Annotated in this window: 51 protein-coding genes and 1 pseudogene (2 of these 52 running past the window's edge); 16 read left to right on the forward strand and 36 right to left on the reverse strand. The window is 71.6% G+C overall.

Annotated features, from left to right (window positions below; all coding sequences use genetic code 11):
• Positions 1–643, reverse strand: the 5' portion of a protein-coding gene (locus AC1MLT_RS17270) for a TetR/AcrR family transcriptional regulator (protein WP_481035285.1). The gene continues 11 nt to the left of window position 1, outside the view; only the first 643 of its 654 coding nucleotides appear in the window; its start codon is at positions 641–643; its stop codon lies beyond the left edge, outside the window.
• Positions 644–841: 198 nt separating this feature from the next.
• Between AC1MLT_RS17270 and AC1MLT_RS17275 the strand changes: the two genes are divergently transcribed.
• The 4 genes from AC1MLT_RS17275 (at position 842) to AC1MLT_RS17290 (ending at position 5,607) form a co-directional block, all read left to right on the forward strand.
• Positions 842–1,822 carry a Bug family tripartite tricarboxylate transporter substrate binding protein gene (locus tag AC1MLT_RS17275; RefSeq protein ID WP_481035287.1) on the forward strand — a complete coding sequence of 327 codons (981 nt, stop codon included), beginning with the start codon at positions 842–844 and terminating at the stop codon, positions 1,820–1,822.
• Positions 1,823–1,975: 153 nt separating this feature from the next.
• Entirely contained in the window at positions 1,976–2,770 is a 795-nt protein-coding gene (locus AC1MLT_RS17280; RefSeq protein ID WP_481035289.1) for an enoyl-CoA hydratase/isomerase family protein, read from the forward strand.
• Between the two features lie 37 nt (positions 2,771–2,807).
• Entirely contained in the window at positions 2,808–3,701 is an 894-nt protein-coding gene (locus tag AC1MLT_RS17285) for an HpcH/HpaI aldolase/citrate lyase family protein (protein WP_481035290.1), read from the forward strand.
• 1 nt (position 3,702) lies between these two features.
• Positions 3,703–5,607: an AMP-binding protein gene (locus tag AC1MLT_RS17290; protein ID WP_481035291.1), complete on the forward strand. Its 1,905-nt coding sequence runs from the start codon at positions 3,703–3,705 to the stop codon at positions 5,605–5,607.
• A 22-nt stretch (positions 5,608–5,629) separates the two neighbouring features.
• On the opposite strand, the gene AC1MLT_RS17295 is transcribed toward AC1MLT_RS17290, so the two are convergent.
• From AC1MLT_RS17295 to AC1MLT_RS17325, 7 genes are all read right to left on the reverse strand, one after another.
• Positions 5,630–5,962 (reverse strand): hypothetical protein, encoded by a 333-nt coding sequence (locus AC1MLT_RS17295; protein ID WP_481035292.1) that lies wholly within the window; start codon positions 5,960–5,962, stop codon positions 5,630–5,632.
• Entirely contained in the window at positions 5,959–6,543 is a 585-nt protein-coding gene (locus tag AC1MLT_RS17300) for a T6SS effector amidase Tae4 family protein (protein WP_481035294.1), read from the reverse strand. Before AC1MLT_RS17300 ends, AC1MLT_RS17295 begins: the two co-directional genes overlap by 4 nt.
• On the reverse strand, positions 6,536–6,889 hold the full coding sequence (locus AC1MLT_RS17305; RefSeq protein ID WP_481035295.1) for a hypothetical protein: 354 nt from the start codon (positions 6,887–6,889) through the stop codon (positions 6,536–6,538). The genes AC1MLT_RS17300 and AC1MLT_RS17305 overlap by 8 nt, the downstream gene beginning before the upstream one ends.
• 553 nt (positions 6,890–7,442) lie before the next feature.
• Positions 7,443–7,841 (reverse strand): cupin domain-containing protein, encoded by a 399-nt coding sequence (locus AC1MLT_RS17310; RefSeq protein ID WP_481035296.1) that lies wholly within the window; start codon positions 7,839–7,841, stop codon positions 7,443–7,445.
• Between the two features lie 33 nt (positions 7,842–7,874).
• Positions 7,875–9,245, reverse strand: a complete 1,371-nt coding sequence (locus tag AC1MLT_RS17315) for an NAD-dependent succinate-semialdehyde dehydrogenase (protein ID WP_481035298.1) — start codon at positions 9,243–9,245, stop codon at positions 7,875–7,877.
• 46 nt (positions 9,246–9,291) lie between these two features.
• Positions 9,292–10,320, reverse strand: a complete 1,029-nt coding sequence (locus tag AC1MLT_RS17320; RefSeq protein ID WP_481035300.1) for a Bug family tripartite tricarboxylate transporter substrate binding protein — start codon at positions 10,318–10,320, stop codon at positions 9,292–9,294.
• A gap of 47 nt (positions 10,321–10,367) precedes the next feature.
• A complete protein-coding gene (locus tag AC1MLT_RS17325) occupies positions 10,368–11,441 on the reverse strand; it encodes an Ldh family oxidoreductase (protein ID WP_481035301.1) in 1,074 nt (357 codons plus the stop codon).
• Positions 11,442–11,593: 152 nt separating this feature from the next.
• Between AC1MLT_RS17325 and AC1MLT_RS17330 the strand changes: the two genes are divergently transcribed.
• Genes AC1MLT_RS17330 through AC1MLT_RS17340 form a run of 3 tightly spaced genes read left to right on the forward strand, consistent with a single transcriptional unit; the run spans position 11,594 to position 13,175 of the window.
• A complete protein-coding gene (locus tag AC1MLT_RS17330) occupies positions 11,594–12,598 on the forward strand; it encodes a LysR family transcriptional regulator (protein WP_481035302.1) in 1,005 nt (334 codons plus the stop codon).
• Positions 12,595–12,798, forward strand: coding sequence for a type II toxin-antitoxin system VapB family antitoxin (locus AC1MLT_RS17335; RefSeq protein WP_481035303.1), 204 nt, complete (start codon positions 12,595–12,597; stop codon positions 12,796–12,798). The genes AC1MLT_RS17330 and AC1MLT_RS17335 overlap by 4 nt, the downstream gene beginning before the upstream one ends.
• Positions 12,795–13,175 (forward strand): type II toxin-antitoxin system VapC family toxin, encoded by a 381-nt coding sequence (locus AC1MLT_RS17340; protein ID WP_481035305.1) that lies wholly within the window; start codon positions 12,795–12,797, stop codon positions 13,173–13,175. The genes AC1MLT_RS17335 and AC1MLT_RS17340 overlap by 4 nt, the downstream gene beginning before the upstream one ends.
• Positions 13,176–13,412: 237 nt before the next feature.
• Here the strand turns inward: AC1MLT_RS17340 and AC1MLT_RS17345 are convergent, their stop codons facing one another.
• The 4 genes and pseudogenes from AC1MLT_RS17345 to AC1MLT_RS17360 all read right to left on the reverse strand — a co-directional run bounded on the left by AC1MLT_RS17345 (position 13,413) and on the right by AC1MLT_RS17360 (position 20,155).
• Entirely contained in the window at positions 13,413–16,667 is a 3,255-nt protein-coding gene (locus AC1MLT_RS17345; RefSeq protein ID WP_481035306.1) for a CusA/CzcA family heavy metal efflux RND transporter, read from the reverse strand.
• A gap of 13 nt (positions 16,668–16,680) precedes the next feature.
• Positions 16,681–18,265, reverse strand: a pseudogene (locus tag AC1MLT_RS17350) (efflux RND transporter periplasmic adaptor subunit).
• A gap of 10 nt (positions 18,266–18,275) precedes the next feature.
• Positions 18,276–19,538: a TolC family protein gene (locus AC1MLT_RS17355; RefSeq protein ID WP_481035307.1), complete on the reverse strand. Its 1,263-nt coding sequence runs from the start codon at positions 19,536–19,538 to the stop codon at positions 18,276–18,278.
• Positions 19,539–19,639: 101 nt separating this feature from the next.
• Positions 19,640–20,155: a hypothetical protein gene (locus AC1MLT_RS17360; RefSeq protein ID WP_481035308.1), complete on the reverse strand. Its 516-nt coding sequence runs from the start codon at positions 20,153–20,155 to the stop codon at positions 19,640–19,642.
• 216 nt (positions 20,156–20,371) lie between these two features.
• Between AC1MLT_RS17360 and AC1MLT_RS17365 the strand changes: the two genes are divergently transcribed.
• The 4 genes from AC1MLT_RS17365 (at position 20,372) to AC1MLT_RS17380 (ending at position 23,505) form a co-directional block, all read left to right on the forward strand.
• The gene (locus AC1MLT_RS17365) at positions 20,372–20,692 is read left to right on the forward strand and encodes a hypothetical protein (protein ID WP_481035309.1); all 321 of its coding nucleotides are present in this window, start codon (positions 20,372–20,374) and stop codon (positions 20,690–20,692) included.
• Complete coding sequence (locus AC1MLT_RS17370; protein ID WP_481035310.1) at positions 20,689–21,390, forward strand: VIT1/CCC1 transporter family protein; 702 nt, start codon at positions 20,689–20,691, stop codon at positions 21,388–21,390. Before AC1MLT_RS17365 ends, AC1MLT_RS17370 begins: the two co-directional genes overlap by 4 nt.
• Before the next feature lie 61 nt (positions 21,391–21,451).
• Positions 21,452–22,129, forward strand: coding sequence for a response regulator (locus AC1MLT_RS17375; RefSeq protein WP_481035311.1), 678 nt, complete (start codon positions 21,452–21,454; stop codon positions 22,127–22,129).
• A complete protein-coding gene (locus AC1MLT_RS17380) occupies positions 22,126–23,505 on the forward strand; it encodes an ATP-binding protein (RefSeq protein WP_481035312.1) in 1,380 nt (459 codons plus the stop codon). Before AC1MLT_RS17375 ends, AC1MLT_RS17380 begins: the two co-directional genes overlap by 4 nt.
• Here AC1MLT_RS17380 and AC1MLT_RS17385 read toward each other — a convergent pair.
• The 12 genes from AC1MLT_RS17385 to AC1MLT_RS17440 form a co-directional block, all read right to left on the reverse strand.
• On the reverse strand, positions 23,502–24,206 hold the full coding sequence (locus tag AC1MLT_RS17385) for a tetratricopeptide repeat protein (protein ID WP_481035313.1): 705 nt from the start codon (positions 24,204–24,206) through the stop codon (positions 23,502–23,504). The genes AC1MLT_RS17380 and AC1MLT_RS17385 overlap by 4 nt on opposite strands.
• 49 nt (positions 24,207–24,255) lie before the next feature.
• On the reverse strand, positions 24,256–25,140 hold the full coding sequence (locus AC1MLT_RS17390; RefSeq protein ID WP_481035315.1) for an SDR family oxidoreductase: 885 nt from the start codon (positions 25,138–25,140) through the stop codon (positions 24,256–24,258).
• The gene (locus AC1MLT_RS17395; protein WP_481035316.1) at positions 25,137–25,859 is read right to left on the reverse strand and encodes an iron-containing redox enzyme family protein; all 723 of its coding nucleotides are present in this window, start codon (positions 25,857–25,859) and stop codon (positions 25,137–25,139) included. The genes AC1MLT_RS17390 and AC1MLT_RS17395 overlap by 4 nt, the downstream gene beginning before the upstream one ends.
• Positions 25,856–27,388 carry an AMP-binding protein gene (locus tag AC1MLT_RS17400; protein ID WP_481035317.1) on the reverse strand — a complete coding sequence of 511 codons (1,533 nt, stop codon included), beginning with the start codon at positions 27,386–27,388 and terminating at the stop codon, positions 25,856–25,858. The genes AC1MLT_RS17395 and AC1MLT_RS17400 overlap by 4 nt, the downstream gene beginning before the upstream one ends.
• Complete coding sequence (locus AC1MLT_RS17405) at positions 27,385–28,014, reverse strand: thermostable hemolysin (protein WP_481035319.1); 630 nt, start codon at positions 28,012–28,014, stop codon at positions 27,385–27,387. The genes AC1MLT_RS17400 and AC1MLT_RS17405 overlap by 4 nt, the downstream gene beginning before the upstream one ends.
• A gap of 110 nt (positions 28,015–28,124) precedes the next feature.
• A complete protein-coding gene (locus tag AC1MLT_RS17410) occupies positions 28,125–28,538 on the reverse strand; it encodes a hypothetical protein (RefSeq protein ID WP_481035320.1) in 414 nt (137 codons plus the stop codon).
• A 10-nt stretch (positions 28,539–28,548) separates the two neighbouring features.
• On the reverse strand, positions 28,549–28,989 hold the full coding sequence (gene mrtJ, locus AC1MLT_RS17415; protein WP_481035322.1) for a JDVT-CTERM system glutamic-type intramembrane protease MrtJ: 441 nt from the start codon (positions 28,987–28,989) through the stop codon (positions 28,549–28,551).
• 23 nt (positions 28,990–29,012) lie between these two features.
• Entirely contained in the window at positions 29,013–30,383 is a 1,371-nt protein-coding gene (locus AC1MLT_RS17420) for an MBL fold metallo-hydrolase (RefSeq protein ID WP_481035323.1), read from the reverse strand.
• Positions 30,384–30,447: 64 nt separating this feature from the next.
• The gene (locus tag AC1MLT_RS17425; RefSeq protein WP_481035324.1) at positions 30,448–31,425 is read right to left on the reverse strand and encodes a tripartite tricarboxylate transporter substrate binding protein; all 978 of its coding nucleotides are present in this window, start codon (positions 31,423–31,425) and stop codon (positions 30,448–30,450) included.
• Positions 31,426–31,453: 28 nt separating this feature from the next.
• Positions 31,454–32,548: a tartrate dehydrogenase gene (locus tag AC1MLT_RS17430; RefSeq protein ID WP_481035325.1), complete on the reverse strand. Its 1,095-nt coding sequence runs from the start codon at positions 32,546–32,548 to the stop codon at positions 31,454–31,456.
• 217 nt (positions 32,549–32,765) lie between these two features.
• Positions 32,766–34,184, reverse strand: a complete 1,419-nt coding sequence (gene pyk, locus AC1MLT_RS17435; protein ID WP_481035327.1) for a pyruvate kinase — start codon at positions 34,182–34,184, stop codon at positions 32,766–32,768.
• Between the two features lie 112 nt (positions 34,185–34,296).
• Positions 34,297–35,391, reverse strand: coding sequence for a tartrate dehydrogenase (locus AC1MLT_RS17440; protein ID WP_481035328.1), 1,095 nt, complete (start codon positions 35,389–35,391; stop codon positions 34,297–34,299).
• 138 nt (positions 35,392–35,529) lie between these two features.
• Here AC1MLT_RS17440 and AC1MLT_RS17445 point away from each other — a divergent pair, with 138 nt between their 5' ends.
• Positions 35,530–36,477: a LysR family transcriptional regulator gene (locus AC1MLT_RS17445; protein ID WP_481035329.1), complete on the forward strand. Its 948-nt coding sequence runs from the start codon at positions 35,530–35,532 to the stop codon at positions 36,475–36,477.
• Between the two features lie 47 nt (positions 36,478–36,524).
• On the opposite strand, the gene AC1MLT_RS17450 is transcribed toward AC1MLT_RS17445, so the two are convergent.
• The 4 genes from AC1MLT_RS17450 to AC1MLT_RS17465 form a co-directional block, all read right to left on the reverse strand.
• Positions 36,525–38,018 carry an efflux transporter outer membrane subunit gene (locus AC1MLT_RS17450; protein ID WP_481035330.1) on the reverse strand — a complete coding sequence of 498 codons (1,494 nt, stop codon included), beginning with the start codon at positions 38,016–38,018 and terminating at the stop codon, positions 36,525–36,527.
• Positions 38,019–38,020: 2 nt separating this feature from the next.
• Positions 38,021–41,278, reverse strand: a complete 3,258-nt coding sequence (locus tag AC1MLT_RS17455; RefSeq protein ID WP_481035331.1) for an efflux RND transporter permease subunit — start codon at positions 41,276–41,278, stop codon at positions 38,021–38,023.
• Between the two features lie 35 nt (positions 41,279–41,313).
• On the reverse strand, positions 41,314–42,558 hold the full coding sequence (locus AC1MLT_RS17460) for an efflux RND transporter periplasmic adaptor subunit (protein ID WP_481035332.1): 1,245 nt from the start codon (positions 42,556–42,558) through the stop codon (positions 41,314–41,316).
• Positions 42,559–42,772: 214 nt separating this feature from the next.
• Positions 42,773–43,678, reverse strand: coding sequence for an alpha/beta hydrolase (locus AC1MLT_RS17465; RefSeq protein ID WP_481035333.1), 906 nt, complete (start codon positions 43,676–43,678; stop codon positions 42,773–42,775).
• A 192-nt stretch (positions 43,679–43,870) separates the two neighbouring features.
• Between AC1MLT_RS17465 and AC1MLT_RS17470 the strand changes: the two genes are divergently transcribed.
• Positions 43,871–44,788 (forward strand): LysR family transcriptional regulator, encoded by a 918-nt coding sequence (locus AC1MLT_RS17470; RefSeq protein ID WP_481035334.1) that lies wholly within the window; start codon positions 43,871–43,873, stop codon positions 44,786–44,788.
• 14 nt (positions 44,789–44,802) lie between these two features.
• On the opposite strand, the gene AC1MLT_RS17475 is transcribed toward AC1MLT_RS17470, so the two are convergent.
• The gene (locus tag AC1MLT_RS17475) at positions 44,803–46,614 is read right to left on the reverse strand and encodes a glycoside hydrolase family 15 protein (RefSeq protein WP_481035335.1); all 1,812 of its coding nucleotides are present in this window, start codon (positions 46,612–46,614) and stop codon (positions 44,803–44,805) included.
• A 79-nt stretch (positions 46,615–46,693) separates the two neighbouring features.
• Entirely contained in the window at positions 46,694–47,848 is a 1,155-nt protein-coding gene (locus tag AC1MLT_RS17480; RefSeq protein ID WP_481035337.1) for an epoxide hydrolase family protein, read from the reverse strand.
• 120 nt (positions 47,849–47,968) lie between these two features.
• On the opposite strand from AC1MLT_RS17480, the gene AC1MLT_RS17485 reads away from it, so the two are divergent.
• Positions 47,969–49,129, forward strand: a complete 1,161-nt coding sequence (locus AC1MLT_RS17485) for a CaiB/BaiF CoA transferase family protein (protein ID WP_481035338.1) — start codon at positions 47,969–47,971, stop codon at positions 49,127–49,129.
• A gap of 22 nt (positions 49,130–49,151) precedes the next feature.
• Here AC1MLT_RS17485 and AC1MLT_RS17490 read toward each other — a convergent pair whose 3' ends face one another.
• Both AC1MLT_RS17490 and AC1MLT_RS17495 read right to left on the reverse strand, forming a co-directional pair.
• Positions 49,152–50,246 (reverse strand): TauD/TfdA family dioxygenase, encoded by a 1,095-nt coding sequence (locus AC1MLT_RS17490; protein ID WP_481035340.1) that lies wholly within the window; start codon positions 50,244–50,246, stop codon positions 49,152–49,154.
• Between the two features lie 17 nt (positions 50,247–50,263).
• Entirely contained in the window at positions 50,264–51,538 is a 1,275-nt protein-coding gene (locus tag AC1MLT_RS17495) for a CaiB/BaiF CoA transferase family protein (RefSeq protein ID WP_481035341.1), read from the reverse strand.
• A 103-nt stretch (positions 51,539–51,641) separates the two neighbouring features.
• Between AC1MLT_RS17495 and AC1MLT_RS17500 the strand changes: the two genes are divergently transcribed.
• The gene (locus AC1MLT_RS17500; protein ID WP_481035343.1) at positions 51,642–52,412 is read left to right on the forward strand and encodes an IclR family transcriptional regulator; all 771 of its coding nucleotides are present in this window, start codon (positions 51,642–51,644) and stop codon (positions 52,410–52,412) included.
• Positions 52,413–52,449: 37 nt separating this feature from the next.
• Here AC1MLT_RS17500 and AC1MLT_RS17505 read toward each other — a convergent pair whose 3' ends face one another.
• Together AC1MLT_RS17505 and AC1MLT_RS17510 are read right to left on the reverse strand one after the other, a co-directional pair.
• Positions 52,450–53,358, reverse strand: coding sequence for an HpcH/HpaI aldolase/citrate lyase family protein (locus tag AC1MLT_RS17505; RefSeq protein WP_481035344.1), 909 nt, complete (start codon positions 53,356–53,358; stop codon positions 52,450–52,452).
• Positions 53,355–54,320 (reverse strand): tripartite tricarboxylate transporter substrate-binding protein, encoded by a 966-nt coding sequence (locus tag AC1MLT_RS17510; RefSeq protein ID WP_481035345.1) that lies wholly within the window; start codon positions 54,318–54,320, stop codon positions 53,355–53,357. The genes AC1MLT_RS17505 and AC1MLT_RS17510 overlap by 4 nt, the downstream gene beginning before the upstream one ends.
• A 291-nt stretch (positions 54,321–54,611) precedes the next feature.
• Between AC1MLT_RS17510 and AC1MLT_RS17515 the strand changes: the two genes are divergently transcribed.
• The gene (locus AC1MLT_RS17515) at positions 54,612–55,034 is read left to right on the forward strand and encodes a BLUF domain-containing protein (protein ID WP_481035346.1); all 423 of its coding nucleotides are present in this window, start codon (positions 54,612–54,614) and stop codon (positions 55,032–55,034) included.
• 119 nt (positions 55,035–55,153) lie between these two features.
• On the opposite strand, the gene AC1MLT_RS17520 is transcribed toward AC1MLT_RS17515, so the two are convergent.
• Positions 55,154–55,402 (reverse strand): CsbD family protein, encoded by a 249-nt coding sequence (locus AC1MLT_RS17520; RefSeq protein ID WP_481035347.1) that lies wholly within the window; start codon positions 55,400–55,402, stop codon positions 55,154–55,156.
• A 184-nt stretch (positions 55,403–55,586) separates the two neighbouring features.
• Positions 55,587–55,724: the 3' portion of an MFS transporter gene (locus AC1MLT_RS17525; protein ID WP_481035348.1), read on the reverse strand. The gene runs 1,098 nt beyond the window's last position; only the last 138 of its 1,236 coding nucleotides appear in the window; its start codon lies off the right edge, out of view; its stop codon occupies positions 55,587–55,589.

Here is a 55,724-nt window from a genome sequence, read left to right on the forward strand (position 1 = left end):
GCAGGCCGGCGGCGGCGAAGCGCACCAGTTGCTCCAGCGCGGAGCGGGCATCGGTGGTGTCGATGCCACCGCGCGTGATCGATTCGATGCGCCCCGGCACGGCCATGGTGTAGACCATCGAGCCCAGCACGAAGTGGAAGCGCCAGTACAGGTCCTCGCGCGAGAGCCTGGGCAGCGCCTTGGCGAGCGCCTTCAGCGCCATCTCGCTGGAGTGGTCGAAGGCCTTGCCCAGGGCCTCGCGCTTGACCTCCTCGCGCTCGAACACCATGCGCGCGCGCAGCAGCGTGAAGGCGATGCCGTCGGGCGTGTTGAGGGCATCGAGCGCCGGCTCCAGGAAGGCCCGCAGCACGTCCTCCAGCACCGGCCGGCCCTGGCGGTCGAGCGCCAGCTGGCCCAGCAGCTGCTCGCGCCGGTCGGCGATCGGCCGGGCCCGGCGGGCGAACAGTTCCTCCAGCACCGCTTCCTTGGAGCCGAAGTGATAGTGCGCGGCGGCGCTGTTGACCCCGGCGGCGGCGGTGATCTCGCGCAGGCTGACGCCATCGATGCCGCGCTGGCTGAACAGCCGTTCGGCGGCCTGAAGAATCCGTTCCGGCGTGCTCGTCGTCGACTCCGCCACCGCTCCTGCGTCCGTTGCCCCTGCCATCGTCTGCCCTCTGATTGGAAAGATTCATTCTAGGGCTTGTCATGATTCAATCAAGCGCTTGATTGAGATACTGTCCGGCGCAGGTGCCGTCGGGCACGCGGGCCCGGTGCCCGCGCATCCGGCGGTGTGGGGCTCACGCTGGACAACGGCGGCACCGCCAGCACGGGAGACATCCCGGCCGCTCTGGAAGGAAGACACATGCATCGCATCGGACGTTTCGGACGCGCGCTGGCCACCGGCGTGGCACTGGCCGCCTCGGCCCTGGCCAGCGGGGCCCAGGCCCAGGACTACCCGTACAAGCCCATCCGGGTCGTCGTGCCGAGTTCGCCGGGGGGCAGCCCCGACACGCTGGCGCGCCTGATCGCGGTGCCGCTGGGCGAGGAGCTCGGCCAGCCGCTGGTGGTGGACACGGTGCCCGGCGCCGCCGGCATCATCGGCACCGACAAGGTCGCCAAGGCGCCGGCCGACGGCTACACGCTGCTCTATGGCTTCAACCAGATCGCGACGATGAATCCGTCGCTCTACAAGAAGCTGCCCTACCAGCCCGAACGCGACCTGATGCCGCTCGGTCTGACGCTCAACCTCAGCTACATGTGGATCGCCAACCTCGACTTTCCGCCGACCAGCATCGGCGAGCTGGTGCGGCTCAATCGCGCCAGGCCGGGCAGCGTGAACTACGCCTCGACCGGTCCGGGATCGGCGGCGCACCTGGGCGGCGTGCTGCTCGAGCGCATGACGCAGACGCAGATGACGCACGTGCCCTATCGCAGCAATACCAACCCCGACCTGCTGGCGGGCATCGTGCAGCTCAAGCTCGATCCGGTGGCGGCGTCGATCGGCCTCGCCCGCTCCGGCAAGGTCAAGGTGCTGGCGGTCAGCTCGCCCCGGCGGCTGGCGGTGCTGCCGGACGTGCCGACCGTGGCCGAGAGCGTGCCCGGCTACGAGATGACCGGCTGGCAGGGCTTCTGGGCCCCGGTCGGCACGCCACCGGCCATCGCCCGGCGGCTCAACGAGGCGATCGTGAAGGTGATCCATCGGCCGGACATGCAGAAGCGCATCCAGGAGCTGGGCTACGAGCCGCTGGGCTCCAGCCCCAAGGAGATGGCCGACCGCATCCACGACGAGCTGGCCGAGTGGAGCGGCATCCTGCGCCAGGCGCAGATCACCCTCGAGCCCTGAGCCGGGCACGAGCCAAGCACGAGCCGGGCACGAGCCGGGCATGGGCCGGGCATGGGCTGGGCCGGCGATTGACGCGCCCTCGCGGCGAGGCCCATAATTCAATCAATCGTTTGAATCAACTGATTGACCGGCTCGCGGGCCGTCGATGGCTCCATGACCGAAACCACCTACCAGACCCTCGGCGTGACGCGGCAGGACCGCGTGGCGGTGCTGACCCTGCAGCGGCCCGAGGCCATGAACGCGATCAGCATGCGGATGCGCGCCGAGCTGCGCGACGCGCTGGACGCGCTGCGCCGGGACCCCGGCATCGGCGCGGCGGTCCTGACCGGTGGCGGCGACAAGGCCTTCTGCGCCGGCATGGACCTGCGCGAGTTCGCCCGCGCCAATGCCGAGCTGCCGGTCGCCGAGCTCAAGCGCTTCCGCTGGGACCAGGGCGAGGGCATCGCCGCCTTCGACAAGCCGATCCTGGCGGCGGTCAACGGCCTGGCCATCGGCGGCGGCGTGGAGCTGGCGCTGCTGTGCGACCTGGTGTTCGCGGCCGAGGAAGCCAGCTTCGCCTTCGGCGAGATCCAGCGCGGCCTGATGCCCGGCAATGGCGGCACCCAGCGCCTGGCGCGCCGCATCGGCCAGCCGCGCGCGCTGGAGCTGATCCTCACCGGCCGCGCGGTCGGGGCGCTGGAAGCGCTGGCCATCGGGCTGGTCGAGCATGTGGTGCCCCGCGCCGAGCTGCTCGACCGTGCCGTGGCCCTGGCCGCCCGCATGGCGGCCCAGGCGCCGGTGGCGGTGCGCACCGCGCGCGAGGCCATCCGGCGCGGCGCCGAATTGCCACTGGCCGATGGCCTGCGCCTGGAGCAGGACCTGGCGTCCTTCCTCTACACGACCGAGGACGCGCGCGAAGGTCCGCGCGCGTTCCTGGAGAAGCGCCCGCCGGTCTGGCGCGGCCGCTGACGGACCACCACCCACCCGCCACCAGAAAGCACCCGCCATGGGATCCCCACCCCGCATGTTCCGCACCCTGATGTTCGCCCCGGGCAGCCGGCCGGAGCTGCTCGCCAAGGCCCAGGCCGGCGATGCCGACGCCCTGATCTTCGACCTCGAGGACTCGGTGCCGGCCCAGGCCAAGGACGAGGCGCGCCGCCACGTGGCGCAGGCACTGGCCGCCGGGCTGCGCAAGCCGGTCTACCTGCGCGTCAACAACCCGCGCGCCGGCGACTTCCACGGCGACCTGGCGGTGCTCGACCACGCGGCGGGCCTGGACCGGGTGATGGGCGTGATCCTGCCGAAGGCCGACGACGCCGACGACGTGCGGGTGGTCGCCGCCGGACTCGACGCCCTGGAGGCCCGGACCGGCGCCACTCCCGGGACGCTGGGCATCCTGCCGCTGATCGAGACCTGCCTCGGCCTGCGCAACACCTTCGACATCGCGCGCGCCTCGCCGCGCGTGGCCGGCATGGCGCTGGCCAGCGCCGAGGAGGGCGATTTCATGGTCGACCTGGGCGGCCACTGGACGCCACACAGCCGCGCGCTGGCCTATCCGCGCGGCAAGCTGGTGGTCGACGCCCGCGCCGCCGGGCTGGACTGGATCGTCGACGGCGTGTTCATGAACCTGCGCGATGCGGACGCCCTGCGGGCCGAATGCGCGCTCGCGCGCGAGCTCGGCTTCGTCGGCAAGATGGCCATCCATCCGGCGCAGGTGGCGACCATGCACGAGGTCTTCACGCCCGGCGCCGAGGAGGTCGCGCATGCCGAGGGCCTGATGGCCGCGTATCGCGAGGGCGCGGAGCACGGCATCGGCGCGGTCAAGTACCGCGGCATGATGGTCGACCTCGCCAACGTGCGGATGGCCGAGCGCACGTTGGCGCTGGCGAGGGGGCGCTGAGATGGCTGATCTCCCCGACAACGCGGGCGAGGGCGGCGTGCCACCCCGCCATCACGCGCCGCTGCGCGATCTGGCCGACATCGAGGCCATCGAACGCGTCCCGCTCGAACAGCGCATCACGCGCTGGGACTTCGCCCGGAACCTGCTCGACGGCTGCCGCCACGCGCCGGACAAGGCGGCCCTGCACGTGACCGACAACGGCGATCTCGATGGCCGGCTGCTGACCTGGAGCTTCGCCGAGCTGGAGCGCCAGTCGCTGCGCATCGCCAACCTGCTGCGCGCCAGCGGCGTCGGGCCGCGGGACGCGGTGGCCATCGTCAGCCCGACCGTGCCGGCGCTCTTCGCGACCCTGATCGGCGGCCTGCTGGCCGCCCGGCCGTTCCCGATCAACTGGATGCTGGACGCCACCGCGCTGGGCGACCTGATCGAGCGCAGTGGCGCCCGGGTGGTGATCGCGCTGGGCCCGACGCCCGGCTTCCCGATCTGGGACAACGTGCGTGGCGCGCTGGCCGCGATGGCGCGGCCGCCGCTGCTCTTCACGCTGCACGACCCGTTCGGCCCGGCGCACGCGCACGACCTGCTCGCCGCCGCCGCCGTCCACCCGCACGACCGGCTGGCCTTCGAGCGACCGATCGCGCGACGCGCCGACGTCGCCTGCTACGTGCATTCCGGCGGCACCACCGGCCATCCGAAGATCGTCCGGATCCTGCATGGCGGCATGGTCTACCGGCAGTGGGCCGCCAACATCGGCCTGGCCTTCACGCCCGACGACGTGGTGCTGTCGGACACGCCGCTGTTCCACATCGGCGGCCTGCTGGTGCGCGGGCTGGTCTCCACCGCCGATGGCCAGACCACCATCGTGCCGAGCATGCATGGCGCGCGCGACAAGGCCTACCTCGGCAGCTACTGGCGCTATGTGGAGCGCTTCGGCGTGACGCAGATCTCGGGCGTGCCGACCACGCTGTCGGTGCTGGCGAAGAACCCGCCGACGACCGAGGACATCTCCTCGCTGCGGCCGTACTTCGCCACCGGCTCGACCGCCATGGCGCCGGCGGTGCAGGAACGCATCGGCGCCATGACCGGCGCCCGCGCGCTGCAGAGCTATGGCCTGACCGAGAACACCAGCCACGTGGCGCTCGACCCGCGCGACGGCGAGATCCGGCGTGGCTGCTCGGGCATCCGGGTGCCCTACATGCGGGTGCGCATCGTGCGCATGGGCGAGGATGGCGCGGTGCTGCGCGACTGCGCGAGCGGCGAGGACGGCATGGTGCTGGTCGGTGGGCCAGGCGTGGCCGGCGGCTATCTCGATGCCGCCCAGGACATCGGCACCTTCCTGCCCGATGGCTTCCTGGTCACCGGCGACCTCGGCAGCATCGACGCCGACGGCTACATCCGCATCAGCGGGCGGCAGAAGGACCTGATCATCCGCAGCGGGCACAACATCGAGCCGCGCCTGATCGAGGATGCGCTGCTGCAGTCGCCCTGGGTCGCCCAGGCGGCGGCGGTGGGGCGGCCCGACACCCACGCCGGCGAGCTGCCCATCGCCTATGTCGAGCTGCATCCCGGCGCGCGGGTGACGGCCGAGGAACTGCTGAGCTATGCCGCCGAGCGCATCCCCGAGCGCCCGGCGGTGCCCAAGGAGATCATCTTCCTGGACAAGCTGCCGCTGACCGCCGTGGGCAAGCCGATCAAGCACCTGCTGCAGGTCGATGCGGCCCGGCGCGTCTTTGACGCCGCCCTGCGGCCGGTGCCGGGCACCTGGACGCTGGAGGTAGTCAACACCGGCGGCAGCGGCCTGCGTACCACGCTGCGCCTGCGCGGCGACGCGCCGGGCGCGCGGCAGGCGGCGGAAGAGATCCTGTCGGCCTACTCGACGCCCTACCGGATCGAGGACGCGGCGGACTGAGCCGTCCGGCCGCTGGGCGGTGCTACGGCCAGACGAAGGCGTAGTAGCCGACGTGGAACAGCGCCGTCAAGACCACGAGCATCGTCGCGATCGCGAGGAACCGGGACGGGGTGAGCGCGTGAGCCTGCCGATGGCCGACCATGACCCACGCGACGGGTGGCCCCAGTACGAACAGCCCGATCATCGCGTGGCCCCACCAGGACACGCTGCAATGCTCGAGGTCCCAGCAACCATGCCAGCGGCCCACCAGCGGCCACGACAGGCGTTGCGCCAGTTGGCTCGCGAACAGGGCGCAGAGCCAGGAGGCGAGCACGCCCGCCACCAGGAAGACCGTGACCCCGGTGGCTCGTCTCACTTGAGCTCCCATAGCAAGATCTTCCGTGCCTGGCCAAGATCCGAGTACCACGCCGCACCGAGGCCGACCGTGAAGCGCAGAAAATTGTTGATTCGCCCTTGCACCGACGCGGCCGTCAACGAGTGACCATTCCAGAGGTCAATGTGATCCCCTGATGCAATCTGCTCCTTGTCACGCAACCAGTAATCTTTGAAGAAAATGACTCCCTGCCTCTGTTTGGCAGTGGTCCGCCAATCTCGCCCGGTGATGTCCAACGGTCTTGGGCACCCTGCGAACGGGCGCAGGAGAAGCCAGTCGGCCACTTCCTCCGCGCGCAGCATGTGAGCGCTCGAATGGCCTCGATACCAACAACAAGCACCCTTGAAGGACTTGTTTGTGATTCCTGCGTTGGCAAAGCATGTACCGACGCGGATGGCGCATTCGTCAGAAAACGCCGCCTTGCCCGTAGCTGGGTCTCTGCAAGGAGCTGCGTCTGCGGGGTAGGCCTCCCACAACTCGGAGAACGTGATCGTCTTGAGTTGAATTTCTGCTGTCGAATCCCGCTTCGCGTTGGTCGGCAGCCGTCGCATCGTATTAGGCATTGCGCTCTCTCCAATGCCTCACCAAGGCTTCGTCCCCCCAATAAACCGTCAGTGAGCCGGCGACAAGCGTAGTGACACGTGGAAGATTTCCCCGCGCATCCGTATAGCCAAACAGACCGCGACCATCGGAGGTTTCCACGAAGTACGGGTAGTCGGTGACGGGTCCGTCCGTGCTCACTGCAACCACCATCTCGTCGAAGCTGTCCGGCTGGTCGGTCGCTCCGTGGCCCGCGTCCATGTCGTCAAACCAGACGTCGCCCGCCAGATTCGCCACGATACGTGGAGGTCGTGCACACTTGCACAGGACCACATCGCCATCCAACGCAACCTCGCCCATGAAGTTCATGCGGCATGGTCCGCCCGTCTTTGCAATGGTGCCTGTGTTCTTGCACGTTTCGCATTAGGCGTGACCACCAATCAATGCGACTTGATGGCCGGCATCACTGCAAGTACATGACGGACCTGCATACGGCAGGATGCTTCCACCACGTTCCAATCGATCTCCTACGCACGCTATTCTGCGCATCTTGAGTCGGCTTCCCTGGTTGTTGTCAGCAATTGATCGTTTCGCCCATGAGCGCTTCCGATCGTCGTCGATGGGCCGCGCACGTCGTTGCTGCAGTGTCAGCGCGCATCGGCGATGTGCCGAGTCGCTCTCGCCGTGCTGGCGCGGCCCGTCGCGGATCTTAACGAGTGCGCTTTTTTCGGCTTCCCGGACACATCGCATGACGAGAGATTGGGCGAGACGCGACGGATGCCTGCTGCCGTCAAGGTGAATGCGCTGCGCTAACGCATGACACAGACCTGAGTGGCCCCGACGGCGGTGGCGCCGCGAAGGAAATCCCTGCGTGCGTTCATTCTTTGGTCTCCTGGGCGGTCCGGTGGCGGTCGCGGCGCGGCTAGACGTGCTCGGCCGTGACCGCGCGCGTCTCGCCGGTCTCCACCAGGGTGCGGGTGGCATCGACCCGGCCATAGATCCAGAGGATCTTCATGCCCTCGGTGTCCGAGGCATTGCGGAAACGGTGCGGCACGCCGGCCGGGATGAAGGTGGTGTCCTGCGCCACCAGGTCGTGGTGCGCCTCGCCGATGTCGAACACGGCACGGCCCTCCAGCAGCATCACGCTCTCCTCGCAGTTGTGGAAGTGCCAGGGGATCTGCGCGCCGGGGCCGAACTCCGTGATGCCGTTGATGAAGCTCCGCGCGCCCAGGCGCGCCGACACCAGCGGGATGGTGCGGGCGCCGCCGCCGCGTTCGTAGGCCTTGAGGGCGGCGGGGTGAAGGATGGTGGCTTCGGCCATGGGGGTCTCCTTGAAGGGGGCTGTGAGGTCGGATCAGATCGCCGGTCCGGTCCAGACGGTCTTGATGTTGGTGAATTCCTGCAGGCCATGATGGCCGAGCTCGCGGCCATAGCCCGACTGCTTGACGCCGCCGAAGGGCAGCCGCGCATCGGAGGCCACCAGGCCGTTGACGAAGACGGCGCCGGCGTCGATCTCGCGCGAGAGGGCGCGGGCGCGATCGGCATCGCCGGTCCACAGCGCCGCGCCGAGTCCGAACTCGGTCGCGTTGGCCAGTGCCACGGCCGCCTCGGCATCGGGTACGCGCAGGATCGCGGCCGCCGGGCCGAAGGTCTCCTCGCGCGCCACCGTCATGCCCGGGCTCACGTGGTCCAGCACGGTGGGCTGGTAGTAGAAGCCGGGGCCGGCTTTCGAGCGGCCGCCGGCCAGCAGCCGCGCGCCCTCGGCGATGCCGGCGCGCACCTGGCGGTCGAGCTCGTCGCGCAGGTTGCCGCGCGCCAGCGGGCCTTGGGTGGTGGCCGGATCCATCGGATCGCCGACCACCAGCTTCGCCACGCCGGCGCAGAACGCGGCGGCGAAGCGATCGCCGATGGCGGCCTCGACGATGAAGCGCTTGGCCGCGATGCAGCTCTGGCCGGTGTTCTGGAAGCGCGCCCTGACGGCCACCGCCGCAGCGGCCTCGACATCGGCATCGGCCAGCACGATGAACGGATCCGAGCCGCCCAGCTCCAGCACCTGCTTCTTGAGCGCGCGGCCGGCGCGCGCGGCGATGTCACGGCCGACCGGCGTCGAGCCGGTGAAGGTGACGGCGGCGATGCGGTCGTCGTCGATCAGTCCGGCCACCGCGCCGGAGCCCACCAGCAGGGTGGTGAACAGCCCGGGCGGCGCCTCGGCCTCGACGAACAGCCGCTGCAGCGCCAGCGCGCACTGCGGCACGTTGGCCGCGTGCTTGAGCACCAGCGCGTTGCCCGCCGCGATGGCCGGCGCGATGCCGCGCAGCGCCTGCCAGAACGGATAGTTCCAGGGCATGACGGCCAGCACCACGCCCAGTGGATCGATGACGATGCGGCTGTCGGTGGCATTGCTCGCCACCACCTGGTCGGCCAGCATGGCCGGAGCGTGGGCGGCATAGAAGTCGCAGGTGACGGCGCTCTTCTCGATCTCGCCCCGGGCCTCGGCCAGCGGCTTGCCCATCTCCAGCGAGATCAGGCGCGCCCATTCGTCCTGGTGGCGGCGCAGCACCACGGCCACGCGCGCGAGCAGCCGGGCGCGTTCGGTCGGCGGCTGGCGGCGCCAGGCGCGCTGGCTCTCGGCGGCGCGCGCCAGGGCGCTCTCGATGGCGGTGGCATCGGCCTCGTCGAAGGTGGCGAGCACGGCGCCGTTGGCGGGATTGATGGAGCGGGGCATGGGGGGCTTCCGGAGCGGGTGGGCGGTCGGTCGGTCGGTCGGTCGACTAGTCGACCTTGATGTTGTTGGCCTGGATGACCTGCCGGTAGAGCGCGAACTGGTTGCGCAGCGCGACGCCGAAATCGGCCGGGGCGGTGCCGCGGATCGTCATGCCCTGGGCCACCAGCTGCTTGCGGGTGTCGGGGTCGTCGAGCGACTTGCGCATCGCGGTGTAGAGCTGGTCGACGATCGGCGCCGGCGTGCCCTTGGGCGCGACCAGGGCGAACCAGGAATTGAAGAGGAAGTCCGGCAGGCCGGCCTCGGAGACGGTCGGCACGTTGGGGTACTGGGCCAGCCGCTGCGGCGTCGAGACGGCCAGCAGGCGCAGCTTGCCGCCGGCGATCAGCGAGGTGACGGTGCCCAGGCCCTGGAAGGCGCCGTCGACCTCGCCGGCGGCCACCGCGATGGCCGCCGGCGTAGCGCCCTTGTAGGGCACGTGCGTCAGGCTGACGCCGGCCTTGTTGGCGAACATCGCCATCGCCAGGTGCTGCGGGCTGCCACTGCCGCCCGAGCCATAGTTGAGCTTGCCCGGGCTGGCCTTGGCGGCGGCGATGAAGTCGGCCACGGTCCTGTAGGGTGAGTCGGGCTTGACGACCAGCCCCCACTCGATGGTGCCCACCAGCGAGACCGGCACGAAGTCGGTCAGCGGATCCCAGCTGGCCTTGTAGATGTTGGGCACCATCGTCAGCACGCTGTCGTTGAAGCCGCCCACGGTGTAGCCGTCGGGTGCGGCCTTGGCCACCCGCTCGGCGCCGATCAGGCCGGAGGAGCCCGCCAGGTTCTCGATGTAGAAGCTCTGGCCGAGCTCGGTGCCCATGCGCTGCACCAGCACGCGCGCGCCGTTGTCGACGGCGCTGCCGGCGGCCAGCGGGATGATCATGTGGATCGCCTTGGCCGACGGATAGGCCGGCTGGGCCGGGGCGGTGCCGGCCGCCACGGCCGCGAGGGCCGCCAGCAGCGTGGCGGCGAGCCGGCGCGCCATGCGCCGGGGCGGGCTGCGGAACGTGGCCCGGGTCGGGTGGGTGGACGTCGTCATGGGTGGGTCTCCTGGTTGTCGGGTGGCGCCGGCGCGGCCGGCCGGTGCTAGGGGCGCTGCAGCGGCGCGATGCCCAGGCGCGCGGCGAGGCGGTCGAGGTCCTCCACCAGCGCGAGGGGCAATGGCGCGCCTTCGTGCTCATGCGCCGCGCGCTTGCCGTGGCTCTGCTCGCCGGGCAGCCAGATGCGCTCGACGCCCGGCAGGCGCTCGCTGTCGCGGATGTCGCGCACCAGCGTGTCGACCGCCGCCTTGAACGGCGCGGCGCCGCCGAAGGCCGCCAGGTCGAGCACCAGGATCGCCTGGCCGGTGTTGGTGGGCGTGCTGTGGTCGGCGTTGAAATCCACCACCTCGCGGCCCATGGCCGCGCCCTGCAGGGTGCCGGCCAGCAGGCCGACGATCAGGGCCAGCCCGTAGCCCTTGTGGCCGCCGATGGGCAGCAGGAAACCCTCGTGCGCGCGCTGCGGATCGGTCAGCGGCTGGCCCTGGCGGTCGACCATCCAGCCCACCGGCATCGATTCGCCGCGCTTGGCCTTGGCCTTGACCTTGCCATAGGCGGCCACGGTGGTGGCCATGTCCAGCACCACCGGCGGTTCGTCGCCGGCCGGGATGCCGGCGGCGATCGGATTGGTCGACAGCAGCATCTCCATGCCGCCCCACGGCGGCAGGTGGTTGGCGTTGCCGACCGCGAAGTAGAGGCCGATCATGTCGTGCGCCAGGGGCATGCGGGCATAGAGCGATGCCGGTCCGGCATGGTTGCTGGCGCGGGTGCCCACCCAGGCCACGCCCGCGACGCGGGCCTTCTCGATCGCCAGCCGCACCGCGCGCGAGACCACCAGGTGGCCCATGCCGTTGTCGCCGTCGACCACCGCCATGGCGGCGCGTTCCTCGACCACGCGGATGTCGGGCCGGGTGTTGATGCCACCGGCCTCGATGCGCTGCACGTACTGCGGCAGCCGGATCACGCCATGGCCATCCGAGCCCTGCAGATCGGCCTCGGCCATCAGCCCGGCGACGATGTCGGCATCCTCCGGTGGCAGGCCGACGCGTCGCAGCGCGTCGGCGACGAAGCGGCGCAGGCTGGCGCCGGGGACGTGGATGGGCGTGGGGTCGTGGCTGGGCATGGCGTGTCGGGCGGCGGCCGCGAGGCCGGGCGCCGGGGGGTCCCGGGAGTGGTGCGTGGCGCGGAGTCTAGGAAGCCGAGGGCGCCCGGTCCAATGCCGATTCGGTCGCGAGCCATATCATCCTGCGATCGCTCCCTCATCCCGCCCACCCGATGAACCTCCGCACCCTGCGCTATTTCGTGGCCATCGCCGATGCCGGCAGCCTGACCGCCGCCGCCGCATCGGTGTCGATCGCCCAGCCGGCATTGACGCGCCAGATGCACGACCTGGAAGCCGAGCTCGGCGTCAAGCTGTTCCAGCGCGGCGCGCGCGGCGTGCGCCTGACGCCCGATGGCGCCACGCTCTACGAGTCGGCCGGCCGCATGCTGGCCGAGGCGGCGCGGGTGCGCCTGCTGCTGGGCGGCGAGGGCGCCGACCAGAGCGCGACCGTGGTGCTGGGCGTGACGCCGACCCTCACGCGGGTGCTGCTGCCGGGGGTCTTCGAGCGCTGCCACCGGCACCTGGCCGGCGTGCGGCTGGTGGTGCGCGAGGCCTTCACGCCGCAACTGGTGGAGGGCCTGGAGCGCGGGCTGGTCGACATGGCCGTGGTCACCAATCCGGCGCCGCACCGGGCGCTGGCCCTGCAGCCGCTGCTGGTCGAGCCCTTCGCGCTGATCGCGCCGGCCTCGCGCGGCCTGCCGGCCTCGGTCTCGCTGGCGGAACTGGCTCCGGTGCCCTTGCTGATGACCGGCCTGCACCGGGGCATCGTCGAGCGGGCCCTGGCGCCGCTGGGCGCGCGCCTGCGGATCGAGGCCGAGATCGATTCGGTGGATGCCATCCGCGAGCTGGTGCTGCAGGGGCGCTGGGCGACCGTGATGCCGGTGTCGGTGTTCAAGGACCTGCCGGCCGGCCGCGTGACGCTGTCGCAGATCGCCGGCACGCAGATCAACCGCATCCTGGCGCTGGCCACGCGCATGGAGCGCGCGCGTGGCCCGGCGCTCGGCGTGGTGAACGACGTGGTGCGGGCCGAGGCCGCCAAGCTGGCGGAGCAGGGGATGTTCGGCTTCCAGCGAACTGGCACGGCTGCCGCCGACGGCTCCGCGTCAGCACCCCACGCCGAGGGTTCATCTTTGGTGATGCACAATGACATCTTTATTGATGCAAGGCGCCGACCATGAGGACCACCGTCACCATCGACGACGAACTGTTCGACAAGGCCTTGGAGATGGCGGACCCCGACATGGACCGTGCGGACATCTTCCGCGAGGTCTTCAAGACGTTCATTCGGGTGCAGGCCGCCAAACGGCTGATCGCGTTGGGTGGATCGACGCCCGACATGAAGCCGGTCCGACGTCATCGTGAGGAGTCCGCTCGGTGAGCGGTGTGTTGATCGACACGTCGGCCTGGGTCGATCATCTCAGGACGGCCGACGCCGTGGTCATCGACATCCTTGCCACCGGCCGCGCTCTGACGCACCCGATGGTCATCGGCGAACTCTCGCTCGGCACGCCGAGGGACCGCCAGCGAACGCTCGAGGCGATCGGACTGCTTCAGCGTACCCATGCGCCGTCGATGAGCGAGGTGCTCGATTTCGTGGAGAAGGAGAAGCTGTATGGCCTGAGCTGCGGTCTCATCGACGTGACGCTGCTGATGTCCACCTTGATCACCCCTGGCGCGACGCTGATGACGGCGGACCGGCGTCTCTCGGCACTTGCCGAGCGTTTCAAGGTGCTGCACAGGACCGCGCTGCATTGACGGACCCCGCGCGAGTCCGACGGATCGATTCCAGAGCGATCCCGATAGTGACCGGCCGGCGCTGGCATCCGCATGCGCCCCCTTTGGAGTTCCCCCCTATGCGTCTGCTGGTGGTCGAGGACGATGTCCTGCTGGGCGAGGCCCTGGCGATCGGATTGCGGCGCGGCGATGGCATGACCTGGCTGCGGCGCTGGCGCGATCGCGGCCTGAAGCTGCCGTGGCCTGGCGGTGGCGTCCTCAGGCCAGGGCGATCGCCGGCCGGTCCGGCATCAGGCTCGGCACCGGATCGGGATCGGCCTCGCGCCGGTGCGCGAAGCGGTAGAGCACCGGCAGCACCAGCAGGGTCAGCAGGGTCGACGACAGGATGCCGCCGATCACCACGGTGGCCAGCGGGCGCTGGACCTCGGCGCCGGTGCCCGTCGCGATGGCCATCGGCACGAAGCCGAGCGCGGCCACCAGCGCCGTCATCAGCACCGGCCGCAGGCGCGTCAGCGCGCCCTCGCGCAATGCCCGGTCCAGTGGCGCGCCGGCCTCGCGCAGGTTGCGGATGAAGGAGATCATCACCAGGCCGTTGAGCACGGCCACGCCCGACAGCGCGATGAAGCCGACGGCGGCCGTGATCGACAGCGGGATGCCGCGCAGCCACAGCGCCAGGATGCCGCCGGTGAGCGCGAAGGGGATGCCGGTGAAGACGATCAGGCCGTCCTTCAAGTTGCCGAACATCGCGAACAGCAATCCGAACACCAGCACCAGCGCCACCGGCACCACGATCCGCAGCCGCTCGGTGGCCGACTGCAGGTTCTGGTACTGCCCGCCCCAGCGGGTCCAGTAGCCCGCCGGCACCTCGACCTGCCGCTCCAGCGCCGCGCCGGCCTCCGCCACGAACGAGCCCAGGTCGCGGCCGCGCACGTTGGCGCTGACCACGACGCGGCGCTTGCCGTCCTCGCGGCTGACCTGGTTGGGACCGGGCGCGAGCGACAGCGTGGCGACCTCGGACAGCGGGATGAAGCTGACCCGGCCGACGCCATTGCCACTGCCGCCACTGCCGCCACCGCTGCCGCCGTTGCCACCGTTGCCACCGCTGGCGCTGGCGCCGGCGGCGGGCGGCGGCAGGGCGATCGGCAGGCGCCGGATCGCCTCGGTGTCGCCGCGCAGCCGCTCCGGCAATCGCACCACGATGTCGAAGCGGCGGTCGCCCTCGAACAGCGTGCCGGCCTCGCGGCCGCCGATCGCCGTGGCGATGGTGTTCTGCACGTCGGCGATGTTCAGGCCATAGCGCGTCGTCTTCTCGCGGTCGATGTCGATGCCCAGCACCGGCAGGCCGCTGGTCTGCTCGACGTTGACCTCGGCCGCGCCGTCGATCGAGCCGAGCACCCGCGCGATGCGGCGCGCGGTCTCCTCCAGCACGCCCATGTCGTCGCCGAACACCTTGACCGCGACATCGGCCCGCACGCCCGAGACCAGCTCGTTGAAGCGCAGCTGGATCGGTTGCGAGAACTCGTAGGCGTTGCCGGGGATCCGCGCCACCTCGGCCTGCACCGCCTCGATCAGTTGCTGGCGGGTGCGCCGGGGCCGGGGCCACTCGCTCTCCGGTTGCAGCATGACGTAGGCGTCGGAGATGTTCGGCGGCATCGGATCGGAGGCGATCTCGGCCGTGCCGGTGCGCGCGAAGACGCGCCGGATCTCCGGGAACTTCGCCTTCAGGGTGCGTTCGAGCTGCTGCTGCATCGCGACCGACTGGCTCAGGCTGGTGCCCGGGATGCGCAGGGCCTGGATGGCGAAGTCGCCTTCGTTCAGGCTGGGGATGAACTCGCTGCCCAGCCGGGTCGCCAGCAGGCCCGCGAGCACCACCGCCACGGCGGCGCCGGTCACGACCACCGCCTTGGCATCCAGCGCGCGCTCGAGCAGCGGCGCGTAGCCCCGCCGGGCCCAGCGCATCAGGCGGTTCTCCCGCTCCGCCACCCGCTGGCCGATGAACAGCGCCACCGCCGCCGGGATGAAGGTGATCGACAGGATCATGGCGCCGAGCAGGGCGATCACCACCGTCGTCGCCATCGGGTGGAACATCTTTCCCTCGACGCCGGTGAGGGCGAAGATCGGCAGGTAGACGATCATGATGATCAGCTGGCCGAACAGCAGCGGCCGCCGCGCCTCGCGCGCGGCGGCGAACACCTCGTCGAAGCGCTCGGCGCGCCCGAGGGGCCGGCCCAGGCGCTCCTGCGCGTGCGCCAGCCGCCGCACGCAGTTCTCCACGATCACCACCGCGCCGTCGACGATGATCCCGAAGTCGAGCGCGCCCAGGCTCATCAGGTTGGCGCTGACCCGCTGGTTGACCATGCCGGTGAAGGTGAACAGCATCGACAGCGGGATCACCAGCGCCGTGATCAATGCCGCGCGCAGGTTGCCCAGGAACAGGAACAGCACCGCGATCACCAGCACCGCCCCTTCGAGCAGGTTCTTCTTCACCGTGGCGATGGCCTTGTCGACCAGCACGGTGCGGTCGTAGACGGTGATCGCCTCGACGCCGGCGGGCAGCGTCCGGTTGATCTCCTCCAGGCGCCGCGCCACGGCCTGCGAGACGATGCGGCTGTTCTCGCCGATCAGCATGAAGACCGTGCCCAGCACCACCTCGCGGCCGTTGTCGGTGGCCGCGCCGGTGCGCAGCTCGCGGCCGAGGCCCACGCTGGCCACGTCGCGCACGCGCACCGGCGTGCCGGCGCTGTTCGACAGGATCACGTTGCGCAGGTCCTCCAGGCCGCGCACCTGGCCGGGCGCGCGGATCAGGTACTGCTCGCCGCGCCGCTCGATGTAGCCGGCGCCGACATTGGCGTTGTTGAGCTCCAGCGCGCGCACCACGTCGGCCAGCGACAGGCCGTGGGCCGAGAGCAGCTCCGGGTCGGGCGCCACCTGGTACTGCTTCTCGAAGCCGCCGATCGAGTTGATCTCGGTCACGCCCGGCACGCCGCGCAGCTGCGGCTTGATGATCCAGTCCTGGATCTCGCGCAGGTCGGTGGCGGTGTAGGGCGTGCCGTCGGGCTTGCGGGCGCCGTCGCGCGCCTCCACCGTCCACAGGTAGATCTCGCCCAGGCCGGTGGAGATCGGGCCGATCATCGGCTCGACGCCCGCCGGCAACCCGGCGCGGGCCGACTGCAGGCGCTCGTTGACCAGTTGGCGGGCGAAGTAGACATCGGTGCCGTCGCGGAACACCACCGTCACCTGCGACAGCCCGTAGCGCGACAGCGAGCGGGTCTGCAGCAGGCCGGGCAGGCCCGCCATCACGGTCTCGATCGGGAAGGTGACGCGCTGCTCGGTCTCCAGGGGCGAGTAGCCCGGCGCGCCGGTGTTGATCTGCACCTGCACGTTGGTGATGTCGGGCACGGCGTCGATCGACAGCCGCTGGTAGCTGTGCAGCCCCAGGGCGGCCATGGCCAGCACGGCCAGCAGGACCAGCCAGCGCTGGTCGATGGCGAAGCGGATGATGCGTTCGAACATGGTCGCTCGGTCCTCAGTGGGTGTGCGTCGCCGCGCCCTTGCCCTGCTGCGCCTTGACGACGAAGCTGCCGGCCGCGGCATGCTCGGCGCCGGCGCGCAGGCCGCTCACGATCTCGACGCGGCGGCCGTTGCCGCGACCGAGCCGCACCCCCTGCGGCACGAAGCCGCCCTCGACCTTCAGGAACACCACCGGCTTCTCGTCCAGCGTCTGGATCGCCGACGCGGCCACCGTCACCGGCGCGTCGATCTCGTTGGCCACCACCTCGACCGTGACGAACAGGCCCGGACGCCAGGCATCCTGCGGATTGGGCAGCACCACCCGCGCCCGTGCGGTGCGCGTCTGCTCGCCCAGCAGCGAGCCGACATACGACACGGTGCCCTCGGCCACCGCGTCGGAAGCGGCGGCGCGCACCACCACCCGTTCGCCGACCCGCACCTGCGACAGGTCGCGCGCCGGCACGTTGAGCTCGGCCCAGACCCGCGACAGGTCGGACAGGGTGAAGACCGAGGCGTCCTCGCGCACCGCCTCGCCCAGGGCGATGTGCTTCTCGACCACGATGGCGTCGAACGGCGCGCGCAGGGCCAGCCGGCCGAGCGAGGCGTCGTCGGTGGCCGCACCCAGGGTGCGCAGCTTCTGGGCCGCGTTGGCGACCGCGATCTCCGCCTCCTGCAAGGTCTGGCGGGCCTGCAGCACATCCTGCTCGGGCGAGATGCGCTGCTCCCACAATGTCTTCTCGCGCTCGTGGGTGGTGCGCGCGAGTTCGCGGCGCCGCTGCGCGGTCCGCAGTTCCGAGCGCATCTCCGAGACCATGGCGCTGGAGATCACCGCCAGCACCTGGCCGCGTCGGACCTTCTCCGAGGTCCGCGCCCACGCTCTCCACCACGCCGGCCACGCGCGGCACGATGTGCGCGGTGCGGTCCTCGTTGAACCTGATCTCGCCCGGGAACTGCAGCGCGCTGCGGATGCTGGCCGGCCGGCTGGCTTCCAGCGTGATGCTGGCGGCCTGGATCTGGCCCTCGGTCATCTCGACCTTGCCTTCCTCCTCGGTGAAGCCGAAGCGATGCGCGCCGGCGGGCGTGCGGGCGTCGACGACGGCCTCGAAGACATGCGGTTCGGGCACCGGCTGGTCGCTGGCCAGCGCATCGTCGCGGGGCGTCAGCTCCAGGATCTGCGTCTCGCCGTTCGGGCGCGCCAGCGTGAGGGTGATGGCGTGGCCGGCGGGCGCCACCGGCCGGTCGCCGGCGAGGACCCAGGCCTTGAAGCGCGGGATGCCGTCGTCCTCGGCCAGCAGCAGCTCGAGGCCGAAGTCGCCGGCCTGGAAGCGCTGCCCGCCATGCGGGCCGCGGGCCGCCTGCGCGGTCCGGCCGGAGTCCGCGCCGTGCGCGTCGCCGCCACCGGCCCGGCCATGGTCGGCATCGTGGTCGCCGTGCTCGTCGTGCTCGCCGCCCTCGGCGTGCTCGGCGGGGCCGGCGCTGGACGTGCCGCCGCCGCGCAGGATGAGGATGCCGGCGACGATGCCGAACGCGAGCAGGCAGGCGATCAGGACGAGCTGCGCGCGGCTCGGGCGGCCGGCGCTCGTGGGTCGTGGGTGAGCCATGGGGATTCCTTCAGCGGGGGATGAGGGGGAGGGCGTCCGACAGCGCCGGCTCGCCCAGCAGGCGGTCCAGGTCGGTCACGGCGCGATGCGCTTCGGCCAGCGCGCGGAGGTACTGCGAGCGCGCCAGCAGCAGGGTGCGCTGGGCGTCGAGGACGTCGAGGAAGCCGAACTTGCCGAACTCGAAGCCGGTGGTCGCCGCCGTGACGGCGGTCAAGGCGCCGGGCAGGATGTCGCCGCGCAGGGTCTCGACCTCGGCCAGGGCGTTGGCGTGACGCTGGCGCGCCGTGGCGGCATCCGAACGCAGCCGCAGCGCGATGGCGTCGGCCTGGTCCTCGGCCTGGTCGCGTCGGCTCAAGGCCTCGGCGATGTTGCCCCGGTTGGTGTCGAAGAGCGGCAGGGGCACCGAGATGCCGACGATCGCCTGGTTGCGGCCGAGCGCGACATCGCGCTGGCCGCCGGCGGTGATGGTCAGGTCCGGGATGCGCCGGGCCCGTTCGAGCTCGGCCAGCGCGGCCAGGCGCCGCACCTGCAGGCGGGCCTGGCGGCTCGCCGGCGCCTCCGCCAGCCGGGCCTCGACGGCGGCCTCGGTCGGCAGCGCCGGCAGCGCCAGGGCGTCGCCGTCGAGCGGCTGGTCGAAGGCCGGACGCCCCAGCAGCGCGCCGAGCTGCTGGCGCTGGGTCCGCAGGTCGCCCTGCGCCTGCACCAGTTCCAGCCGTACCCCGGCCTCGGCGACCCGCGAGCGGGTCTCCTCCAGCGGCGCCACCTTGCCCGCGCGGACCCGGTTGCCGGCCGCCAGGCTGCCGCGCGCGGCGAGGTCGAGCGAATCCCGCGCCAGCCGCACGCGGTCTTGCGAAATCAGGGCGACGAAGAAGGCCGCCGTGACGCTGGCCCGCAGCTCGGCCCGGCGGGCCTCGAGCTGGACGCGCGCGATGTCGATCGCGCGCTCGCTGGCCTCGATGCGCGCCGCGCGCTGGCCGCCGAGCTCGAAGGGCTGGCTAAGCAGGACCGTGTGGGTGCGGTTGTCGCGCCGCGGGTCCTCGAGCTGGGCCGCGAGGGTCGGATTGAGGCGCGCCTCGGCCTGCAGGCGCGCGCCCCGCGAGATCTCGATCTCGCGGCGCGCGACCTGGATCTCAGGGTTGTCGGCGAGCGCGGCGCGGATCGCCGCGGCGAGGGTGAGGGGCGGGGCCGCGCCGGCGGCCCGTTCCTGGGCCAGCGCGTGGCCGCCCGTGAATGACGCCAGCACCAGGGCCAGCGGCAAGAGATACCTGCACATCGAATTCTCCAGTCATGGGGAAGAGACCAAGGAATCCGACGCGTTTCGTCAAACCATCATCTGCGAGAAGGAGGAGGTGGGTGGGAAGCGAACGCGCCGGCTCAGAGGGCGCGTTCCCAGCGGGGGCGATCGATGCTGTCGGGCCGGCCCGAGGCGGACGCGGCGACGGTGGCGGGAAGCGGGGCCTGCCGGACCACCGGCCCGAAGCGCGGCGTGGCTGCTGTCGCGAACTGGCCCGCCACCCCGTGGCAGTAGCTGCAGTCGGCATGGTCGGCCACCGGTGAGCCCCGGGGCGCGTCCGGCTCCGCCGCCACGCCCTGCGCGCCGTCGGCCAGCGATGCCACGGACGCCAGCGATGCCATCTGCGCCGCCGGCTGCGACCCGGGCTGCGAACCCTGGTGCACGTGGGCGTGGTGGCCGATGTGGAACGAGGGCGGATTGCTCTCGTGGGCGCAATAGGGGGCCGCCGCCGCCCAGCTGAACTGGGCCGGCAGCAGGAACATCAGCACGACCAGGAGCCAGCGTCCCGGGCCCGGCGCGAGCCATCCCCTGCGCGCGGTGCCGGCGGCTTTCGGCCGGATCGCGTGCGGGTGGGAGGGCGGGTGACCGGCGGGCATCGGGGTGGCGAGGGATCGAGGCTTCGAGGGATCGGGAGGGTGGGGATCGAGGCGCCGCGGATTGTAGGACGGCGCGGCAAGACCCCGGCCGGGCCCGGGGGTCGCGGCCGTTCCCGCCGCCGTCGCCTTAAGCGGAATCCAAGCTTGGACGGCGATGCTCGGGGCCACCGCCGGTCCGCCACCGGCCCCACCCTCCCACGTCCCCGAGGCATCCCAATGACACCCGGCCTTCCTCCGGCGCCATCCGCCACCTCCACCCCCGCTGTCGCGCCCGGCGCCGCCGTCCTGGTCGTCGGGCCGGCACGGGCACAGGCACAGGCCCCCGCCGCGCTGGCGCTGGCGTTCTTCCTCGGCCTGGGCCTGCTCTCGGGCTCCTGCACCTGGTGCATCTACGATGCCTTCGATCACGACGGCCTCGACCTGCGCTCGGCGATCGTCGAGCCCTTGCGGGCGGCGCTCGACACGCCCCCGGCCCGTCCCGTGGCGCCCCCGCCCGGCGGCGCGATGCCGCCGGACGCCACCGGTGCCGCCTCGTGAGGGGCCCCGGGCAGCGCCATGCGGAACGCCATCGCTCGACCCGCATCGGCTGGCTGCGGGCGGCCGTCCTAGGCGCCAACGATGGCATCGTCTCGACGGCCAGCCTGATCGCCGGCATCGCCGCCGCCGATGCCGGGCGCGCCACCATCCTGGTCGCCGGTCTGGCCGGACTGGTCGCCGGCGCCATGTCGATGGCCGCCGGCGAATATGTCTCGGTCCATTCGCAGGCCGACACCGAAGCGGCCGACCTGGCGCGCGAGCGGATCGAGTTGCGCGACGATCCGGCGGCCGAGCTGCGCGAGCTCACGGCCATCTATGTCGATCGCGGCCTGTCGCCGCCGCTGGCGCACGAGGTCGCCGAGCAGCTGATGCGGCACGACGCGCTCGCCGCCCATGCGCGCGACGAGCTCGGCATCACGCAGGCGCTGGTCGCCCGGCCGCTGCAGGCCGCCCTGACCTCGGCGGCCAGCTTCGCGGTCGGCGCGGCATTGCCGCTGGCCGTGGCCTGGCTGGTGGCTGCTTCCTGGCTGCTGGCGGCCGTCGGCGCGACCTCGGTGGTCTTCCTGGCACTGCTGGGTGCCATCGCCGCCCGGGCCGGTGGCGCGGATGCCGCTGGTGGGGCGTGGCGGGTTGCCTTCTGGGGTGCCCTGGCCATGGCCGTCACCGCCGGCGTCGGCCATCTGTTCCCCGGGGCCTGAGGCGATCCCGATAATCACGGCCCGGCGCGCACTTCCGCGCGCCGCACTGGAGTTCCCGCACATGCGTCTGCTGGTGGTCGAGGACGATGTCCTGCTGGGCGAGGCCCTGGCGATCGGATTGCGCCAGCTCGGCCATGCGGTCGACTGGTTCGGCGATGGCGAGCGGGCCGACGCGGCGCTCGCCGGCGCCGCCTTCGATGCCGTGGTGCTCGACCTCGGACTGCCGCGCGGCGACGGCATGACCTGGCTGCGGCGCTGGCGCGATCGCGGCCTCAAGCTGCCCCTGCTGATCCTGACCGCGCGCGATGGCGTCGCCGAGCGCGTCGCCGGCCTGGATGCCGGCGCCGACGACTACCTGGTCAAGCCCATCACCATCGACGAGCTGGCCGCCCGCCTGCGCGCGCTGGTGCGGCGCGCGGCGGGCCAGGCCCAGCCGGCCTGGCAGCGGGGCGAGCTGCGCTACGACCCGGCGACCAAGGTGGTGCACTGGAAGGGCGCCAAGGTCGACCTCACCGGGCGCGAGCTGGCCCTGCTGGAGGCCCTGCTGAGCCAGTCGCAGCGCGTGGTCTCCAAGGCCCACCTGCTGGAGAAGCTCTACGACTGGAACGCGTCCGAGCCCGAGAGCAACGCGCTGGAGGTCCACATCCACCACCTGCGCCGCAAGATCGATCCGCGCATCGTGCGCACGGTCCGTGGCGTCGGCTACGCGATCGGCTCCGGCGAGCACGGCGACGAATGAGCCTGCAACGCCGCCTGCTGCTGTACCTGCTGATCTGCGCGCCGCTGGTGTGGGGCCTGGCGCTGTATGTCTCCATCAGCCGCGCCCGCCACGAGGTCAACGAGCTCTACGACACCGAGCTGATCCGCCTGGCGCGCCAGGTCCAGTCGACGCTCGGCCCCGCGCTGGAGGGCACCACCACGACGCTGCCGCCGGCCGCCGGCAAGGGCGATGCCGATGCCGGCGAGGCCGACGTCCGCGATCTCGCCGTGGCGGTGTGGGATGCCGATGGCCGGCTCGCGCTGTCGGATCGCGAAGGCGTGGCGCTGCCCTACCGGCCGCAGCGCGCCGGCTTCTTCGACACCCAGGTCGAGGGCCGCGAGTGGCGGCTCTACTACCTGCAGTCCTTCGATGGCCGCTGGCTGGTGGCGGCGGGCCAGGGCGCCTACGAGCGCGACGAGCTGGTCTACGGGCTGACCTTCAGCCAGGTCGTGCCATGGCTGCTGATGCTGCCGTTCCTGCTGGCCCTGATGGCCTGGGCGGTGCGGCGCGCCTTGGCGCCGATGGGCGCGTTGGCGGCCGACCTGCGCCATCGCGACGCCGACGACCTGCGCGCGATCCCGGGCGACAGCGCCCCGGTCGAGCTGCGGCCCATGATCGGCGCCATGAACGGACTGTTCGTGCGGATCGACTCGCTGCTGGTGCGGGAGCGCCGCTTCACCGCCGACGCGGCGCACGAGTTGCGCACCCCGCTGGCGGTGCTGCGGGCGCAGTGGGAGGTGGTGCGGCGTTCGAGCAGCCCGCGCGAGCGCGAGCAGGCCGAGCGCCGGCTCGACGCCGGTCTCGACCGCATGGCGCGGCTGGTGACGCAGATGCTGGCGCTGTCGCGGGTCGAATCCGGCGCCGCGCTGGTGACCAGCGAGATCGACTGGACGCCGATCGTCGAGCAGGCCATGGGCGACTGCCTGATGCTGGCCGAGCGCCGCCGCATCGAACTGGCCTGCGAATGGCCGCCGGCCGGATCCCATCCGATGCCATTGCTGGGCGATGCCCACCTGCTGACCGTCCTGCTGCGCAACCTGCTGGACAACGCGGTGCGCTACGCGCCCGAGGGCACCGGCGTCCTGCTGCGCTTCTCGGCCTCGACCGTGGAGGTCGACAACGACGGGCCGCCGTTGTCGGGGGAGCAGCTGGCGCGGCTCGGCGAGCGCTTCTACCGGCCCGATGGCCAGCAGGAGATCGGCAGCGGCCTGGGGATGTCGATCGCGCGCCGCATCGCCACCCTGCATGGTCTCGAACTCGACGTCGGCATGCGCGATGGCGTGCAGGGCGTGCGCGTGCGGCTGGGCTTCGCCGCGCCGCGCCATGCCGGCGGAGCCGGAGCCAGGGCCGGCTAGCGCGCCTTGGTCTTCTCCAGCAGGGCGCGCGCTTCCTCGCGCCGGCCGGTGTCGGCGACCTGGCGGCCGGGACGCGGCGGTGCCTGGATGGCGCGCGTCAGGTAGGTCGCCGCTTCCTCGGGCTGCTTGGTCTCGACCAGGTACTCGCCATAGAAGAAGTTCGGGTCGATGCCCTTCGGATTGAGCGCCAGGGCCTTCTGCAGCAGTTCCTTGGCCTTGGCCTTGTCGCCGAAGCCGACCGGCCAGCCGGGCACCTTGTAGTAGAGGACGCCCAGGCTGTTGTAGGCCGAGCCGTCGAGTGCGTCGCCATCGATGGCGATGGCCGACTCGTACAGCGCCTTGGCCTGCTTGACCAGGCCCAGCGCGCCCAGGCCGCCCTTCTCGCCGGCCCAGGAGCTGACGATGATGCCCTCCCAGATCAAGGGGCCGGCCTGGGACGGATGGGTCTCGCTGACCTTGTGCGCCTTGGCGGCCAGGGCCTCGAAGCGCTTCTCGCGCTCGGCGGCCGGGCTCTGGTAGCGGATCACCTCCCATTCGTGCTGGAGATCGACGACGGCATCGTCGGCCGGGGCCGCGTGGGCGCGCGGCAGCCACGCGCCGGCGACCGCCAGGGTCGAGGCGACCAGCAGGGTCAGCAGGTGGCGCCGGGATGGGGTGGGCAGGGAAACGGCGCGCGGGGTGGTGGGCAGGCGGGAGTTCATGGGTCTCTGGGTCTCTGGGTTTCTGGTTTTCTGGGTCTGGGTGGTCGGTTCAGGGAGCGCCGTGCATCAGCGGATGGGCATCCGCATCGGCCGGTGGCGCCTGGGGGGAGGAAGCGAGCGCGGCCGGGGGCGCCGGCGCCAGGGGTGGCAGCGCAGTGCGGTGCTTGGCGAAGGCGCCATCGAGCCAGGCCGGCACCAGCCCGTTGAGGCGCACCGCCAGCTTCTCCGGAAAGCCCAGGAAGCGCTCGGGCGCGCCGCTGTGCAGCAGCTCGACCAGGGCGCGCGCGGCGATGTGGGGCTCGTCCATGGCGGTGCCGGTGGCGCGGTTGTAGTGCGCGGCGGCATCGCTGTTGAAACCGGTCCGGGTGCTGCGCGGGCCCAGGTACTGCACGCCCACGCCGGTGTCGGCGAGTTCGCGGCGCAATGCCTCGGCGAAGCCGCGCAGGCCGAACTTGCTGGCGCCATAGACGCTGTAGCCCGGCAGGCCCAGGCGCCCGAGCACCGAGCCGATGAAGATCACGCGGGCGGTGCTGTGGGCGCGCAGGCCCGGCAGCAGCGCCTGGGTCAGCAGCATTGGCACCACCAGGTTGAGATGCAGCACCTCGGCCACCTCGGCGGGCGTGAAGGCTTCGAGGCGGCCGAAGCCGGGCACGCCGGCGTTGTGCACCACCACGTTGCAGCCCCAGGCCGAGGCCGCCCGGGCCAGGTCGGCGACGCCATCCGGCTGCGCCAGGTCGGCGGCATGCCACTCGACCCGGGGCGCCACGGCGGCGCTGGTCTCGTGCAGCAGGGTACGGGCCTGGGCCGCCAGTCGCGCCGGCGAGCGGCCCGCCAGCAGCACGGCGGCGCCGGCATCGACCAGGGCCCGGGCCGCGGCCTGGCCGATGCCGCCGCCGGCACCGGTCAGCAGGACCCGGGCGTCGCCGGCCCTCATGCGAGCGCCGCCCGGGAGGCGGCCTCGGTCGAGGGTGCGGACGATGCGGTGGCGTCGGCGGCGGTGTCGCGCGGCAGCGGCAGGCTGCGGAACACGTCGCCATAGAGCCGGTAGAAGGCGCGCGCGGCATGGACGATGTCGGCGCGGTCCCGCGGCGACTCGATGCGGTCCATCAGCAGCTCGAAGTGGGCCGTGTGCTCCTGGTCGAGCGTGCCATGCGAGCGCAGGTAGCTGAAAGCTGAGTCCGGCAGTCCCAGCGGGCGCTGGATCTGGTCGGCCGCGAGCAGGGCCAGCGACACGCTGGTGCCCTCGAGCACGTGCACCATGCCGAAGAAGCCGAGCGGGTTGCGCCGCGCGATCAGGTCGTAGGCATAGGCCACCATGACCTCGGTGGCATGGCCGGGCGGGCCGTCGCGCACCGCCTGCGCATCGCCGCCGGCGGCGCGGATGTCGTCGAGGATCCACTCGTCGTGGCCCTGCTCCTCCTCGATGTATTCGTCCAGCGGCTCGCGCAGCCACTCGTGGGCGGCGGGCAGGGCGGCCTGGCAGGCGTGCAGCAAGGGCACCGTGTGGCGCACGTGGTGGTAGGCCTGGCCCAGGAACGCCAGGTAGCTCGGCAGCGAGACCTCGCCGCGCAGGCAACCCTGGATGATGGGCGTGCCCAGGAGGCCCATGCGGGCGTCGGCGGTCTGTTCGACCAGTTGCTGATGGAAGCTCATGAGAGTGGATCCGGGGAGGAGAGGGCGGAAGGGCCTGCGGCGGCCGCCACGCCGAGCGCGGCGGCATGCGATTGCAGGATGGCGATGCGTTGCGGCCGGCCGTTGGCCGTGGCCAGCCCGGTGGCGACGCTGAAGTCGGCCTGGCCACGCACCCAGTGGTGGATGCGGGCGTAGTCGGGCAGGGTGGCGTTGGCGCGGTCGACTGCCGCCTGCAGCACGGTGTCGGGCGCGTCGGAGCGCACCGGCCACAGCACGGCGCTCAACGCCGGCTCGCCGTCGCCGAACACCACCGCCTGGGCGATGGCGTCCTGGCCGCGCAGGGCGGTCTCGACCCATTCGGGCGACACGTTGCGGCCGAAGGCGGTGATCAGCAGGTTCTTGCGCCGGCCGTCGATGTGCAGGAAGCCATCGATGTCGATGTGGCCGAGATCGCCGGTCGGCCACCAGCCATCCGGTGCCGATGCCGGGTCGGCGCAGCCGCCGAGGTAGCCCAGGAACAGGCTGCCCGCGACCTCGATCTCGCCCTCGGCGCCGACCCGCAGGCGGGCGTGCGGCAGGGCCCGGCCGGCGCTGCCGGGGCGGTCGGCGCCGGGCAGGTTCAGGGTCTGCACGGAAGCGCCCTCGGACAGGCCATAGCCTTCGTGGGCCGGGATGCCGACGGCGCGCGCGGCCTCCAGGAGCGGCCGGCCCACGGCGGCGCCGCCGACGGCCACCAGGCGCAGCGAGGCGGCGGCGCGCAGGCCGTGATGCGCCAGGTAGGCCGTCCACAGCCGCAGCATCTGCGGCAGCAGGATCAGGCTGTGCGGCTGCTGCGCCTCGACCACGGCCTGGAAGCGCGCGGCGTCGAAATTCGACGACCCGGCCAGGCCCAGTTCCGCCAGCGGCAGCGCGACGCAGGTGGCGCCGCGCCGCAGCGGCGCCATCACGCCGGCGATGTTCTCCAGCAGCACCGCGAATGGCAGCGCGCACAGGTGGCGCCGGATGGCCAGGGGCTCCATGGCCTCGACCAGCCCCTCGGCCACCGCCCGCATCGCGGCGTCGTCCAGGCAGACGCCCTTGGGCGCGCCCGTGGTGCCCGAGGTGAAGGTGATCTTGGCGGTCCCGGCCGGCATGGCGGGCGACCGCGCCGGCAGCCGCATCAGCACCAGCGGCATGCCGGCGACCTCGCACGGGCCGGCCGGCGCCTGCGGCCAGCGCGCGGCGACCGGCGCCGCCGTCAGCACCGTGTCGACGCCGGCGGCGGCCAGCGCGTGGCCGATCTGCTCGGGCGTGAAGAAGACCGGCAGCGGGACGTGGACGACGCCGGCGCGCATCGCGGCGCGGTCGGCCATGATCCAGGCCGGCGAGTTGTCCAGCAGGGTCGCCAGCACCCGGGTGCCATCGGCGCCGAGCCGCAGCGCCAGGGCCCGGGTCTCGTCCTCGAGCTGGCCGAAGGTCCAGTGGCGCCGGCCATCGTCGAGCGCGATGGCATCGGCCGGGGGCGTCGTCTCGATGGCGTCCATGGCGCCGATGGCGTCCACCGCGCTCACCGGGCGTCTCCGCCCGCCTGGCGCAGCTCGCGCGCCAGGCGGCGCAGGGCCTGGCGCAGGTGGCCGGCCAGCACCACCGGGCGATGCTCGTAGTAGCTGCCCCACTGGGCGCCGTCCTCGCCCAGTGCCAAGGGATCGGCCGTGCCGAGCGCCAGTGGCGTCACGCCGAGGCGCAGGAACAGGTGGCGCAGCTCGCTCGTCAGGGTGCCGACGACCCAGGTGAAATCGCGCGCCGCCAGATGTGGGCCCATGAGGGCGATCAGGCGGCGTCCCGCGCCGGCCCGTCCGGCGGCCAGGTGCCCGACCTCGACGATGCCATCGCGTCGGGGGGCGATGCCGTCGTCCGAGGCGAGCAGCCGCTCGACCGGCGAGGACAGGTAGCGCTCCAGGAACAGCGGCGACTCCGCGGCGCTGCGATAGCCCGCCGCGGCGATGATCTCGCCGCCATCCCGCAGCGTGACCAGCGTGGGAGCGAAGTGGCGCACCTCGGCGCCATAGTGCCGGGCGAAGACGTCGCGGATGAAATGCTCGACCTCGCCGCGCCGGGGATCGTCGACCCCGTGCGAGGTCAGGACGGTCGGCGGCGCTGCCGTTTCGCTCTCGTGCGGTAACCGGGCCATCAGCATGCGTACTCCTTGGGAAGCTCCAGGACGACTGGAGTGATTCGGAGCGCCGATGCTGGGGGGCGAAACTTAAGCGGTCGTTAAGGTGGGACGATCGGTTGGCGCCGGGCCGCTCAGGGCGGCGGGGCGGCGAAATCGATGCGCAGCGGCGCGGGCAGCACCCGCGCCTTCAGCACCACGACCGATCTGCGCAGGTCGGGTCGTTTCGACGTCGTCGTGCCGACCAGCAGGCCGCCCGGCGCCGGACGCAGCGCGACGAGCTCGCGCCCGAGTTCGACATGACCGCTGAAGACATCGGTGGCGAACGGGCTGTCGTGGTCGGTGACGTACACCACGATCTCGCCGCCACGCCGGAAGATCTCGAAGCCCAGGTCCAGCTGGGTGGCCGTGCTGCCGCCATGGACCGGCCGGGGCAGGCCATGGGCCAACGCGTCCTGGGTCCATGGGCAGGCTAGCAGGGCCAGGCCGGCGAGCAGGGCCGGCAGCGTCGGCGGTGGAGGGACACGGCTGGATCGGGTGGTCGTCATGGTGGATGGATCAGGGAAGGAATGCGAACAGGAAGCAGGCGTTGAACCAGGCATGCGCGAGCACGCAGGGCCAGATCGTGTCGGTGCGCTCGCGCAGGTGGCCCAGCAGCAGCGAGGGCGCCACCACCAGGGCCGCCATGGCGCCGTGGTGGGAGGGCAGGTGGCACAGGCCGAAGGCGAGGCTGGTGCCGATGTTGGCCCATGTCGGGCCCGGCAGCCGGAAGCTCGCGTGGCGGGCGAGGACCTCGCGCAGCCAGGGCTGCAGCCCGTCCCGGAAGGCCAGTTCCTCGACCACCGGCGCCACCAGCAGGGCGATCGCCAGCCATTCCCAGGCGCGATGCGCGCCCGCCGGCGGGGCCGCGACATCGCCCAGGAGCTTCAGGGCGAACGCCCCCGCCGGTCCCGCCATGAGGACCTGCAGGAGCAGCAGGGTGCGCGAGCTGGCGGGCACCGGAGGCCGCGCGCCGGGGCGACTCAGGCGCGCGCCCGACCGCGGCGCCGCCGGACGATGCCGAACAATGCCAGGATCGCGAGGCCGGCCAGCATCGGATCGAAGCGGCCGTCGCCGATCGTGCAACCCCCGCCGCCGCCGCCGTCACCGCCGAACTCGGGCGTGGTGCCCTGCGCCGCCGCCGGCAGGTCGACGAACTGGTTGTCGGTCTTGCCGACGAACTCGGCGGTGAATCTGCGGCCGGCGAAGCCGGGGCTGGCGCAGGTGGCCACGCCCTCGTTGTTGGTCGCGCTGGTGCAGCCGGCGCTCGAATCCTCGAACGTGAACCTGACCTGCTTGCCCGCCACGTCGTTCCAGCCATTGCTCAGCTTGGCCGAGATCAGATTGACATTGGAGGCATCGACCACCTCGAGCGTGTTGAAGCGCCAGGTCGGCAGCTGCCGCGAGGCGTCGAGCCGGGTCAGCCAGGCGGCCGAGCATTCGCGCGCCACCGCCAGCTGGCGCAGCACGCCCTCCTGGCCGAAGACGAACTGGCTCTGCGTGCCGCGTCCCTTGGCGATGATGTCGTCGACCTTGTTGACGGTGCCGTCCCAGTAGATGTGCGGGGTCATGACGCCCTCGACATTCAATGCCTTCGCCAGGGTGTAGGTGCGCTCGATCGAGTCGAGGTACTGCGCCACCTGGGGCACCGAGCTGGTCATCGACTGGCCGCCGTTGATCAGCACCCTGACGTCCTTGCCCTTGTCCTTGACCGTCAGCACGGCGGAGGTCGATCCCGGGGTGTGACCGGGCGTGGCCAGGACCGTGAATTCCTTGCCGCCGATCGAGACCTTCTGGGGCGAGAGATTGTTCGAGTCGATCAGCTTGGGCGCATAGGCCTTGTTGCCGGCATCGGCCGACCCGAGCCACGAGCGGGCGTTCAGGTTGGCGAGCAGCCAGCTCGCGCCGCCGTCGTGGTCGCCATGCCCGTGCGTCAGGAAGATCTCCTTGAGCGGATAGGAAGGGCTCAGCCCCAGCGACTGCAGCGCCGGATAGTTGTAGGTCTGGACTTCGGCGGCGTTGTTGCCCGCGTCCACCATCACGAAGCCGTCCGCTGTCTTGATGAGGTACTGCGCGACATAGCGCGAACCGACGATCCAGACGTCGTCGAAGATCTGCGTCAGGGGCACGCGGATGCTGTTGGTCGCGCGCGCGGCCAGCACGATGGCGTTGTTGTTGTCGGGCAGGTTGCAGTAGAACGCCTGGGCGTTGTCGCGCAGGAAGGTGTCGTTGCCGACGTTGCGCGTGGCGGCGTCGCGGTGGATCTGGCTCTGGGTCTGGGCCAGGGCCTGGCCGGTGAGTGTGAGCGTCAGGGCCGCGATGGCGGCGGGCAGGAATCGTTTGTCTCTTTTCATCTTCATCTCCGGGTGCGGGCGGTGGCGCCCGCGGGGTGGGTCGGGACTGCGAGGGGGGTCGGGGTCAATCGACCGTGACGTTCGACTCCTTCACCAGACGCGCGTACCTGGCGGTGTCGTCCTTGATCTGCGCGGCCATCTGCGCCGGGGTGTTGGCGACCGGCTCGGCGCCGATCTCGTCCATGCGCTTCCTGAAGTCGGGCGACTGGATGATCCGGACCATCTCCGTGTTGAGACGCGTCACGATGTCCTTGGGCGTCGCCGCCGGGGCCAGGATGCCGAACCAGGTGCCCTGGTTGAAGCCCGCGAGGCCGGACTCGGCCAGCGTCGGCACGTCGGGCAGCGTGCCGGAGCGCCGCGCCGTGGTGACGGCCAGGGCGCGCAGCTTGCCGCCCTGGATGTGCGGCACCAGCGGGGTCAGCGTGTCGAACGACATGTCGACCTGGCCCCCGAGCAGGTCGGTGGTGAGCGGCGCGCTGCCCTTGTAGGGCACGTGCAGCAGCTCGACGCCGGCCAGCTGCGAGAACTGGGTGCCGATCAGGTGCTGCACGGTGCCATTGCCATTGGAGCCATAGGACAGCTTGCCGGGCGAGGCCTTGGCCAGCGCGATCAGGCTCTTGACATCGGTGGCCGGCGACTTGGCGTTCACCACCAGCACGTTGGGCACCAGGGCCACGGTGGTGATCGGCGCGAAGCTCTTCTCGAAGTCGTAGGGCAGCTTCTTGTAGACGCTGGTCGCGATGGTGTGGTGCACCGCGCCCATCAGCAGGGTGTAGCCGTCGGGCCTGGCCTTGGCGACATAGTCGGCGCCGACCGTGGCGCCGGCGCCGGGCCGGCTCTCGACGATCACCGGCTGGCCGAGGCTCTGCGACAGGCTGTTCGACAGCGAGCGCGCCAGGACGTCGGAACTGCCGCCCGGCGGGAACGGAACGACCAGCGTGATGGCCTTGGTCGGGTAGGCCTGGGCGGCGGCCAGCGAGGTGGCGCCGGCCAGGGCGAGGGCGAGCAGCACCGAACGCCGGCGCGAGATGGGGGTCTTCATGGTTGTCGTCTCCGGAGTTGGATGCGCTTCAGGCGGCCTTGCGCCGGGGTGTCGCGCCGCTGGCGATCTGGTCGCAGACCGCGCGGGTGACCTGGGCGGTGGTGGCGGAGCCGCCGAGGTCGCCGGTGTGCAGCGATCGATCGGCCGTCACGCGCTCGATGGCGGCCATGACGCGCGCGGCGGCCTCCGTCTCGCCCAGGTGCTCCAGCAGCATCACCACCGACCAGAAGGTGCCCACCGGATTGGCCAGGCCCTTGCCCATGATGTCGAAGGCCGAGCCGTGGATGGGCTCGAACATGCTCGGGTAGCGCCGCTCGGGGTCGATGTTGGCCGTCGGCGCGATGCCCAGGCTGCCCGCGAGGGCGGCGGCCAGGTCGCTCAGGATGTCCGCGTGCAGGTTGGTCGCGACGATGGTGTCGAGCGTGGCGGGACGGTTGACCATGCGCGCGGTGGCCGCGTCGACCAGCTCCTTGTCCCACTTGACGTCCGGGAACTCCCTGGCGATCTGCACGGCGATCTCGTCCCACATGACCATGGCGTGGCGCTGGGCGTTGCTCTTGGTGACCACGGTGAGGAGCTTGCGGGGCCGCGACTGCGCCAGCCGGAAGGCGAAGCGCATGATGCGCTCGACGCCCGCGCGGGTCATCATGGAGACATCGGTGGCCGCCTCGATCGGGTGGCCCTGGTGGACGCGGCCGCCCACGCCGGCGTACTCGCCCTCGGAGTTCTCGCGCACGATGACCCAGTCGAGGTCGCCCGGGCCGCAGCGCTTGAGCGGGGCGTCGATGCCCGGCAGGATGCGGGTGGGTCGCACGTTGGCGTACTGGTCGAAGCCCTGGCAGATCTTCAGGCGCAGGCCCCAGAGGGTGATGTGGTCGGGGATGTGGGGGTCGCCGGCCGAGCCGAAGAGGATGGCGTCCTTGTCGCGCAGGGCCTCCAGGCCGTCGGCGGGCATCATCTCGCCATGGGCGCGGAACCAGTCGCCGCCCCAGGCGAAGTCCTCGAACTCGAAGCCGAAGGTGCCGCCGGCGGCGGCCAGTGCCTCGAGCACCTCGCGCCCGGCGGGCACCACCTCCTTGCCGATGCCGTCGCCGGGGATGGTCGCGATCTTGTAGATCTTCATGGTCTGTCTCCTGATGTCTGACTCGTTGGAGCGCAAACTTTAGGTTTGGAGGCGGTCGCCAAACCACGCTCCAACTCAAGCCATCATTCACCTGGATTCAACAATTCCATGGACCCGCCGATGACGCGCGCACGCGCGCGCCCGACCCCGGGAGGAACCCCGGGGGCGGGCCGATCGCCGCGACGTGGAGGGGGCGGGCGTGGTGCCCGCCGTGGGCTCAGCCGACCTGCGCGATGCGCAGCAGGTTGGTGGTGCCGGCGGTGCCGAAGGGCATGCCGGCGGCGATGACGATCGACTCGCCCGGCCGCGCCTGGCCGAGCCGCATCACGGTCTGCACCGCGACCTCGGTCATCTCGGTGACATCCATGACGTCGTGGCACAGCACCGGACTGACCCCCCACACCAGCGTCAGCCGGCGCGCGGTCGCGCGCTGCGGCGTCATGCCCAGGATCGGCGCGCGCGGGCGCTCGCGCGCCATGCGCAGGGCCGAGGCGCCGGAGCTGGTGTAGGCCACCATGGCCGCGACGTCGAGCAGGCCGGCCACCGAGCGCGCCGCCCAGCCGATGGCATCGGGCACATTGCGGCCCGAGGGCGTGTGGCCGGCATCGATGGCATCGCGGTAGTAGGGATCGGCCTCGGTCTGCGAGATGATCGCGTCCATCATCGCCACCGCCTCCACCGGGTAGCGGCCCGAGGCCGACTCGGCCGACAGCATCACCGCGTCGGCGCCGTCGTAGATGGCGGTGGCCACGTCCGAGGCCTCGGCCCGGGTCGGCACCGGCGCGCCGACCATCGACTCCAGCATCTGCGTGGCCACGATCACCGGCTTGCCCAGGCGCCGGCAGGCCCGCACGATGCGCTTCTGGATCGCCGGCACCTGCTCGGCGGGCAGCTCCACGCCGAGGTCGCCGCGCGCCACCATGACGGCATCGGTCTCGGCCAGGATGGCATCCAGGCTCTCGATGGCGGAGGGCTTCTCCAGCTTGGCGACGATGCCGGCGCGGCCCTGCACGATGGCCTTGATCTCGACGATGTCGGCGGCGCGCTGCACGAACGACAGTGCGATCCAGTCGACGCCCAGGGCGAGGCCGTAGTCCAGGTCGGCGCGGTCCTTGGCGGTCAGGGCCGACAGCGGCAGCACCACGCCGGGCACGTTGACGCCCTTGCGGTCGGACAGCAGGCCGCCATTGACGACGAGGGTCTCGGCCGATTCAGGCCCCGAGGTCACGACCCGCAGGCGCAGGCGGCCGTCGTCGAGCAGCAGCTCGGCGCCGGGCGTGAGGGCGGCGAAGATCTCCGGATGCGGCAGCGGCGCGCGGCTGGCGTCGCCGGGCGTGTCGCGGTCCAGGTCGAGGCGGAACGGCGCGCCCTCGACCAGCCGCACCGGACCATCGGCGAAGGTGCCCACGCGCAGCTTCGGCCCCTGCAGGTCGAGCAGGACGCCGAGCGGGCGGCCGAGATCGTTCTCGACGGCGCGGATGGTGTCCAGGCGCGCCTTGTGGTCGGCATGCGTGCCGTGGCTGAAGTTCAGCCGGAAGACATCGGCGCCGGCGCGCACCAGGGCCTCGATGGTGGCGCGGTCGGCGCTGGCCGGTCCGAGGGTGGCGACGATCTTGGCGTTGCTGGGGCGTTTCATGGCGGCGGGTCTCCGGGGTGGACGGGAAGGCGCGCCGCCGATGACGAGGGCGCGGGAATCGTTGACGTGGGCCGGGGTCGAGCCGGCGACGACGGCAGCGCCCCGCTGGACTTCAGGCGGCCTTGCGCCGGGGTGTCGCGCCGCTGGCGATCTGGTCGCAGACCGCGCGGGTGACCTGGGCGGTGGTGGCGGAGCCGCCGAGGTCGCCGGTGTGCAGCGATCGATCGGCCGTCACGCGCTCGATGGCGGCCATGACGCGCGCGGCGGCCTCCGTCTCGCCCAGGTGCTCCAGCAGCATCACCACCGACCAGAAGGTGCCCACCGGATTGGCCAGGCCCTTGCCCATGATGTCGAAGGCCGAGCCGTGGATGGGCTCGAACATGCTCGGGTAGCGCCGCTCGGGGTCGATGTTGGCCGTCGGCGCGATGCCCAGGCTGCCCGCGAGGGCGGCGGCCAGGTCGCTCAGGATGTCCGCGTGCAGGTTGGTCGCGACGATGGTGTCGAGCGTGGCGGGACGGTTGACCATGCGCGCGGTGGCCGCGTCGACCAGCTCCTTGTCCCACTTGACGTCCGGGAACTCCCTGGCGATCTGCACGGCGATCTCGTCCCACATGACCATGGCGTGGCGCTGGGCGTTGCTCTTGGTGACCACGGTGAGGAGCTTGCGGGGCCGCGACTGCGCCAGCCGGAAGGCGAAGCGCATGATGCGCTCGACGCCCGCGCGGGTCATCATGGAGACATCGGTGGCCGCCTCGATCGGGTGGCCCTGGTGGACGCGGCCGCCCACGCCGGCGTACTCGCCCTCGGAGTTCTCGCGCACGATGACCCAGTCGAGGTCGCCCGGGCCGCAGCGCTTGAGCGGGGCGTCGATGCCCGGCAGGATGCGGGTGGGTCGCACGTTGGCGTACTGGTCGAAGCCCTGGCAGATCTTCAGGCGCAGACCCCAGAGGGTGATGTGGTCGGGGATGTGGGGGTCGCCGGCCGAGCCGAAGAGGATGGCGTCCTTGTCGCGCAGGGCCTCCAGGCCGTCGGCGGGCATCATCTCGCCGTGGGCGCGGAACCAGTCGCCGCCCCAGGCGAAGTCCTCGAACTCGAAGCCGAAGGTGCCGCCGGCGGCGGCCAGCGCCTCGAGCACCTCGCGCCCGGCGGGCACCACCTCCTTGCCGATGCCGTCGCCGGGGATGGTCGCGATCTTGTACGTCTTCATGATGGTTGCGTCTGTGCGGTGATGTGGATGGGTGGCTGTGTGACCGGATTGGATCGGGTGAATGTACCGACTGGACAAGGTAGCGATCCACGCCTAGATTCAATTCATCGTTAACCCCGATTCAACAATCACTCACGCATGACCCTGGGCATCCAACCGGCCGAACTCGGCTTCTTCTCGACCCTGGTGGCCTGCGGCAGCCTGAGCGCGGCGGGCCGCGAACTGGGCATCTCGACGCCGGCGGTCAGCAAGCGGCTCTCGCAGATGGAGGCGCGCACCGGGGTCGCGCTGGTCACGCGCAGCACCCGCCGCATGAGCCTGACGCCCGAGGGCGAGGTGTTCGTCGAGCATGCCCGGCGCATCCTGGGCGAGATCGACGATCTCAACGAACTGCTGGGCCAGTCGCGCCGCGCGCCGCAGGGTCTGCTGCGGGTCAATGCGACGCTCGGCTTCGGCCGCACGCACGTGGCGGCGATCATCTCCAGATTCGCCCTGGCGCATCCGGAGGTCGACGTGCAGCTGCAGCTGTCGGTCAATCCGCCGCCCCTGACCGACGATGCCTACGACGTCTGCGTGCGCTTCGGCGCGCCGCCCGACGGGCGCGTGGTGGCCCGGCGCGTCGGTGGCAACCGGCGGCTGCTGTGCGCGTCGCCGGCCTACCTGGAGGCGCATGGCTGGCCCCGGGTGCCCAACGACCTGACGCGCCACAACTGCATCGGCATCCGCCAGGGCGACGAGGCCTATGGCCTGTGGCGCCTGACGACCGGCACGGGCGCCAAGGCCCGCACCGAAGCCGTCAAGACGCGTGGCAGCCTGACCACCAACGATGGCGAGATCGCGGTCTCGTGGGCGCTCGACGGCCACGGCATCCTGATGCGGGCCGAGTGGGACATCAACCGGCATCTGCGCAGCGGCCGGTTGATCGAGGTGCTGGGCCACTATCGCGCGCCCGAGGCCGACATCTACGCGGTCTACCCGCAGCGCCACCAGCTCTCCACGCGCGTGCGCGCCTTCGTCGACGCGCTGACCGAGGGGCTGGCGCCGTTGGCGCCGGCCGTCGCCGGCCGGGACGCCGCGCCGGGCTGAGCGGGCGGACGCGGCACCGGACCGGTGGGCGCCATCGACTCCCGATCTCAGGCGTCCCAGGCGCCGCCCAGCGCGCGGATCAGCCCCACGGTCGACTGGTAGCGCGCGGCACGCACCTGCAGCGCCTGGCGCCGGTTGCGCAGCTCGCTGCGGCGCGCGTCGAGCAGCTCCAGCTGGCTGACCATGCCGTTGCGATAGCGCACGTCGGACAGCGCGGTCGCGCGCGCGGCCGAGTCGACGGCCCGGGCCTGCACCACCGATTGCCGGTCGAGCAGGCGCAGCGACGCCAGCTCGTCCTCGACCTCGCGGAACGCCACCAGCACCTGGTCGCGATAGCGCTCACGGGCGCCGTCGAGCTGCGCGGCGGCGACCTGCACGCCGGCCTCGCGGCGGCCGCCATCGAGCAAGGGCAGCGACAGCAGCGCGCCGATGCCCCAGGAGCGCGCCGACCACTTGAACAGGTCGCCCAGGTCCGGCGAGGCGAAGCCGCCGGCGCCGGTCAGGGCGATGCTGGGGAACCAGGCCGTCCGCGCGACGCCCAGGCGCTCCTGCGCCGCCATCACCGTGCGCTGCGCGGCGGCGACGTCGGGCCGGCGCACCAGCACCGTCGAGGGCACGCCGGCCGGGATCGACGGCAGCGCGGTGGTCCAGGCATCGGCGGCGAGGTCGAAGTCGGTGGCGCCCTCGCCGATCAGCACCGCCAGCGCGTGCTCGAGCAGGGCGCGCTGGCGGTCCAGCGCCAGGGCGTCGGACTCGGTCGCGGCCAGCTCGGTCCGCACGCGCTCGACATCGAGCTCGGCCAGGTCGCCGGCCCGCTCGCGGCGTTCGGTGAGGTCGAGCGTGTCGCGATAGGCCGCCACGGTGTCGCGCACCAGCGAGCGTTCGGCATCGATGGCGCGCAGCTGGAAGTAGCGCTGCGCCACCTCGGCCTGCACGATCAGCCGGGCGCTCTCCAGCAGGGCCGCGCGGGCATCGGCATCCAGGACCGCCGCGTTGCTGGCACCGGCCAGGCGGCCGAACAGGTCGAGCTCGTAGGAGACGCCGACGCGGGCGTCGAGCAGGGTCACCGGGCGGCCGTCGACCGTGCGGCCGAGGCCGGCGGCGCGGTTGGCGCCGCCACCGGCGTCGACCTGCACCGCGCGCGCGGCATCGACCGAGCGGGCCAGGGCGCGCGCCTCCGCCAGCCGCGCGGCGGCCTGCCGGATGTCGGTGTTGCGCGTCGCCGCGCGCTCGACGAGTGCATCGAGCGCCGGATCGGCGAAGGCGCGCCACCAGTCGCCGGCCACGGGCGCCGGCGTCGCGGTCGTGCCCGTGGCGGTTGCGGTGGCGGTGGAAGGCGCCGCATCGGTGGCCCGGGCCACGGATGCTTCCTTGAAGCGCGCCGGTGCCTCGGCCGATGGCGCCAGCGATGCCGTGGAGGCGCAGCCGGCCAGCAGCAGGGCGGCGACGAGCGGCAGCCAGGCCCCGCGCGGGGCGCGGGCCGGGGACGAGGACGACGCCACGTGCGACGACGCGGTTGAGGTCGAGGGTGGGACATGCATCTTCAGACTCCCTGGGTGGTGGGGTGGCCGTGGGGCGCGGGGACCCGCGCCAGGTCGCCCGGCGGCGCGAAGGCCTCGGCGTGCGTGGGGGGCTGGCCATGCTGCAGCAGCGGCCGGTTGCCGGCCAGGCGGCGCAGCGCGACATAGAACACCGGCGTCAGGAACAGGCCGAAGGCGGTCACCCCCAGCATGCCGGAGAACACCGCCACGCCCATGGCGCTGCGCATCTCGGCGCCGGCGCCGGTGGACAGCACCAGCGGCAGCACGCCCATGACGAAGGCCAGCGAGGTCATCAGGATCGGCCGCAGGCGCAGCCGGCTGGCCTCGATGGCGGCCTGCACGGGCGTGCGGCCGGCGAACTCCAGCTCGCGGGCGAACTCGACGATCAGGATGGCGTTCTTGGCGCTCAGCCCGACCAGCACGATCAATCCGATCTGCGTGAAGACGTTGTTGTCGCCGCCCGAGATCCAGACCCCGGTCATGGCCGCGAGCAGGCCCATCGGCACGATCAGGATGATCGACAGCGGCAGGGTCAGGCTCTCGTACTGGGCCGCCAGCACCAGGAACACCAGCAGGATCGCCAGCGGGAACACCAGGAAGGCGGAATTGCCGGCCAGGATCTCCTGGTAGGTCAGTTCGGTCCATTCGTAGCCGATGCCCTGGGGCAGGGTCTCGGCGGCGATGCGCTGGATCACCGCCTGCGCCTGGCCCGAGGACACGCCGGGCGCCGGCCCGCCATTCACATCGGCCGCGAGATAGCCGTTGTAGCGCATGGCGCGCTCGGGGCCGAAGCTCGCGCCGACCTTCATCAGCGCCGACAGCGGCACCATCTCGCCGGTGGTGGAGCGCACCTTGAGCAGGCCGACGTCCTCGGCGCGGGCGCGATAGGGCGCATCGGCCTGGACCCGCACCGAGTATGTGCGGCCGAACTTGTTGAAGTCGTTCGCGTACAGGCTGCCGAGGTAGATCTGCAGGGTGTCGAAGATGTCGGTCACCGGCACGCCCAGCTGGCGCGCCTTGGTGCGGTCGATGTCGGCATAGAGCTGCGGCACGTTGACCTGCCAGCTGGTGAACAGGCCGGCCAGCTCGGGCGCCAGCCGCGCCTTGTCCATGAAGGCCTTGACCGCCGCGTCCATGGCCTCGTAGCCGAGCGAGGCCCGGTCCTCCAGCTGCAGCTTGAAGCCGCCGGTGGTGCCCAGCCCGGCCACCGGCGGCGGCGGGAACATGACGATGAAGGCATCCTGGATGCCGGCGAAGGCCTGGTTGAGCTGGCCGGCGATGGCGCCGCCGCTCTGGTCCTTGCGGCGCCGCTGCTCGAATGGCTTGAGCGTGACGAACACCACGCCCGAGTTGGAGCTGTTGGTGAAACCGTTGATCGACAGGCCGGGAAACGCGATCGCGTCCTCGACGTCGGGGTTCTTCTTGACCAGCTCGCCCATGCGGTGGATCACGTCCTCGGTGCGGTCGAGCGTGGCGCCATCGGGCAGCTGCGCGAAGCCGATCAGGTACTGCTTGTCCTGGGCCGGCACGAAGCCGCCGGGCACCACCTTGAAGAGTCCGAAGGTCGCGCCGACCAGCGCCAGGTAGACCACCAGCATCAGCGTCTTGCGCGAGATCACGCCGCCGACGCCGCGTCCGTAGGCCTCCGAGCCGCGATGGAACAGCCGGTTGAAGGCGCGGAACAGGCCGCCCAGGACACGGTCCATGCCGCGCGTCAAGGCATCGCGCGGCTGGTCGTGGCCGCGCAGCAGCAGCGCCGCCAGCGCCGGCGACAGCGTCAGCGAGTTGATCGCCGAGATCACCGTCGAGATCGCGATGGTGACGGCGAACTGGCGATAGAACTGGCCGGTCAGGCCGCTGATGAAGGCCAGCGGCACGAACACCGCGACCAGCACCAGGGCGATGGCGACGATCGGGCCGGAGACCTCGCGCATCGCCTTGTAGGTGGCCTCGCGCGGCGCCAGGCCGGACTCGATGTTGCGCTCGACGTTCTCCACCACCACGATGGCATCGTCCACCACGATGCCGATCGCCAGCACCAGCCCGAAAAGCGACAGCGCGTTGATCGAGAAGCCCAGCAGGTGCAGCACCGCGAAGGTGCCCACCACCGACACCGGCACCGCCAGCAGCGGGATGATCGAGGCGCGCCAGGTCTGCAGGAACAGGATCACCACCAGCACCACCAGCGCGATGGCCTCCAGCAGGGTGTGGATGACCGATTCGATCGAGGCCCGCACGAACTGCGTCGGGTCGTAGGCGATGCGGTATTCGACGCCCTCGGGCATGCCGCGGGCCAGCTCGTCCATGGTGGCGCGCACGTCGCGCGAGATGTCCAGGGCGTTGGAGCCGGGCGACTGGAACACGCCCATGCCGACGGCGGCGTCGTTGTTGAGCAGCGAGCGCAGCGAATAGTCGGCCGCGCCCATCTCCAGGCGGCCGATGTCGCGCAGCCGCGTGACCTGGGTGGCGGCGCCCTCGCCGCCGGGGCTGCCGGTCTTGACGATGATGTCGCCGAACTCCTCCTCGCTCTGCAACCGGCCCTGCGCGTTGATCGACAGCTGCATGTCGACGCCCGAGAGCCCGGGCGAGGCGCCGACCACGCCGGCGGCGGCCTGGATGTTCTGGCCGCGGATGGCCGCCACCACGTCGCTGGCCGAGAGGCCGCGCTGCGCCACCTTCTGCGGATCGAGCCAGACCCGCATCGCGTAGTCGCCGCCGCCGAAGATCTGCACCTGGCCGACGCCGCCGATGCGCGCGAGGCGGTCCTTGACGTTGAGCACGGCGTAGTTGCGCAGGTAGTTGATGTCGTAGCGCCCGTTGGGCGAGACCATGTGCACCACCATCGTCAGGTCGGGCGCGCTCTTGACGGTGGTGATGCCGAGCCGGCGCACCTCCTCGGGCAGGCGCGGCTCGGCCTGCGAGACGCGGTTCTGCACCAGCTGCTGGGCCTTGTCGGGATCGGTGCCCAGCTTGAAGGTCACGGTCAGCGTCATGACGCCATCGGTGGTGGCCTGGCTGCCCATGTAGAGCATGCCCTCGACGCCGTTGATCTGTTCCTCGATCGGCGTGGCGACGGTCTCGGCGATGACCTTGGGGTTGGCGCCCGGGTACTGGGCGCGCACCACCACCGAGGGTGGCGCGACTTCCGGATATTCGGAGATCGGCAGGCCGCGCAGCGCGACCAGGCCGGCGATGAGCATCAGCACCGACAGCACGCCGGCGAAGATCGGCCGGTCGATGAAGAATCTGGAGAGGTTCATGGGAAGGACTCGATGGCGGGAGGGGGGGCCGGGGCTCAGGTGTTGGCGGCCAGCCGGGCCGGCGCGGCCGCGGGCGTGGCCTGGGCATCCATCGGCACCGCCTGCGGCGCGACCACGGTGCCCGGGCGCACGTGCTGCAGGCCGTTGACGATCACGCGCTCGCCGGCCTTCAGCCCGGCGCTGACCACGCGCAATCCGTGGGCCGGCGCGCCGAGCGTGACCTCGCGGTACTCGGCCTTGTCGCCGGCGCCGACGACCAGCACGAACTTGCGGCTCTGGTCGGTGCCGATGGCGCGCTCGCTCACCAGCACCACCCGGCTGGCATGCGCCTGGCCCATGCGGATGCGGGCGAACTGGCCGGGGATCAGGGTGCCGTCGGTGTTGTCGAAGGCGGCGCGCACGCGCACCGTGCCGCTGCGAGCATCGACCTGGTTGTCGATCAGCTGTAGCCGGCCCTCGAATGGCGTGCCCTCGGTGGCCGCCGTGCCCATGCGCACCGGGATGCGCGCCAGGCCGGCGCGGATGCCGGCGGCGCCGGCGACGTCCTTCAGGGCCCGGCCGACGGTCTGCTCGTCGGCGTCGAAGCTGGCGTAGATCGGGCTGACCGACACCAGCGTCGTCAGGACCGGCGAGCCCGGGCCGGCCGACACCAGGTTGCCGACCGTCACCTCCAGCCGGCCGACGCGGCCCGCGACCGGAGCGCGGACCTGGGTGTAGCCCAGGCCGAGCCGGGCCGTGCGCAGGGCGGCCTGCGCGGCGGCGAGGCTGGCCTCGGCCTCGCGGGCGGCATTGGCGCGCTCGTCGAATTCGCGCTGTGCGATGGCCTTCTCCTCCCACAGGCGGCGCGAGCGTTCCTGCTCGCTGCGGCTGAACGAGGCCCGGGCCAGGGCCGACGCGACCTGCGCCTCGGCGCGCTCGACCTCGGCCGCGTAGGGCGCCGGATCGATGGTGATCAGCAGGTCGCCCTTCTTCACCAGCGAGCCTTCCTGGAAGTGCACCGCCTGCAGCGCCCCGGCGACGCGCGAGCGCACGTCGACCCGCTCCACCGCCTCGAGCCGGCCGGAGAACTCGTCCCAGGCCGTGACCTCGGTCTGCGCGACCGTGGCGACCGAGACCGTCGGTGCCGGCGGCGCGGCGGCGGCGGGCTCGCCGGCATCGGCGCTGCGCAGTCCGAACAGCGCGGCGGCGAAGGCGGCGACGGCGGTCAGCAGGGTCAGGGTCGGCCACAGGCCGCGGCGGGCCAGGGACGACAGTCGTTGGTTGGAAGGATGGTGGGACATGATGAAACTCCTCGTTGGCTGTTGTCGGGGCGAAGGCGGCCCCCGGCGCGCCGGCGACGGAGCGCGGCGTGCGGGTGGCGGATGGCGGTCGGTGGCGGCGGCGGGGTCCGGGCCGGCCATGCGGCGGCCCGGACCGGAGCCGCCTGAGCGGGCGGCGCCCGGTGATCACGGGGGTGGCGGGGAGGGCGGGCCGTGGCTCGCCGTCGGGGCGGCGCTAGTGCGGCGGCTTGGGCGCGGGAGCCGGTCGGGTCTGCTCGAAGAACAGGCGGAACTGGCGCAGTACCGACGCCGAGCAGGGACAGGCGGAGTCGGCGGTCGCCGGATCGGCCAGGGCCTCCGGCCAGCCCTGGGCGCTGGCCAGCACCTGGCTGGACACCGGGATGCCGGCGTCGTGCAGCCGCTTCGCATAGGCCAGGGCCTCGTCGCGCATCGGATCGTCCTGGCCGGCCAGCACCAGCGTCGGCGCCAGGTCGGCCAGGCGACGGGCGCCGCCGGGCACGGCATAGGGATGCTCGGCATCGCGCGGGCGCTGGAGGTAGTCCTTCCAGCCCTGGAAGTACTTGCAGCCGCTGGCCTCGGCATCGTCGGTGGTGGCCTCGCGCATCGATGCCGTGCCGACGCAGGGGTCGAGCATCGGCGACAGCAGCAGCTGCCCGGCCAGTGGCGGGTGCGCGCGGTCGCGGGCGATCAGTGCCAGCGAGGCCGCCAGGTTGCCGCCGGCCTCCTCGCCGGCCAGGTAGACCGGCGCGCCCCTGCCGGCCAGTTTGGCGCGCTGCCGGTAGAGCCAGACCAGGGCCTCGTAGCCGACCTCGATCGCATCGGGGAATGGATGCAGCGGCGCCAGCGGATAGGCCATCGACACCACCGCCGCGCCGGCCTCGACCAGCAGGCGCGCCACGCAGCGGCCATCGTCGAGATCGCCGCAGGCGAAGTTGCCGCCATGGAAGTGCAGCACCAGCGGCCGCGCCGGGGTGCCCGCCGCGACGCGGCCGGCGCGCGCCCCGTAGGTCCGCGCCGGGACCGGCTCGCGGCCGGCCAGCTCGATCACGATGTCGTGCTCGCCGGGCAGCAGCGCGGTCGGCGACGTGGCGTCGGCGGGGGGCGTGGGGCGGGTGGACATGAGGGGCTTCGGGTGAGGGCGGAGTGGATGGGGCGTGGGAGTCGACTGTAGGGGCCCGGAAGGCCATGCCGACGCGTGCGCCGGCACTGCACTGTTTCCATGCCGCTCACAATTGCACCACAGCGCGGGGCGAGAATTACCCCATGCTGCGGAGGGCCGCACGCACCCACAGAGAGCGCAAAGCAACCACCTATGGATCAGATCCAGGCCATGCGGATCTTCGCCCGCGTCGTCGAATCCGGCAGCTTCACGCGAGCGGCCGATTCGCTGGCCCTGCCCAAGGGCACGGTCACCAAGCAGATCCAGGCGCTGGAGGCGCGCGTGCGCGTCAAGCTGCTCAACCGCACCACCCGCCGCGTCACCGTGACGGCCGATGGCGCCGCCTACTACGAGCGCGCCTCGCGCCTGCTGGTCGACCTCGACGATCTCGACGCCAGCATGACCAACGCCCAGTCGACGCCGCAGGGCCGGCTGCGCATCGACGTCGGCTCGGCCACCGCCAGCCTGCTGCTGATCCCGGCGCTGGCCAGCTTCTACGAGCGCTATCCCGACATCCAGCTCGACATCGGCGTCGGCGACCGGGTGGTCGACCTGGTGGCCGACAACGTCGATTGCGTGATCCGCTTCGGCGAGGTCACCGACCAGTCGCTGGTGGCGCGGCGCATCGGCCACCTGCCCTTCGTCACCGTGGCCGCGCCGGCCTATCTGCGGCGCCATGGCGTGCCGCTGCATCCCCAGGACATCGAGCGCAAGGGCCATCGCCTGGTCAACCAGTTCACGCCCGGCGGGCGCCGCGTGTACGCGCAGGAATTCAACCGCGATGGCGAGCGCATCGAGCTGACGATGCCCTACCGGATCGCCGTCAACGAGGTCACGGCCCACACCAGCGCCGTGCTCGCCGGGCTGGGGCTCTCGCAGATGCTGACCTTCATCGCCGAGCCGCACCGGGCGACCGGGGCGCTGGTGCAGGTGCTGCCCGAGTGGAGCCGCGACCCGCTGCCGGTGTATGTGGTCTATCCACCCAACCGGCACCTCAGCGCCAAGGTGCGGGCCTTCGTCGACTGGGCGGCGGAACTGTTCGCCCGCCACCCGCACCTGCAGCGCGCCTGAGGCGGCACTGGCACTCAGGGCTGCCAGAGCGAGCGCTTGCCCGGATCGAGCCTGCGATCGATGAAGTAGGCCGCGCTGATGAACGCCAGGTGCGTCAGCGCCTGCGGGAAGTTGCCCAGCTGCAGGCCGCGCGCGTCGAGCTCCTCGGCGAAGAGGCCGAGCGGACTGCCATAGCGGATGCCCTTCTCCAGCTGCAGTTGCGCCTCGTCCATGCGGCCGGCGCGCGCCAGGCATTCGGCGTACCAGAAGGTGCAGGTGGTGAAGGCGCCCTCCGTGCCCTCCAGGCCGTCGTCGTTGCGATAGCGATAGACCAGACCGTCGTCGCACAGCTCCTCGCCGATGGCGTCCAGCGTGCGCAGCCAGACCGGATCGGTGGCGGAGACGAAGCGCACCAAGGGCATCAGCAGCAGCGACCCGTCGAGTTCGGTGCCGCCGCGCGCCTGCACGAAGTAACCATGCTCGGGATGGCGGAAGTGGGCCCAGACGTCCTCCGTGATGGCATCGCGGCAGGCGGCCCACTCGGCGATCGGCGCCGGCAGCGAGCGTTGGGTCGCCAGCCGGATGGCGCGATCGAGCGCGACCCAGCACATCACGCGCGAATGCAGGAACTCGCGCGGTTCGGAGCGCACCTCCCAGATGCCGGCGTCGGCGTCGCGCCAGTGCGCCATGACATGCGTGATCAGGTCGCGCACGTGGGCCCAGCCCTGGCGGCTGATGGCGTGGCCGTACTTGTTGGAGAGATAGACGCTGTCCATCAGCTCGCCGAAGATGTCGAGCTGGTCCTGCTCGTGGGCGGCGTTGCCGATGCGCACCGGCCGGCTGCCGGCATGGCCCGCGAGATGCGGCAGCTCCTGCTCGTCCGGCGTCGGCGAGCCGTCGAGCGCATACATGATGCGCAGCGGCCGGGCGTCGCAGGCCTCGTTGATGCGTCCGCTGACCCAGGCGTGGAACTTCTCCGCCTCCTCGACGAAGCCCAGTCGCATGAAGGCATAGACGGTGAAGGAGGCATCGCGGATCCAGGCCGCGCGATAGTCCCAGTTGCGGCCGGCGCCGATGGCCTCCGGCAGCGAGAAGGTGGCCGCCGCCGCGATCGAGCCATGGCGCGCCGAGGTCAGCAGCTTCAACGCCAGCGCCGAGCGCATGACCTGCTCGCGCCAGCGGCCCCGGTAGTGGCTGTGGCCCAGCCAGTGGCGCCAGGCCTCCACCGTGGCCGTGATGTTGGCCGCCACCGTGGCATCGTCCGGCGGTGCGAGGTGGTCCTCGCCCAGCACGAACCAGGCCTGCTCGCCGGGCCGCAGGGTGAAGCGCGCCAGCGCGGCGCCGCCGGTGGCCTCCAGCGGCACCGAGGCCTGCAGCCGGACCGCCAGCGCGCGCCCGGCGAAGCGCACGCCGCCTTCGACGGCCTCGACGGCCGGCACCTCGCGCGCATAGTCGAAGCGCGGCGTGCAGGCGACCGTGAAGTCGATCGTGCCCCGGGTGACGCGGATCTGGCGGATCAGGCTGCGCGCATTGAGGCGGAAGTGGTCGCGCAGGTCCGGGTAGGGCATCAGGTCGATGACCTCGGCGCTGCATTCCTCGGCCATCCAGCGCGTCATCAGCACGTTGGTCTCGGGCAGGTAGAGCTGCAGCATGCGCGGCGCGACCAGCGCCGGCGTGATCGAGAAGGCGCCGCCATCGCCCGGCGAGAGCAGGTCGGCGAAGATCGACGGACTGTCGAGCGACGGCCAGCAGAGGTAGTCGAGCGTGGCGTCGCCGGCCACCAGCGCGGCCGTCTCCATGTCGCCGATGATGCCGTGGTCGCCGATGCCGCGCAGGGGTTCAGTCATAAGGATCCAGTAGACCGCAAGCCGTTTGGCCCTCGATCTCCTGCGGCCTTGCGGCCGCCCCCAGGCACCCGGCCGTCGCTCAGGTGCCGCGCAGTGGCCGGTAGAAGGCCCGGATCTCCTCGGCCAGGGCCGCCGGCTGCTCCATCGCCGCGAAGTGCCCGCCGTGCGGCATCACGCTCCAGCGGCGGATGTCGGTGAAGGTGCGCTCGGCCAGCGAACGCGGCGGCCGCACGATCTCGGTCGGGAATTCGCAATACCCCATCGGCACGTCGACGGTCGCGCCATCCGGGATCGGCCACGGGCCGTGGTGGCGCGCGTAGTAGGGCCAGAACGACGAGCCGATCGCGCCGGTGAACCAGTAGAGCGACACGTTGGCCAGGATCTCGTCCTTGCCGAAGACCGATTCGACATCGCCGCCGCAGTCCGACCAGGCGCGCATCTTCTCCGCGATCCAGGCCGCCAGGCCGACCGGCGAATCGGTGAGGCCATAGGCCAGGGTCTGCGGCCGGGTGCCCTGCTGGGTGCTGTAGCCGGTCTCCTCGCTCAACCAGTGCTGGAGTTCGCCCAGGTACCTGCGGTCGGCCTCGGAGGCATCGGGGCGTGGCTTGGCGTCGCGCCGCAGGGGCAGCAGGTTCAGGTGCACGCCGATCGTGTGTTGGGGATGCGCGAAGCCCAGCCGCGCCGACACCGAGGCGCCCCAGTCGCCGCCCTGCGTGGCGAAGCGCCGGTAGCCCAGCACGTCCGCCATCAGGGTCGCGAAGGCATCGGCCATCTGCTCGACCGACAGGCGTGGCTGTCCCGGCGCGAAGGAGAAGCCATAGCCCGGCAGGCTCGGCGCCACCACCGTGAAGGCATCGGCCGGATCGCCGCCGAAGCGCTCCGGATGGGTCAGGCGCGGGATCAGGGCGAGGAACTCGAACACCGAGCCCGGCCAGCCATGCGAGAGCAGCAGCGGCAGGGGCGCGGGGCCCTCGCCGGGCGCGTGGATGTAGTGCAGCTCGATGCCCGCGAGCGGCACCTTGAACTGCGGGAAGGCATTCAGGCGCGCCTCCTGCGCGCGCCAGTCGAAGCGCGTGCGCCAGTGCTCGGCGAGCTCGCGCATCCAGGCCAGGTCGGTGCCGGTGGCCCAGGGCGCGCCCGGGGGCTGGTCGGGGAAGCGGGTCAGCGCCAGGCGCATCTTCAGATCGTCGATGGCGGCATCGGGCACGTGGGCCCGGAAGGGTGTGGGCGTCATGGGCCGAATCTAGCGAAGCGCCGCCGGCGCCGCCAGCGCCACAGACCCGTGCGCGACTCGGCCGGCCGCGCCGCCGTCGCGGGGCATGCCAAGATCGTCGTCCAACCGAGGAGATCGACGATGGCGGGACCACTGGCGGGGCTGCGGGTGATCGAGATGGCGGGCATCGGCCCCGGGCCGTTCTGCGCCATGCTGCTGGCCGACATGGGCGCCGAGGTGATCCGCATCGCGCGGCCCGGCACGCCGGACGATCCGCACGACATCCTGGCGCGCGGGCGCAGCGCGACGTTGCGCATCGACCTGCGCGCCGCCGGTGGCGCGGCGGCGGCGCCGGTGCTCGACCTGGTCGCGCGCGCCGAGGTGCTGATCGAGGGCTTCCGCCCCGGCGTGATGGAGCGCCTGGGACTGGGGCCGGAGGCCTGCCACGCGCGCAATCCGCGGCTGGTCTACGGCCGCATGACCGGCTGGGGCCAGCACGGCCCGCTGGCGCACGCGGCCGGCCATGACATCAACTACATCGCCCTCAGCGGCGCGCTGCATGCCATCGGCCGGCCCGGCGAGGCGCCGGTGCCGCCGCTCAACTACGTCGGCGACTTCGGCGGTGGCGCCATGCTGCTGGCCTTCGGCATCCTGGCGGCGCTGCGCGAGACGGAGCGCTCGGGGCGTGGGCAGGTGATCGATGCCGCCATGACCGATGGCGCGGCCCTGCTGTCGGCGATGCTGTATGGCTTCAAGTCGGCCGGGCAGTGGAGCAACCGGCGCGGCGCCAACCTGCTCGATGGCGGCGCCCATTTCTACGACACCTATGCCTGCGCCGATGGCCGTCATGTGGCGGTCGGCGCCATCGAGCCGCAGTTCTACGCGCTGCTGCGCGAGCGGTGCGGCATCGCCGGCGACCCGGCCTTCGATGCCCAGATGGACCCGGCGCGCTGGCCCGAACTCAAGCAGCGGCTGGCGGCGATCTTCCGCACCCGGACGCGCGATGCCTGGTGCGCCCTGTTCGAGGGCACCGATGCCTGCGTCGCCCCGGTGCTGGACTGGGACGAGGCGCCGGCGCATCCGCACAACGTGGCGCGCGGCACCTTCACCGAGGTGGATGGCGTGGTGCAGCCGGCGCCGGCGCCGCGCTTCAGCCGCAGCGTGCCCGATCCGCTGACGGCGCGCGCGACCGGCGCGGCCGACGCGGCGGCCGTGCTGCGGCGCTGGGGCCTGGAAGAGGGCGCCATCGGCCCGCTGGGCGCGGCGGCGGGCCGGCCGGCCGCGACGGACCCGGCGCGCTGACGGCCGGGCGCGGGGGCCGTCCTCAGTCGACCATGCGGCTGGTCACGCCGGCGAGCACGTCCTGGTCGTGCTTGGAGGGCAGCTCCATCAGCCGGCGGCGGTTCAGGCTCCACAGGCGCATGTCCTCGTCGGTGTGGAAGACCTGGCGCGGCGGCATCTTCGGCCAGCTCTCCACGCGCAGCCACATGCGCAGCAGGTGCCGGCGCTCGGCCAGTTCCTTGGCGTCCTCGTAGTCGGTGCGGCCGTGGACCATGATGCGGTTGTTCAGGAACTGGATGTCGCCATCGCGGAAGCCCATGTCGAGATAGTGCTCCGGCATCGCCGCCGCCTTGCGCACCTGGTAGAGCGCCTGCGACTCCTGCTCGGTGTAGGGGCGCTGGCCGCTCTTCTCGGCCAGTCGCGCATAGCCGGTGGGCAGGTAGCAGACGACCTCGCCATCCTGCTCGGCGAAGAACGGCACCTTGTGCTCGCTGTAGGTGCGCGTGGCGTGGCGGCCGTCCTCGTCGGTGCGCTTGAGGTCCAGGCCCTCGCGCAGCACGTCGAGCAGCTCGGGGTGCTGGCTCGCCATGTAGTTGTGCACCGTCAGCGCGCTGGTGATGCGGCTCTCGCCGCCCGACAGCGCCGTGCGCAGGCACATCAGGCCGATGATGTCGCAGGAGTCGGTGTGCATCAGCTGGCCGCCGCCCTTGCGGTAGCCGCGCGACAGGGGCTCGTAGTCGCTGACGTTGACCACGTGGCCGATCAGGTCGCCGAGGTAGGACTGCGTCATGGTCGTGCCGACATACGCGCCGAGGCCGAAGTACACGCGCGCCATGTCGTCGTCGCTGTAGCGCTCGCGCGGCAGGCCGCGCAGCATCAGGAAGCCGCAGCCGTCGCGCAGGCGCGCGGGCAGCGACTCCATCAGGCGGCCGACGGCGTCGAGCGGGAAGTTCCGGCGCGTGATCTCCGGGAAGTCCAGGTCGCCCAGCGACTTCAGGTGCGCGAGCGCGGCGTCGATCTCGGCGATCTCGGCGGCGCTCAGCTCGTGCAGGCCTTCGCGCTTCCAGTCGATCTCGGGGCCCTTCCAGGCACCCGGCGCGACGATCTCCCGTCCCAGTTGTTGCTGCGGTTTGCTCATTCGATGCTCCTTGTGGTTCATTCGGAAGCCGTGGCGGCGGCGGCGGCGGCGCCGGACGTGGGCGTGGGCGCCTCCTCGACGATCACGCCGCGCCGCACCAGGTCGGCGAAGGCGGCGTCGTCGAGCAGCGTCGACAGGATCGCGTGGTTGTGCTGGCCGCAGCGCGGGGCGCTCTGGTAGAGGTTGCCCGGCGTGGCCGACAGGCGCGGCAGCACGTTGTGCATCGGCAGGCTGCCCAGCTCGTCGTCGGGCACCTCGACGATGGCCTCGCGCTCCACCACATAGGCATCGTCGAGCAGCTGGCTGGCGTCGTTGATCGGCCCGATGGTGATGCCCTCGCGGTCGAAGAACTCGAGATTCTCGGCCAGCGAACGCGCGGCGACGAAGCCGCCGACGATGCGATCGACCTCCTCGATGTTCTGCAGTCGCGCGCCATTGGTGGAGAAGCGCGGGTCGTCCATCATCGCGGGGTGGCCGATGGCCGTGAACAGGCGCGCCGCCATCGCCGGCGATGCCGTCGACAGGCAGACCCAGTGCCGGTCGGCGGTGAGGTAGGCATTGCGCGGCGCCGTGGTGTTGGAGCGGCTGCCGGTGCGCGGCTTGAGCTTGCCCGTGAAGCGGAAGTTGGCCACCTGCGGCCCGAGGATCGACAGCATCGGCTCGAACAGCGAGAGGTCGATGACCTGGCCGCGGCCGTCGCCGGTGCGCACGCTCCACAGCGCCATCATGGTGGCGCTGGCGCCATACAGGCCGGCCGTCATGTCGCCCAGGAAGATCGGCGGCAGCACCGGGGCGCGGTCGTCGAAGCCGTTGATGGCGGCGAAGCCGCTGTAGCCCTCCACCAGCGTGCCGAAGCCCGGCTTGTGGCGATACGGTCCGGTCTGGCCCCAGCCCGACAGCCGCACGATCACGAGCCTCGGATTGGCCGCCAGCAGGGGCTCCGGGCCCAGGCCCATGGCCTCCAGCACGCCGGGCTTGAAGCTCTCGACCAGCACGTCGGCATCGGCGGCCAGCCGCCGCACCAGGTCCCGCGCCTGCGGCGTGCGCAGGTCGAGGCAGACGCTGCGCTTGTTGCGGCAGTAGGTCTTCCACCAGATGTCCAGGCCGTCGGTCTTGAAGTTGCGCAGGGAATCGCCCGCCGGCGGCTCGATCTTGACGACGTCGGCGCCGAAGTCGGCCAGCTGCAACGTCAGCATGTTGCCGGCCACCAGGCGGCTCAGGTCGATCACCCGCAGGCCCTGCAGGGGACCGCTGGGGCTGGGCGCGAAATCGACGGGGTGCAGGGCGCTCATCAATGTCTCGATCCGGTTCTTATTAAAACAGACATCATGTCTATTTTGCGATTCTATGCCGTGGTCGCCGCATGTCAATGACTTACCATCGCCCCCGATCACCATGAAACAAACTGCCAAAGAAGATCCCGGCGTCGCTTCCGTCAACCGGGCGCTGTCGATGCTGCTCGCCTTCCGCGACAGCGTCGACGGCATGAGCCTGGCCGAGCTCTGCGAGGCCACCGGCCTCTATCACAGCACCGCGTTGCGGCTGTGCGAGTCGCTCGAGCACTTCCGCTTCGTCAAGCGCATGGCCGATGGGCGCTATCGCCTGGGGCCCATGCCGTTCCAGCTGGGCACGGTCTACCAGAACTCGTTCCGCCTGGGCGACTACGCGCTGCCCATCCTGCGCGAGCTCGTGGGCGCGACGCGCGAGGTCGCCGCCATCTATGTGCGCGAGGGCGACGAGCGCATCTGCGTGCATCGGCTGGAGCACCCGCGCAGCGTGCGCATGCATGTGCGCGAGGGCGATGCCTTCGCGCTGGCCACGGGCGCGGCGGGACGGGTGCTGCTGGCGTTCTCGGATGCGCCGGGCGAGGCGTTCGATGCCGTGCGCGCGGCGCACTACGCGGTCTCGCAGGGCGAGCGCGACGCCGAGAGCGCCGCGATCGCCTGCCCGGTGTTCGGCATCGACCAGAAGCTGGTGTGCGCGATCTCGCTGGGCCTGCCACGCTTCCGCTTCGATGCCGAGGCCTTCGCCGCCAGCCTGCCGCACGTGATGGCGGCCGGCGCCCGGCTGACCTCCGACCTCGGCGGCGACCCGGCCCCGTTCGCGCCGCCGTTCGCCCGCCTCAAGGGTCTGCAACTGCCACGCGCGGCGCGTCGGCGCGACTAGGGGCGTCGCGACCGGAGGCGTCGCGGGCCGGCCATGCTCAGGCCGGCACGCCGAAGGCCTCGTGCCGCGCCAGCACCCGCTTCGCGCGCTCCACCAGCGGCGCGTCGACCATCTTCCCATCGAGCTGGAAGGCGCCCCGGCCGGCCGCCAACTGCCGCGCGCCCTCGTCGACCAGGCGGCGCGCGCGCGCCGCCTCGTCCGGCGAGACGCCATAGGCGCGGTTGACGATCGGCACCTGGCGCGGATGGATGCAGGTGGCGGCATCGAAGCCGAAGTTGCGCGAGCGCCGCACCATGTCGCCGAAGGCCTGTTCGTCGGTGAAATCGACCACCGTGCCCAGGTAGCCGATCGGCATCACGCCGGCGGCGCGGGCGGCGATGACCATCATCTGCTTGGGCAGCAGCAGGGTGTCCTCGCCGACCGTGAAGCCGCACTCCAGTGCGAAGTCCTCGGCGCCCAGGCTCATGCCGACGATGCGCGGCGAGGCGCCGGCGATCTCGCGCATGGCCTCGAAGGCCTGCGGCGTCTCGATCATCACCACCAGTCGCGTGTGACCCGATGGCAGGCCCTGGCGCGCCTCGCATTCGTCCACCACCTCGGCCAGCAGCCGCACGTGGTCGGGCGAGGCGACCTTGGTCAGCGACAGCGCCCGCACGTCCGGGCCGACGGCGGCCTCGATGTCGCGCACCGCCATCGCCAGCGGGCGGTTGATGCGCACCAGCACCTGGGCGCCGGCCGCGGCGAGCCGGCGCGCGGTGTCGCGCACCAGGGCGCGTGCGTCGTCCTTGGCCTCCGGCGCGATGCTGTCCTCGAGGTCGAGCTGGATCGCGTCGGCGCCGGCGCGCGGCGCCTTCTCGACGAAGCGCGCCACGTTGACCGGCACATACAGGATCGAGCGCCAGCCGGGCAGGGCGGCGTGGGGGGCGGGGGTCGCGTTCGGGATCATTCGGACTTGATGCCGCGCTCGGCCGCCAGCTTGCGCCACTTGGCGGTCTCGGTGGCGACATAGGTCGCGAACTGGGGCACGTCCAGCGTGCCGGGTTCGGTCGATTCGCGCTCGAACAGCTCGCGCATCTCGGCGCCATCGGCGATGCGGCGGATCTCGGCGTTGAGCCGTTCGACCAGCGGACGCGGGGTCTTCGGCGGCGCATAGACGCCCCACCAGGATTCGACCTCGAAGCCGGGCACCACCTCCGCGATGGCCGGCAGCTCGGGCATGAAGCGCGAGCGCTTCTGCGAGGTGACGGCGATCGGCCGCACTTGGCCGGCCTTGAGCGGGCCGGTCACCGAGGCCGCCGTGGTGATCATCATCTGCAGGTTGCCGCCCATCATGTCGGTGACCGCGTTGGAGATGCCCTTGTAGGGCACGTGCGTGGCGTTGGCGCGCGCCATCGAGTTCAGCAGCTCGGTCGCCATCTGGCCGATCGAGCCGACGCCGGCCGAGCCGTAGTTCATGTTCTTGTTGGTGCGCATGGCCTGCACGACCTGCTCGCTGGTGGTGTAGGGCGTCTCCTTGCCCGCGATCAGCAGCATCGGCCCGCGATTGAGCAGCGCCACCGGCGCGAAGGACTTGACCGGGTCGTAGGCCGGCTTCTCCTGGATCGCGGCATTGGTGACGAAGCTCACCGAGGTCAGCAGCAGCGTGCCGCCATCGGGCTCGGCCTGCGCCACCGCGATGGCGCCGATGGCCCCGCCGGCGCCGGGCCGGTTGTCCACCAAGACCGGGGTGTTGAGGGAAACCGAGAGCTTCTGCCCCAGCGCGCGGGCGAACAGGTCGTTGCTGCCACCGGGCGAGAACGGAACCACGATCTTGATGATCTTGGGGATGCGCACCTCCTGGGCCAGCGCGGAGGCGCCGATGCCGAGCGTGGCGGCCGCCAGCAAGGCGATCCGAATGACGAGCTTCAAGGTTGTCTCCTCAAAATAGACATGATGTCTAAAAGTTTGAGGAAGTATATCGACGGGGTCCGTGGCTGTCCAACGCGATGGGCCGGGCCAGGTCGTGCCGGGGCGACGACCCGGCCATGGGCATGGGCGACGGCGGGCTCGTCCGTGCGCTTGATTTCCATCCGTTTGGCAGAATCCACGCATGCGTTCCACCCGTATGTACCGACGGGCTTCGACCGCAACTGGAGTCCCCCCGCTCGATCGATGCCCGAGTCGAAGCAGCGATCGCCATAGAACCTTCCATCCAGTCACATGCTTTATCGCCTGATCTATGCCAGCCGCTCGTGCGTCCCCACCGACGACGATCTATCGGAAATCCTGGAATGGTCCCGCGCCCACAATCCGGAGATGGGTGTCACGGGTGTCCTGTGCCTGCTCGATGGCACCTACATCGAGCATCTCGAAGGTGAGGAGTCGACGGTCAAGTCGCTGTTCGAACACATACGGCACGACCACCGGCATCGCGACGTGACCATCCTGGACGAGCGCGCCATCGCTCGCCGGGCGTATCCGGACTGGTCGTTGGCGCTGCGGATCTGGGACGAGCGGACGAAGGCGATCTTCCGCAGCTTCTCGCCGGGACAGAATCTGGATCTGTACAAGAGCGATCCGAGCACGGCGGCGCCCCTGGTCAAGGCGTTGACGAGGGCGGAGAACTGGATCTTCCAACCCTGACGATCGTTCCGCGGACGCGGGATCGGAGTTGCCGATGCCGGACGGCGGCATCCGTCACCACCCGCGTGGCGCGGGCGGGGTGGAGGGGTCGCGCCATCGATGCGCGCGACCCGTGGACCTCAGCGCTTGGCCCAGATCGCGCCGACGACGAAGAACACGCCGGCGACGATCGCCACGGTGCCGATCGGGTTCTTGACGGCCGATTCGCGCAGCTGTTCGACGATCTCGCCATAGCCATATTGCGCATCGCCGGCGGCACGGCGGGCCTTGCCCTTGATCTGGCTGCCGGTGTCGCCGGTGGCGGCGCCGAATGCTTCCTGCACGCGGCCGGCGATGTTCTGGATCGTGCCTTCGGTCTTGTTGAACATGTCTGGTTTCCTTGAGTTGGGTTGAGGAGCGGGGAGGAGCGGGCCGCCGGGTCGCGTAACGCGGATCGGACACCGGTGCGCCATCTCGGCGAACGCATTCATCCTAGCCCGTGCGAGGCGGCCGGCGACGGGCGGACCGGCACGCCCGCGCGTAGTGCTTCGGCACCATTTCCTGTAGTTCGATTCAGGCTCCGGAGCCGCGCGATCGGCGTCGCGCCAGGAGCCTGGCAGGATCGCGGGCGCACAGGCCGGCCACCGCGACGACCGCCGCCAGCCCCAGCGCCTGGGTCGACAGCGACACGCCCCGGTCGATCAGCAGGCC

It is taken from the genome of Variovorax sp. PEI5 (assembly GCF_056679935.1).

Coding starts and splice junctions, on each gene's coding strand:
- AC1MLT_RS17275 (WP_481035287.1), top strand. CDS start 842: ATGCATCGCATCGGACGTTTCGGACGCGCGCTGGCCACCGGCGTGGCA.
- AC1MLT_RS17280 (WP_481035289.1), top strand. CDS start 1,976: ATGACCGAAACCACCTACCAGACCCTCGGCGTGACGCGGCAGGACCGC.
- AC1MLT_RS17285 (WP_481035290.1), top strand. CDS start 2,808: ATGGGATCCCCACCCCGCATGTTCCGCACCCTGATGTTCGCCCCGGGC.
- AC1MLT_RS17290 (WP_481035291.1), top strand. CDS start 3,703: ATGGCTGATCTCCCCGACAACGCGGGCGAGGGCGGCGTGCCACCCCGC.
- AC1MLT_RS17300 (WP_481035294.1), bottom strand. CDS start 6,543: ATGCCTAATACGATGCGACGGCTGCCGACCAACGCGAAGCGGGATTCG.
- AC1MLT_RS17305 (WP_481035295.1), bottom strand. CDS start 6,889: ATGAACTTCATGGGCGAGGTTGCGTTGGATGGCGATGTGGTCCTGTGC.
- AC1MLT_RS17310 (WP_481035296.1), bottom strand. CDS start 7,841: ATGGCCGAAGCCACCATCCTTCACCCCGCCGCCCTCAAGGCCTACGAA.
- AC1MLT_RS17315 (WP_481035298.1), bottom strand. CDS start 9,245: ATGCCCCGCTCCATCAATCCCGCCAACGGCGCCGTGCTCGCCACCTTC.
- AC1MLT_RS17320 (WP_481035300.1), bottom strand. CDS start 10,320: ATGACGACGTCCACCCACCCGACCCGGGCCACGTTCCGCAGCCCGCCC.
- AC1MLT_RS17325 (WP_481035301.1), bottom strand. CDS start 11,441: ATGCCCAGCCACGACCCCACGCCCATCCACGTCCCCGGCGCCAGCCTG.
- AC1MLT_RS17330 (WP_481035302.1), top strand. CDS start 11,594: ATGAACCTCCGCACCCTGCGCTATTTCGTGGCCATCGCCGATGCCGGC.
- AC1MLT_RS17335 (WP_481035303.1), top strand. CDS start 12,595: ATGAGGACCACCGTCACCATCGACGACGAACTGTTCGACAAGGCCTTG.
- AC1MLT_RS17345 (WP_481035306.1), bottom strand. CDS start 16,667: ATGTTCGAACGCATCATCCGCTTCGCCATCGACCAGCGCTGGCTGGTC.
- AC1MLT_RS17355 (WP_481035307.1), bottom strand. CDS start 19,538: ATGTGCAGGTATCTCTTGCCGCTGGCCCTGGTGCTGGCGTCATTCACG.
- AC1MLT_RS17360 (WP_481035308.1), bottom strand. CDS start 20,155: ATGCCCGCCGGTCACCCGCCCTCCCACCCGCACGCGATCCGGCCGAAA.
- AC1MLT_RS17365 (WP_481035309.1), top strand. CDS start 20,372: ATGACACCCGGCCTTCCTCCGGCGCCATCCGCCACCTCCACCCCCGCT.
- AC1MLT_RS17375 (WP_481035311.1), top strand. CDS start 21,452: ATGCGTCTGCTGGTGGTCGAGGACGATGTCCTGCTGGGCGAGGCCCTG.
- AC1MLT_RS17380 (WP_481035312.1), top strand. CDS start 22,126: ATGAGCCTGCAACGCCGCCTGCTGCTGTACCTGCTGATCTGCGCGCCG.
- AC1MLT_RS17385 (WP_481035313.1), bottom strand. CDS start 24,206: ATGAACTCCCGCCTGCCCACCACCCCGCGCGCCGTTTCCCTGCCCACC.
- AC1MLT_RS17390 (WP_481035315.1), bottom strand. CDS start 25,140: ATGAGGGCCGGCGACGCCCGGGTCCTGCTGACCGGTGCCGGCGGCGGC.
- AC1MLT_RS17395 (WP_481035316.1), bottom strand. CDS start 25,859: ATGAGCTTCCATCAGCAACTGGTCGAACAGACCGCCGACGCCCGCATG.
- AC1MLT_RS17405 (WP_481035319.1), bottom strand. CDS start 28,014: ATGCTGATGGCCCGGTTACCGCACGAGAGCGAAACGGCAGCGCCGCCG.
- AC1MLT_RS17410 (WP_481035320.1), bottom strand. CDS start 28,538: ATGACGACCACCCGATCCAGCCGTGTCCCTCCACCGCCGACGCTGCCG.
- AC1MLT_RS17420 (WP_481035323.1), bottom strand. CDS start 30,383: ATGAAAAGAGACAAACGATTCCTGCCCGCCGCCATCGCGGCCCTGACG.
- AC1MLT_RS17425 (WP_481035324.1), bottom strand. CDS start 31,425: ATGAAGACCCCCATCTCGCGCCGGCGTTCGGTGCTGCTCGCCCTCGCC.
- AC1MLT_RS17430 (WP_481035325.1), bottom strand. CDS start 32,548: ATGAAGATCTACAAGATCGCGACCATCCCCGGCGACGGCATCGGCAAG.
- pyk (WP_481035327.1), bottom strand. CDS start 34,184: ATGAAACGCCCCAGCAACGCCAAGATCGTCGCCACCCTCGGACCGGCC.
- AC1MLT_RS17440 (WP_481035328.1), bottom strand. CDS start 35,391: ATGAAGACGTACAAGATCGCGACCATCCCCGGCGACGGCATCGGCAAG.
- AC1MLT_RS17445 (WP_481035329.1), top strand. CDS start 35,530: ATGACCCTGGGCATCCAACCGGCCGAACTCGGCTTCTTCTCGACCCTG.
- AC1MLT_RS17450 (WP_481035330.1), bottom strand. CDS start 38,018: ATGCATGTCCCACCCTCGACCTCAACCGCGTCGTCGCACGTGGCGTCG.
- AC1MLT_RS17455 (WP_481035331.1), bottom strand. CDS start 41,278: ATGAACCTCTCCAGATTCTTCATCGACCGGCCGATCTTCGCCGGCGTG.
- AC1MLT_RS17460 (WP_481035332.1), bottom strand. CDS start 42,558: ATGTCCCACCATCCTTCCAACCAACGACTGTCGTCCCTGGCCCGCCGC.
- AC1MLT_RS17465 (WP_481035333.1), bottom strand. CDS start 43,678: ATGTCCACCCGCCCCACGCCCCCCGCCGACGCCACGTCGCCGACCGCG.
- AC1MLT_RS17470 (WP_481035334.1), top strand. CDS start 43,871: ATGGATCAGATCCAGGCCATGCGGATCTTCGCCCGCGTCGTCGAATCC.
- AC1MLT_RS17475 (WP_481035335.1), bottom strand. CDS start 46,614: ATGACTGAACCCCTGCGCGGCATCGGCGACCACGGCATCATCGGCGAC.
- AC1MLT_RS17480 (WP_481035337.1), bottom strand. CDS start 47,848: ATGACGCCCACACCCTTCCGGGCCCACGTGCCCGATGCCGCCATCGAC.
- AC1MLT_RS17485 (WP_481035338.1), top strand. CDS start 47,969: ATGGCGGGACCACTGGCGGGGCTGCGGGTGATCGAGATGGCGGGCATC.
- AC1MLT_RS17490 (WP_481035340.1), bottom strand. CDS start 50,246: ATGAGCAAACCGCAGCAACAACTGGGACGGGAGATCGTCGCGCCGGGT.
- AC1MLT_RS17495 (WP_481035341.1), bottom strand. CDS start 51,538: ATGAGCGCCCTGCACCCCGTCGATTTCGCGCCCAGCCCCAGCGGTCCC.
- AC1MLT_RS17500 (WP_481035343.1), top strand. CDS start 51,642: ATGAAACAAACTGCCAAAGAAGATCCCGGCGTCGCTTCCGTCAACCGG.
- AC1MLT_RS17505 (WP_481035344.1), bottom strand. CDS start 53,358: ATGATCCCGAACGCGACCCCCGCCCCCCACGCCGCCCTGCCCGGCTGG.
- AC1MLT_RS17515 (WP_481035346.1), top strand. CDS start 54,612: ATGCTTTATCGCCTGATCTATGCCAGCCGCTCGTGCGTCCCCACCGAC.
- AC1MLT_RS17520 (WP_481035347.1), bottom strand. CDS start 55,402: ATGTTCAACAAGACCGAAGGCACGATCCAGAACATCGCCGGCCGCGTG.